General features: G+C 31.8%; 63 protein-coding genes, 1 pseudogene and 2 riboswitches (1 of these 66 running past the window's edge). Of the genes and pseudogenes, 54 read left to right on the top strand and 10 right to left on the bottom strand.

Annotation, left to right across the window (positions count from 1 at the left end):
- The 18 genes from HMPREF2642_RS10055 to gcvPB form a co-directional block, all read left to right on the top strand.
- Positions 1 to 1,493 carry the 3' portion of a peptidoglycan D,D-transpeptidase FtsI family protein gene (locus HMPREF2642_RS10055; RefSeq protein WP_070597830.1) on the top strand. Its footprint begins 643 nt before the window's first position, so only the last 1,493 of its 2,136 coding nucleotides appear in the window; its start codon lies off the left edge, out of view; its stop codon occupies positions 1,491 to 1,493.
- Between the two features lie 97 nt (positions 1,494 to 1,590).
- Entirely contained in the window at positions 1,591 to 1,740 is a 150-nt protein-coding gene (gene rpmG, locus HMPREF2642_RS10050; RefSeq protein WP_002433802.1) for a 50S ribosomal protein L33, read from the top strand.
- 148 nt (positions 1,741 to 1,888) lie between these two features.
- Positions 1,889 to 2,440, top strand: a complete 552-nt coding sequence (locus tag HMPREF2642_RS10045) for a 5-formyltetrahydrofolate cyclo-ligase (protein WP_030063896.1) — start codon at positions 1,889 to 1,891, stop codon at positions 2,438 to 2,440.
- Entirely contained in the window at positions 2,441 to 3,904 is a 1,464-nt protein-coding gene (locus HMPREF2642_RS10040) for a rhomboid family intramembrane serine protease (RefSeq protein WP_023350197.1), read from the top strand.
- Positions 3,885 to 4,088, top strand: a complete 204-nt coding sequence (locus tag HMPREF2642_RS10035; RefSeq protein ID WP_002433937.1) for a YqgQ family protein — start codon at positions 3,885 to 3,887, stop codon at positions 4,086 to 4,088. The genes HMPREF2642_RS10040 and HMPREF2642_RS10035 overlap by 20 nt, the downstream gene beginning before the upstream one ends.
- Complete coding sequence (locus tag HMPREF2642_RS10030; RefSeq protein ID WP_023350198.1) at positions 4,085 to 5,071, top strand: ROK family glucokinase; 987 nt, start codon at positions 4,085 to 4,087, stop codon at positions 5,069 to 5,071. Before HMPREF2642_RS10035 ends, HMPREF2642_RS10030 begins: the two co-directional genes overlap by 4 nt.
- On the top strand, positions 5,071 to 5,397 hold the full coding sequence (locus HMPREF2642_RS10025; protein WP_002433945.1) for an MTH1187 family thiamine-binding protein: 327 nt from the start codon (positions 5,071 to 5,073) through the stop codon (positions 5,395 to 5,397). Before HMPREF2642_RS10030 ends, HMPREF2642_RS10025 begins: the two co-directional genes overlap by 1 nt.
- A complete protein-coding gene (locus HMPREF2642_RS10020) occupies positions 5,397 to 6,020 on the top strand; it encodes an MBL fold metallo-hydrolase (RefSeq protein WP_023350199.1) in 624 nt (207 codons plus the stop codon). The genes HMPREF2642_RS10025 and HMPREF2642_RS10020 overlap by 1 nt, the downstream gene beginning before the upstream one ends.
- A 57-nt stretch (positions 6,021 to 6,077) precedes the next feature.
- Complete coding sequence (comGA, locus tag HMPREF2642_RS10015; protein ID WP_049427590.1) at positions 6,078 to 7,052, top strand: competence type IV pilus ATPase ComGA; 975 nt, start codon at positions 6,078 to 6,080, stop codon at positions 7,050 to 7,052.
- On the top strand, positions 7,024 to 8,091 hold the full coding sequence (gene comGB, locus HMPREF2642_RS10010; protein ID WP_049427592.1) for a competence type IV pilus assembly protein ComGB: 1,068 nt from the start codon (positions 7,024 to 7,026) through the stop codon (positions 8,089 to 8,091). The genes comGA and comGB overlap by 29 nt, the downstream gene beginning before the upstream one ends.
- An 18-nt stretch (positions 8,092 to 8,109) precedes the next feature.
- Positions 8,110 to 8,421: a competence type IV pilus major pilin ComGC gene (gene comGC, locus HMPREF2642_RS10005; RefSeq protein ID WP_029625707.1), complete on the top strand. Its 312-nt coding sequence runs from the start codon at positions 8,110 to 8,112 to the stop codon at positions 8,419 to 8,421.
- On the top strand, positions 8,399 to 8,848 hold the full coding sequence (gene comGD / locus HMPREF2642_RS10000) for a competence type IV pilus minor pilin ComGD (RefSeq protein ID WP_162488576.1): 450 nt from the start codon (positions 8,399 to 8,401) through the stop codon (positions 8,846 to 8,848). The genes comGC and comGD overlap by 23 nt, the downstream gene beginning before the upstream one ends.
- Positions 8,835 to 9,134, top strand: a complete 300-nt coding sequence (locus HMPREF2642_RS09995; RefSeq protein ID WP_023350203.1) for a hypothetical protein — start codon at positions 8,835 to 8,837, stop codon at positions 9,132 to 9,134. The genes comGD and HMPREF2642_RS09995 overlap by 14 nt, the downstream gene beginning before the upstream one ends.
- Complete coding sequence (comGF, locus tag HMPREF2642_RS09990) at positions 9,115 to 9,543, top strand: competence type IV pilus minor pilin ComGF (protein WP_231098764.1); 429 nt, start codon at positions 9,115 to 9,117, stop codon at positions 9,541 to 9,543. Before HMPREF2642_RS09995 ends, comGF begins: the two co-directional genes overlap by 20 nt.
- A 169-nt stretch (positions 9,544 to 9,712) precedes the next feature.
- Positions 9,713 to 10,222, top strand: a complete 510-nt coding sequence (locus tag HMPREF2642_RS09985) for a shikimate kinase (protein ID WP_336390744.1) — start codon at positions 9,713 to 9,715, stop codon at positions 10,220 to 10,222.
- Positions 10,219 to 10,356: riboswitch (glycine riboswitch) on the top strand. It overlaps the preceding gene by 4 nt.
- A gap of 74 nt (positions 10,357 to 10,430) precedes the next feature.
- Positions 10,431 to 11,522: a glycine cleavage system aminomethyltransferase GcvT gene (gene gcvT, locus HMPREF2642_RS09980; RefSeq protein ID WP_037549231.1), complete on the top strand. Its 1,092-nt coding sequence runs from the start codon at positions 10,431 to 10,433 to the stop codon at positions 11,520 to 11,522.
- A gap of 18 nt (positions 11,523 to 11,540) precedes the next feature.
- Positions 11,541 to 12,887, top strand: a complete 1,347-nt coding sequence (gcvPA, locus tag HMPREF2642_RS09975; RefSeq protein ID WP_070597829.1) for an aminomethyl-transferring glycine dehydrogenase subunit GcvPA — start codon at positions 11,541 to 11,543, stop codon at positions 12,885 to 12,887.
- Positions 12,880 to 14,364: an aminomethyl-transferring glycine dehydrogenase subunit GcvPB gene (gene gcvPB / locus HMPREF2642_RS09970; RefSeq protein WP_023350207.1), complete on the top strand. Its 1,485-nt coding sequence runs from the start codon at positions 12,880 to 12,882 to the stop codon at positions 14,362 to 14,364. The genes gcvPA and gcvPB overlap by 8 nt, the downstream gene beginning before the upstream one ends.
- A gap of 229 nt (positions 14,365 to 14,593) precedes the next feature.
- Here the strand turns inward: gcvPB and HMPREF2642_RS09965 are convergent, their stop codons facing one another.
- Positions 14,594 to 14,980, bottom strand: coding sequence for a rhodanese-like domain-containing protein (locus HMPREF2642_RS09965; RefSeq protein WP_002433796.1), 387 nt, complete (start codon positions 14,978 to 14,980; stop codon positions 14,594 to 14,596).
- A gap of 160 nt (positions 14,981 to 15,140) precedes the next feature.
- Here HMPREF2642_RS09965 and HMPREF2642_RS09960 point away from each other — a divergent pair, with 160 nt between their 5' ends.
- A complete protein-coding gene (locus tag HMPREF2642_RS09960) occupies positions 15,141 to 15,971 on the top strand; it encodes a lipoate--protein ligase family protein (RefSeq protein WP_002433604.1) in 831 nt (276 codons plus the stop codon).
- A 55-nt stretch (positions 15,972 to 16,026) separates the two neighbouring features.
- Here HMPREF2642_RS09960 and HMPREF2642_RS09955 read toward each other — a convergent pair whose 3' ends face one another.
- Together HMPREF2642_RS09955 and HMPREF2642_RS09950 are read right to left on the bottom strand one after the other, a co-directional pair.
- Positions 16,027 to 16,245, bottom strand: a complete 219-nt coding sequence (locus HMPREF2642_RS09955; RefSeq protein WP_002433847.1) for an SA1362 family protein — start codon at positions 16,243 to 16,245, stop codon at positions 16,027 to 16,029.
- A gap of 13 nt (positions 16,246 to 16,258) precedes the next feature.
- Positions 16,259 to 16,840: a hypothetical protein gene (locus HMPREF2642_RS09950; RefSeq protein ID WP_037549228.1), complete on the bottom strand. Its 582-nt coding sequence runs from the start codon at positions 16,838 to 16,840 to the stop codon at positions 16,259 to 16,261.
- Between the two features lie 104 nt (positions 16,841 to 16,944).
- Between HMPREF2642_RS09950 and HMPREF2642_RS09945 the strand changes: the two genes are divergently transcribed.
- From HMPREF2642_RS09945 to HMPREF2642_RS09865, 17 genes are all read left to right on the top strand, one after another.
- Complete coding sequence (locus HMPREF2642_RS09945) at positions 16,945 to 18,006, top strand: M24 family metallopeptidase (RefSeq protein ID WP_070597828.1); 1,062 nt, start codon at positions 16,945 to 16,947, stop codon at positions 18,004 to 18,006.
- A gap of 26 nt (positions 18,007 to 18,032) precedes the next feature.
- Entirely contained in the window at positions 18,033 to 18,590 is a 558-nt protein-coding gene (gene efp / locus HMPREF2642_RS09940; RefSeq protein WP_002433618.1) for an elongation factor P, read from the top strand.
- 468 nt (positions 18,591 to 19,058) lie between these two features.
- Positions 19,059 to 19,532: an acetyl-CoA carboxylase biotin carboxyl carrier protein gene (accB, locus tag HMPREF2642_RS09935; RefSeq protein ID WP_002433598.1), complete on the top strand. Its 474-nt coding sequence runs from the start codon at positions 19,059 to 19,061 to the stop codon at positions 19,530 to 19,532.
- Complete coding sequence (gene accC, locus HMPREF2642_RS09930) at positions 19,532 to 20,887, top strand: acetyl-CoA carboxylase biotin carboxylase subunit (RefSeq protein ID WP_070597827.1); 1,356 nt, start codon at positions 19,532 to 19,534, stop codon at positions 20,885 to 20,887. The genes accB and accC overlap by 1 nt, the downstream gene beginning before the upstream one ends.
- An 11-nt stretch (positions 20,888 to 20,898) precedes the next feature.
- Positions 20,899 to 21,261 (top strand): Asp23/Gls24 family envelope stress response protein, encoded by a 363-nt coding sequence (locus HMPREF2642_RS09925; protein ID WP_002433947.1) that lies wholly within the window; start codon positions 20,899 to 20,901, stop codon positions 21,259 to 21,261.
- 237 nt (positions 21,262 to 21,498) lie between these two features.
- Complete coding sequence (nusB, locus tag HMPREF2642_RS09920; protein WP_002433628.1) at positions 21,499 to 21,888, top strand: transcription antitermination factor NusB; 390 nt, start codon at positions 21,499 to 21,501, stop codon at positions 21,886 to 21,888.
- Between the two features lie 14 nt (positions 21,889 to 21,902).
- Positions 21,903 to 23,240: an exodeoxyribonuclease VII large subunit gene (gene xseA / locus HMPREF2642_RS09915; protein WP_030059020.1), complete on the top strand. Its 1,338-nt coding sequence runs from the start codon at positions 21,903 to 21,905 to the stop codon at positions 23,238 to 23,240.
- Positions 23,233 to 23,463: an exodeoxyribonuclease VII small subunit gene (locus HMPREF2642_RS09910; RefSeq protein WP_002433880.1), complete on the top strand. Its 231-nt coding sequence runs from the start codon at positions 23,233 to 23,235 to the stop codon at positions 23,461 to 23,463. The genes xseA and HMPREF2642_RS09910 overlap by 8 nt, the downstream gene beginning before the upstream one ends.
- The gene (locus HMPREF2642_RS09905; RefSeq protein ID WP_049427603.1) at positions 23,441 to 24,322 is read left to right on the top strand and encodes a polyprenyl synthetase family protein; all 882 of its coding nucleotides are present in this window, start codon (positions 23,441 to 23,443) and stop codon (positions 24,320 to 24,322) included. The genes HMPREF2642_RS09910 and HMPREF2642_RS09905 overlap by 23 nt, the downstream gene beginning before the upstream one ends.
- Before the next feature lie 354 nt (positions 24,323 to 24,676).
- Positions 24,677 to 25,129: a transcriptional regulator AhrC/ArgR gene (gene ahrC, locus HMPREF2642_RS09900; protein WP_002433875.1), complete on the top strand. Its 453-nt coding sequence runs from the start codon at positions 24,677 to 24,679 to the stop codon at positions 25,127 to 25,129.
- A gap of 15 nt (positions 25,130 to 25,144) precedes the next feature.
- Positions 25,145 to 26,821 (top strand): DNA repair protein RecN, encoded by a 1,677-nt coding sequence (gene recN, locus HMPREF2642_RS09895; RefSeq protein ID WP_023350215.1) that lies wholly within the window; start codon positions 25,145 to 25,147, stop codon positions 26,819 to 26,821.
- A 276-nt stretch (positions 26,822 to 27,097) separates the two neighbouring features.
- Positions 27,098 to 28,519 carry a dihydrolipoyl dehydrogenase gene (gene lpdA, locus HMPREF2642_RS09890; protein ID WP_070597826.1) on the top strand — a complete coding sequence of 474 codons (1,422 nt, stop codon included), beginning with the start codon at positions 27,098 to 27,100 and terminating at the stop codon, positions 28,517 to 28,519.
- 14 nt (positions 28,520 to 28,533) lie between these two features.
- Positions 28,534 to 29,532 carry a thiamine pyrophosphate-dependent dehydrogenase E1 component subunit alpha gene (locus HMPREF2642_RS09885; protein WP_037549217.1) on the top strand — a complete coding sequence of 333 codons (999 nt, stop codon included), beginning with the start codon at positions 28,534 to 28,536 and terminating at the stop codon, positions 29,530 to 29,532.
- Positions 29,525 to 30,508 (top strand): alpha-ketoacid dehydrogenase subunit beta, encoded by a 984-nt coding sequence (locus tag HMPREF2642_RS09880; RefSeq protein WP_049427609.1) that lies wholly within the window; start codon positions 29,525 to 29,527, stop codon positions 30,506 to 30,508. The genes HMPREF2642_RS09885 and HMPREF2642_RS09880 overlap by 8 nt, the downstream gene beginning before the upstream one ends.
- 12 nt (positions 30,509 to 30,520) lie before the next feature.
- Entirely contained in the window at positions 30,521 to 31,828 is a 1,308-nt protein-coding gene (locus HMPREF2642_RS09875; protein WP_049427611.1) for a dihydrolipoamide acetyltransferase family protein, read from the top strand.
- 173 nt (positions 31,829 to 32,001) lie between these two features.
- A complete protein-coding gene (gene brxB, locus HMPREF2642_RS09870; RefSeq protein ID WP_002433599.1) occupies positions 32,002 to 32,439 on the top strand; it encodes a bacilliredoxin BrxB in 438 nt (145 codons plus the stop codon).
- Positions 32,440 to 32,453: 14 nt separating this feature from the next.
- Complete coding sequence (locus tag HMPREF2642_RS09865) at positions 32,454 to 33,431, top strand: aromatic acid exporter family protein (RefSeq protein ID WP_070597825.1); 978 nt, start codon at positions 32,454 to 32,456, stop codon at positions 33,429 to 33,431.
- A gap of 57 nt (positions 33,432 to 33,488) precedes the next feature.
- On the opposite strand, the gene prli42 is transcribed toward HMPREF2642_RS09865, so the two are convergent.
- On the bottom strand, positions 33,489 to 33,584 hold the full coding sequence (gene prli42, locus HMPREF2642_RS11750; RefSeq protein WP_150130644.1) for a stressosome-associated protein Prli42: 96 nt from the start codon (positions 33,582 to 33,584) through the stop codon (positions 33,489 to 33,491).
- A 163-nt stretch (positions 33,585 to 33,747) separates the two neighbouring features.
- Between prli42 and HMPREF2642_RS09860 the strand changes: the two genes are divergently transcribed.
- From HMPREF2642_RS09860 to HMPREF2642_RS09850, 3 genes are all read left to right on the top strand, one after another.
- Positions 33,748 to 34,872 carry a M20/M25/M40 family metallo-hydrolase gene (locus tag HMPREF2642_RS09860; RefSeq protein WP_049427614.1) on the top strand — a complete coding sequence of 375 codons (1,125 nt, stop codon included), beginning with the start codon at positions 33,748 to 33,750 and terminating at the stop codon, positions 34,870 to 34,872.
- Between the two features lie 78 nt (positions 34,873 to 34,950).
- Entirely contained in the window at positions 34,951 to 36,357 is a 1,407-nt protein-coding gene (gndA, locus tag HMPREF2642_RS09855) for an NADP-dependent phosphogluconate dehydrogenase (RefSeq protein ID WP_002433673.1), read from the top strand.
- Positions 36,358 to 36,569: 212 nt separating this feature from the next.
- Positions 36,570 to 38,222 (top strand): glycoside hydrolase family 13 protein, encoded by a 1,653-nt coding sequence (locus tag HMPREF2642_RS09850; RefSeq protein ID WP_070597824.1) that lies wholly within the window; start codon positions 36,570 to 36,572, stop codon positions 38,220 to 38,222.
- Positions 38,223 to 38,326: 104 nt separating this feature from the next.
- Here the strand turns inward: HMPREF2642_RS09850 and HMPREF2642_RS09845 are convergent, their stop codons facing one another.
- Both HMPREF2642_RS09845 and zwf read right to left on the bottom strand, forming a co-directional pair.
- A complete protein-coding gene (locus HMPREF2642_RS09845) occupies positions 38,327 to 39,202 on the bottom strand; it encodes an AraC family transcriptional regulator (protein WP_002433855.1) in 876 nt (291 codons plus the stop codon).
- A gap of 255 nt (positions 39,203 to 39,457) precedes the next feature.
- Complete coding sequence (gene zwf, locus HMPREF2642_RS09840) at positions 39,458 to 40,942, bottom strand: glucose-6-phosphate dehydrogenase (RefSeq protein ID WP_002433925.1); 1,485 nt, start codon at positions 40,940 to 40,942, stop codon at positions 39,458 to 39,460.
- Positions 40,943 to 41,348: 406 nt separating this feature from the next.
- Here zwf and rnz point away from each other — a divergent pair, with 406 nt between their 5' ends.
- A complete protein-coding gene (gene rnz / locus HMPREF2642_RS09835) occupies positions 41,349 to 42,269 on the top strand; it encodes a ribonuclease Z (protein ID WP_047796309.1) in 921 nt (306 codons plus the stop codon).
- Between the two features lie 56 nt (positions 42,270 to 42,325).
- Here the strand turns inward: rnz and proC are convergent, their stop codons facing one another.
- Positions 42,326 to 43,141 carry a pyrroline-5-carboxylate reductase gene (proC, locus tag HMPREF2642_RS09830; protein WP_002433940.1) on the bottom strand — a complete coding sequence of 272 codons (816 nt, stop codon included), beginning with the start codon at positions 43,139 to 43,141 and terminating at the stop codon, positions 42,326 to 42,328.
- A gap of 166 nt (positions 43,142 to 43,307) precedes the next feature.
- Between proC and HMPREF2642_RS09825 the strand changes: the two genes are divergently transcribed.
- Together HMPREF2642_RS09825 and HMPREF2642_RS09820 are read left to right on the top strand one after the other, a co-directional pair.
- Entirely contained in the window at positions 43,308 to 44,063 is a 756-nt protein-coding gene (locus HMPREF2642_RS09825) for an SDR family NAD(P)-dependent oxidoreductase (RefSeq protein WP_049427632.1), read from the top strand.
- Positions 44,064 to 44,117: 54 nt separating this feature from the next.
- Positions 44,118 to 44,360: a hypothetical protein gene (locus HMPREF2642_RS09820; protein WP_070597823.1), complete on the top strand. Its 243-nt coding sequence runs from the start codon at positions 44,118 to 44,120 to the stop codon at positions 44,358 to 44,360.
- 181 nt (positions 44,361 to 44,541) lie between these two features.
- On the opposite strand, the gene HMPREF2642_RS09815 is transcribed toward HMPREF2642_RS09820, so the two are convergent.
- Positions 44,542 to 45,450, bottom strand: a complete 909-nt coding sequence (locus tag HMPREF2642_RS09815; protein ID WP_049389195.1) for an aldo/keto reductase — start codon at positions 45,448 to 45,450, stop codon at positions 44,542 to 44,544.
- Between the two features lie 82 nt (positions 45,451 to 45,532).
- On the opposite strand from HMPREF2642_RS09815, the gene HMPREF2642_RS09810 reads away from it, so the two are divergent.
- From HMPREF2642_RS09810 to xerD, 3 genes are all read left to right on the top strand, one after another.
- On the top strand, positions 45,533 to 46,075 hold the full coding sequence (locus HMPREF2642_RS09810; protein WP_002433666.1) for an NUDIX domain-containing protein: 543 nt from the start codon (positions 45,533 to 45,535) through the stop codon (positions 46,073 to 46,075).
- Positions 46,076 to 46,179: 104 nt separating this feature from the next.
- Complete coding sequence (locus HMPREF2642_RS09805) at positions 46,180 to 46,629, top strand: ferric iron uptake transcriptional regulator (protein ID WP_002433885.1); 450 nt, start codon at positions 46,180 to 46,182, stop codon at positions 46,627 to 46,629.
- Positions 46,630 to 46,717: 88 nt separating this feature from the next.
- Positions 46,718 to 47,605, top strand: a complete 888-nt coding sequence (gene xerD, locus HMPREF2642_RS09800) for a site-specific tyrosine recombinase XerD (protein ID WP_002433630.1) — start codon at positions 46,718 to 46,720, stop codon at positions 47,603 to 47,605.
- Positions 47,606 to 47,657: 52 nt separating this feature from the next.
- On the opposite strand, the gene HMPREF2642_RS09795 is transcribed toward xerD, so the two are convergent.
- On the bottom strand, positions 47,658 to 48,191 hold the full coding sequence (locus HMPREF2642_RS09795; protein ID WP_049427638.1) for a DUF309 domain-containing protein: 534 nt from the start codon (positions 48,189 to 48,191) through the stop codon (positions 47,658 to 47,660).
- A 97-nt stretch (positions 48,192 to 48,288) separates the two neighbouring features.
- Between HMPREF2642_RS09795 and HMPREF2642_RS09790 the strand changes: the two genes are divergently transcribed.
- The 6 genes from HMPREF2642_RS09790 (at position 48,289) to HMPREF2642_RS09765 (ending at position 53,963) form a co-directional block, all read left to right on the top strand.
- Positions 48,289 to 49,020 carry a segregation and condensation protein A gene (locus tag HMPREF2642_RS09790; RefSeq protein ID WP_002433782.1) on the top strand — a complete coding sequence of 244 codons (732 nt, stop codon included), beginning with the start codon at positions 48,289 to 48,291 and terminating at the stop codon, positions 49,018 to 49,020.
- A complete protein-coding gene (gene scpB, locus HMPREF2642_RS09785; RefSeq protein WP_049427641.1) occupies positions 49,013 to 49,555 on the top strand; it encodes an SMC-Scp complex subunit ScpB in 543 nt (180 codons plus the stop codon). The genes HMPREF2642_RS09790 and scpB overlap by 8 nt, the downstream gene beginning before the upstream one ends.
- Positions 49,548 to 50,285: a pseudouridine synthase gene (locus HMPREF2642_RS09780; protein ID WP_002433632.1), complete on the top strand. Its 738-nt coding sequence runs from the start codon at positions 49,548 to 49,550 to the stop codon at positions 50,283 to 50,285. Before scpB ends, HMPREF2642_RS09780 begins: the two co-directional genes overlap by 8 nt.
- Positions 50,286 to 50,420: 135 nt before the next feature.
- Positions 50,421 to 51,146 carry a response regulator transcription factor gene (locus HMPREF2642_RS09775; protein WP_002433904.1) on the top strand — a complete coding sequence of 242 codons (726 nt, stop codon included), beginning with the start codon at positions 50,421 to 50,423 and terminating at the stop codon, positions 51,144 to 51,146.
- On the top strand, positions 51,130 to 52,896 hold the full coding sequence (locus tag HMPREF2642_RS09770; protein WP_070597822.1) for an ATP-binding protein: 1,767 nt from the start codon (positions 51,130 to 51,132) through the stop codon (positions 52,894 to 52,896). Before HMPREF2642_RS09775 ends, HMPREF2642_RS09770 begins: the two co-directional genes overlap by 17 nt.
- 315 nt (positions 52,897 to 53,211) lie before the next feature.
- Positions 53,212 to 53,361: riboswitch (FMN riboswitch) on the top strand.
- Between the two features lie 62 nt (positions 53,362 to 53,423).
- Entirely contained in the window at positions 53,424 to 53,963 is a 540-nt protein-coding gene (locus HMPREF2642_RS09765) for an ECF transporter S component (protein ID WP_049427645.1), read from the top strand.
- Positions 53,964 to 54,111: 148 nt separating this feature from the next.
- On the opposite strand, the gene HMPREF2642_RS09760 is transcribed toward HMPREF2642_RS09765, so the two are convergent.
- Positions 54,112 to 54,360 (bottom strand): ferredoxin, encoded by a 249-nt coding sequence (locus HMPREF2642_RS09760; protein WP_002433578.1) that lies wholly within the window; start codon positions 54,358 to 54,360, stop codon positions 54,112 to 54,114.
- Between the two features lie 108 nt (positions 54,361 to 54,468).
- On the opposite strand from HMPREF2642_RS09760, the gene HMPREF2642_RS09755 reads away from it, so the two are divergent.
- The 3 genes and pseudogenes from HMPREF2642_RS09755 to HMPREF2642_RS11895 form a co-directional block, all read left to right on the top strand.
- Entirely contained in the window at positions 54,469 to 55,431 is a 963-nt protein-coding gene (locus HMPREF2642_RS09755) for a YpbB family protein (protein WP_049427649.1), read from the top strand.
- Complete coding sequence (locus HMPREF2642_RS09750; RefSeq protein WP_023350235.1) at positions 55,418 to 56,797, top strand: RecQ family ATP-dependent DNA helicase; 1,380 nt, start codon at positions 55,418 to 55,420, stop codon at positions 56,795 to 56,797. Before HMPREF2642_RS09755 ends, HMPREF2642_RS09750 begins: the two co-directional genes overlap by 14 nt.
- 237 nt (positions 56,798 to 57,034) lie before the next feature.
- Positions 57,035 to 57,671 (top strand): annotated as a pseudogene (locus HMPREF2642_RS11895) (elastin-binding protein); the annotation flags it as partial.

Below are 57,671 nucleotides of genomic sequence, written 5' to 3'. Positions count from 1 at the left end.
AACTTTCAAAATTACCTGGGGTAAATACTTCAATGGATTGGGATAGAAAATATCCATATGGAGACTCACTAAGAGGAATTTTTGGTGATGTATCTACTTCAACAGAAGGTATCCCTAAAGAACTAACAGAACAGTATTTATCTAAAGGATATTCAAGAAATGATAGAGTAGGTAAATCATATTTAGAATATCAATATGAAGATGTTCTAAAAGGCACTAAAAAACAAATGAAATATACAACAGATAAATCGGGCAAAGTTATAAACTCAGAGGTCATTAATCCAGGTTCAAGAGGTCATGACTTACAATTAACTATTGATATCGATTTACAGAAGAAAGTTGAATCTTTACTTGAAAAAGAAATTTCAACATTAAGAAGCCAAGGCGCTAAAGATATGGATAATGCACTTATAGTGGTTCAAAATCCTAAGAATGGTGACATATTAGCGATGGCTGGTAAACAAATTAATAAACAAGGTAAGTTAAAAGATTTTGATATTGGTAACTTTACAGCTCAGTATGCAGTAGGCTCCTCAGTTAAAGGCGGAACATTATTAGCTGGCTACCAAAACCATGCAATTAAAGTTGGAGAAACAATGGTTGATGAACCTTTAAAATTCCAAGGAGGTCTTACTAAGCGTTCATACTTTAATAAAAATGGCAGAGTCACAATAAATGATAAAGAAGCCCTAATGCACTCTTCAAACGTATATATGTTTAAAACAGCATTAAAATTAGCTGGAGACCCTTATTTCTCAGGTATGCCACTACCTAATGATATAGCGATAGCTGGACAAAAATTGCGTAAAGGATTAAATCAAGTGGGTCTAGGTGTTAAAACAGGTGTTGATTTACCTAACGAGACTCCTGGACAAATCGAACCATTGACTAATAATCCAGGTAATTACCTAGACTTGTCTATAGGACAATATGACACATATACGCCATTACAACTATCACAATACGTATCAACGATTGCTAATAATGGTTATAGAATTCAACCACATATCGGTCTTGCAATACATGAATCTACAAATAAAGATGATTTAGGTCCATTAAAACGAAAAATTAAAGGAAACGTCTTAAATAAAGTGAACAACTCCGAAAATGAAATTAAAGAAGTACAAGATGGATTTAAAATGGCGTTTAATGAGAAAGACGGTACTGGTTACGCTAGTTTCAAAAATACTGTGGTTCCTTCGGCAGGTAAAACAGGTACAGCAGAGGTATTCCAAAACGGAGAATCTAGAGTTAACTCAACATATATTGGTTATGCCCCTATTAAAGATCCTAAATTATCATTCTCTATTGTTTATACTAACCAGCCTGTACCACCACCTTGGTTAAATGGCGGAGACCTAGGCCGAGATGTTATCAACTATTATTTCAGAGACAGAGACAAAAAAGATGATAAAGATGAATCTCACTCTGACAATAAACAACAAAACGAAAGCACTAATGAAAATAGTAACGCTGATAACAATGATAATTAGATTTGATAATAAATTATTAATAAAATCTTCTTTGCAATTACTTATGTAATTGGTATAATGATAAGGTCGTATTTAGAAAAGGTAAGGAGGAATAATCATGCGCGTAAACGTTACATTAGCTTGTACTGAATGTGGAGATAGAAACTACATCTCAACTAAAAACAAAAGAAACAACCCTGAACGTATTGAAATGAAAAAATACTGTGCACGTGATAATAAACAAACTTTACACCGTGAAACTAAATAATTAGGTTTATCTAAAGTAAACTTAATCTAACTAATCAAGAAACCTCAATTATGAGGTTTCTTTTTTTATAGCTGAGAATACATCTCAACTTAATGACATCATAATTGATTAACGTTATAATATGAGGTGAACAAAGTGGGTGAAAATGTTGAGTAAAAAACATATAAGACGAGCAACAATTGAAAAACTTAAAGGTTTTAATAAAGATAAAAAAAGTATCGCAGATCAATGGTTAGCTAATGAATTATTTAATACACAAGCTTATCAAGATGCTAAATCGATAGGTTTTGTGTTATCAATGCCACATGAGGTCGACACTTATCACTTAATAGAGTCCTCTATAATGAATGATAAGAAAGTCTACGTACCTGAGACAGATTATAAAAATAAGCGTATGTCATTCAAACGCTTATTATCTCTTAATGATATTGAAAAAGATGAAAAAGGAATCTATCATGCTGTTTCAAATACTGAACATACTAATGACATGGATTTATTAGTAGTCCCAGGTGTTGCCTTTGAAGAGAATGGCTATCGTATCGGTTACGGTGGCGGTTACTATGATAAATTTTTAACTCAATTTAAAACTCGAACTGTTAGCTTGCTATATGATTTTCAACTTACTACATTTGATAAAGAATCATTCGATCAACCCGTTGATCAACTAATTATATATAACAATAATGTAGTGGAGGAATAAATGATTATCGATAAACTTTATTGGAAAACCTTATACTACTGGATTAGATATTTAAATTATGATTTGTTAAGCAGTGAAAAGGAAAATAATGAAATTTGGCTAGTACATAAAAGAAAAAAATCTGTAGTGGTTTTTAGAAGAGATGTTACTACCTCACAAGAAATCAGATTTGATAAGTCTAAAGTTAAAGAGAATTTTAACCAATTAGAACAAACTATAGGTTTTAAACCAAAGTCATTCAATTTTTATTATTTCACTGATAAAGACTTTCTAGAAGAAAAAAATAATGAGAGTCATCCTATAAAAATTCAATTTCACATTATTAGAAATGTTAAAGATATAAAAGCAATTACCCCACATTTTGTACTTTACAAAATGCTTGTAAACAACGAGGATAAAAAGACTTATTCTCACTATAAAAGAAAAGTTTTAACCAATAATCCTCTTGATAGACACATGCAAAGATTCACACCGGCTACATATGTCTTAATTATCACAAATGTAATCATATGGTTATGTATGATTTTATATCTTAATAGATTCTCAGATGTTAAATTACTAGAAGTAGGTGGGCTTGTACATTTTAATGTTGTTCATGGAGAATGGTATAGGCTTATTTCTTCGATGTTTTTACATTTTAATTTTGAACACATATTAATGAATATGCTTTCCTTATTCATTTTTGGGAAGATTGTTGAATCAATAGTGGGTTCTTGGAGAATGTTAGTTATATATTTTGTGTCAGGATTATTTGGTAATTTTGTATCCTTATCATTTAATACCTCCACAATTTCAGTAGGAGCGAGTGGGGCAATATTTGGATTAATAGGTTCAATTTTCGCAATAATGTACTTAAGTAAGACTTTTGATAGAAAAGTTATTGGCCAATTACTTATAGCCTTACTAATTTTAATATGTTTATCACTTTTCATGTCTAATATTAATATTATGGCTCACTTAGGTGGATTTATTGGTGGCCTTTTAATTACACTTATAGGATATTACTTTAATGTAAATCGTAATTTGTTTTGGATATTATTAATTGTTTTACTATTGATATTTGTTATATTACAAATCAGAATATTTACTATTAAAGAAGACAATATTTATGACAAACTTATTAAAGATCAAATGCTAGGTGGTCACTACGGAGAAGCGAGAAACGTGGTTAACCAAACATTAAATAAAAATTATGCTGATGATGAAACCTATTATTTGAGCGGTTTAATTACAGCAACTGAAGAATCGCAATCTGAGGCTATCGCAGAATGGGAAAGAGGAATAAAAAAATATCCTAATTCTGGTATACTCAATTATGAATTAGCCATCGCAAATCGCTCATTAAGTGATGACAAAAAAGCATTGAAATATGCTAAAAAAGCTGCAAAGAGCGATCCTAGTAATACAAATTATAAAAATTTACAAAAAGAGTTGAGTGAATCAAGTGACTCGAAAGATAAATAACTTTTATGATGTTTTACAGTTACTAAAAAAATATGGTTTCATCATTTACTTTAAAGATCCAGAAGATATGTATGAAATGATGTTACAAGAGGTAAAATCTTTATATAACTTTCAACTATTATCTAAAGATGAATATCTAAAATGTATTTTGATAATTAATCAGAGAAGGAATGAACATAAATGACAAATATTATTTTAGCGGCCGATATTGGCGGAACAACTTGTAAATTGGGAATTTTTGATACTCATCTAGAACAATTACATAAATGGTCAATTCATACAGATACTAGTGATCATACAGGTGAATTATTGCTGAAAAATATTTATGATTCTTTTGTAGAGAAAGTAAAAGAATTTAACTATGATTTTACTAATGTTCAAGGAGTAGGAATTGGGGTGCCCGGACCAGTTAATTTCGAAACTGGAGTAGTGAATGGTGCAGTAAACTTGCATTGGACAGGAAACGTTAATGTTAGAGAAATATTCCAAAAATATGTAGATTGCCCAGTCTATGTTGATAATGATGCAAATGTTGCAGCGTTAGGCGAAAAGCATAAAGGTGCTGGAGAAGGTTCAGATGATGTTGTTGCTATTACATTAGGTACTGGACTAGGCGGCGGTATCATTTCAAATGGAGAAATTGTACATGGTCACAATGGATCAGGAGCTGAAATCGGCCACATGCGTGCAGATTTTGATCAACGTTTTAATTGTAATTGTGGTAAAGCTGGTTGTATAGAAACTGTAGCATCCGCAACTGGGGTAGTTAATTTAGTAAATTTCTATTATCCTAAACTTACTTTTAAATCTTCAATTTTACAATTAATAAAAGATAATAAAGTAACGGCTAAAGCTGTTTTTGATGCTGCTAAAGCTGGTGATCAATTCTGTATTTTTATCACAGAAAAAGTTGCAAATTATATTGGTTATTTATGTAGCATTATAAGTGTTACTAGTAATCCTAAATATATTGTACTAGGTGGTGGCATGTCTACAGCTGGACCAATTCTAATTGAAAATATTAAAACTGAATATCGCAATTTAACATTTACTCCAGCTCAATTTGAAACAGAAATTGTACAAGCACAACTTGGAAATGATGCTGGAATCACAGGTGCCGCAGGATTAATTAAAACATATGTACTAGATAAAGAGGGTGTTAAGTAATGGCAATTGTAGATGTCGTAGTTATTCCAGTAGGAACAGAAGGTCCTAGCGTAAGCAAATATATAGCAGAAATACAAACTAAACTTAATGAATTTAAAGAAGAAGGTAAAATTGATTACCAACTAACACCAATGAACACACTTATCGAAGGTGATCTAAAGGACCTATTCGAAGTCATTCAAGCAATACATGAATTACCTTTCAACAAAGGGTTAGACAGAGTATGTACAAATATTCGAATTGATGATCGTCGCGATAAATCAAGAAAGATGAATGATAAACTCAAATCTGTTCAAAAACATTTAAATAATAGTGGTGAACAATAATGAGAATTTCAAATTTAACTTTAGGTTTAGTGGATACAAACGCATATTTCATTGAAAATGAAGAAAGTGTTATATTAATAGATCCTTCAAGTGAAAGTGATAAAATCATTAAAAAATTAAATCAAATTAATAAGCCATTGAAAGCGATTCTATTAACTCATGCTCACTACGATCACATAGGAGCTTTAGATGACATTATTTCTAAATATGACGTTCCTGTTTATATGCATCAAGAGGAATTTGATTTTTTACAAGATCCAGAAAAAAATGGTGCATCTAAATTTAAACAATATGGTATGCCTCAAGTTATAAGCTATGCTAAACCTTCAAAATTAGAAGAAGGATCAAAAGAGATTGAGGGCTTCAAATTTGACGTATTACACACTCCAGGACATTCTCCAGGTAGTTTAACTTACGTTTTTGATGAATTTGCTGTAGTGGGTGACACTTTATTTAATAATGGCATTGGTAGAACTGATCTTTATAGAGGGGACTACGAAACATTAGTTGATTCTATTAAAGATAAGATATTTGAACTTGAAGGCGATTTACCGTTATTCCCTGGTCACGGTCCATATACTACTGTTGATGATGAACAATTAAACCCTTTTTTAAATGGTTAATTAAATAAAGTAATTATTTCACCTCCTACGTTGATATATGTAGGAGGTGATTTTTTTATGAAAATGTTATTCCAAGAGATAGTTAATTATGCTATAAAGCACGCTGCAAGTGATATACATTTTATTCCTACTGAGCACCATACTTTAATTAAACTAAGAATCAACGATCAACTTATTAATTACGATACACTGGCACATGCTATTTACAAAAAGTTACTTGTTTATATGAAGTTCAAATCAGGCTTAGATGTTTCGACCCAACAGCTAGCCCAAAGTGGAAGATATACTTATAAATTGCAAAATATGTATTACTTAAGAATCTCTACACTGCCTTTATCTTTAGGTAATGAAAGTTGCGTTATAAGAATCGTACCTCAATATTTCCAACAAAGACGTGACTCATATGAATTTAAAGATTTTAAGCACTTAATGAATAAAAAACAAGGATTATTACTTTTTAGTGGTCCAACTGGCTCTGGGAAAAGCACTTTAATGTATCAAATGGTAATGCATGCCCATCAAAATTTAAATTTAAATGTTATTTCAATTGAAGATCCTGTTGAGCAATTATTAGATGGGATAACTCAAATTTCAGTTAATGAAAAGGCCGGAATAAATTATACTAACTCTATTAAAGCCATACTTAGATGTGACCCTGATGTCATTTTGATTGGAGAAATTCGTGATGCTTATATTGCTAAATGTGTTATACAAGCAAGTCTAAGTGGTCATTTAGTGCTTACAACTTTACATGCCAATGATTGTAAAGGGGCTTTACTTCGTCTACTAGAAATGGGTGTAACAGTGCAAGAATTATGTCAATCTATAAATTTAATATCTAATCAAAGACTTATCACCACACAAACTAATACGCGTGAATTAGTTTGTGAAGTAATGAACCAAAATCAAGTAGAATACTTTTTTGAGCACAATCATGAACTACCAAATAGCTTCACTAAGCTGGCTACACATCTAACTAATCTATCTAAGGAAGGGGTAATTTGTGAAGAGGTTGTTAATAAGTATACTTAAACCTAACAGAAAAAAGAATCTTACCGAAGCTCAATCCATTGAACTACTTCAACGACTAAAACATTTATTTGAACATGGATTCACATTGTATGAGAGCTTTCAATTTCTAAATTTACACTTTATTTATAGAGATAAAAACATAAGTAAAATAATAATAGAATCTATTCAAGCAGGTGGAACATGTTATGAAGTATTGAAGATGATTGGTTACCCCGAAATTATACTTACTCAAGTAAAATTTGCAGAACAGTATGGAAATTTAGAAGTTGCAATGGCAGACGCCATTGAATATATGAGAAGAAACTTGAAGGCTAAAAAGGCATTTCTAAAAACTATTCAATATCCAATAGCGCTGATAAGTATATTTCTAATCATGCTAATCGTGTTAAATATGACTGTGATACCTCAATTTCAACAATTATACGCGACTATGAATGTTCAACTATCTACTTTACAAAATATACTTACCGTTTTCGTTACAAAGTTGCCTGCTTTTGTATTATTGCTTACATTTTGTTCAATTGTGATATATATAATTATTTATAAACTCCTAAACAAAATTCCCATAAATAAAAAAATAAAATATATAGTTAAAATCCCCTTTGTCAATTCTTACTATAAAATATTCAGAACTTATCAAATATCTAATGAACTCTCTCTTTTTTATAAAAATGGTATAAGCCTTCAACATATTGTTCATATATATAGAAATGAGCAAAACAATGAATTTTTTAAATATTTAGGTGACTACTTATTAGAAAGTATTGATAAAGGGATGTCACTACCGTCTATATTAAATAGCTTAAAATGCTTTCAACCTGATCTAATCAAATTTATTGAGCAAGGGGAAAAAAGCGGAAAACTAGATATTGAATTAAAGTTATATAGCCAAATGTTACTACATCATTTTGAAGATAAAGTTCTCAAGCAAACTAAATTTATTCAACCAGTCATTTTCTTTATATTAGGTCTATTTATAGTTTCTTTATATCTTGTAATCATGTTACCTATGTTTGAACTAATGCAAACCATCAAATAGGGAGGACTCTTAATGAAAATATTAAAAAAACTAAAAAAATCTAAAGCTTTCACTTTAATTGAAATGTTACTTGTTTTATTAATTATTAGTTTATTACTTATTTTAATTATACCTAATATTGCCAAACAAACAGCACATATCCAATCTACTGGTTGTGATGCTCAAGTAAAAATGGTAAATAGTCAAATTGAAGCATATACATTAAAGCATAATCGTAACCCTAATAATATTGAAGAATTAATTGCTGAAGGTTTTATAAAAGAAGGACAGAAAAATTGTAAATCCGGACAAACTATTAGTATTTCAAATGGTGAGGCTGTTGCGAACTAAACAATATAGTGCATTCACTCTAATTGAAATGATGTTGGTCTTATTTACCATTAGCGTTTTATTAATGACAACTTTATGGTCAAGAAGTTTTATGAACGTACAAATGATTAATGAAGAACATGAAATTAAACAATTCATTACTAGACTTAATTACTTTAAATCTAAAGCAATTGCCTCTCAAAGATCGATAGCCTTAGTTTTTACAAATAATTCAAATGTTATCCAAGTTGTAGAAGAAAAAGGGAGCAAATATAAATTTAAAGTCCCTCACGGGAAAATCACTAATATTGCTAGAATTAATACGTTGAATTTCAATAGAGAAGGAAATATTAACCGTTTTGGTTCTCTAACAATTGCAATGAATAAAGCTACCTATAAAATTATTTTACATATTGAAAAAGGACGTATTAGATATGTCAAAATTTAAACTAAGAGCTTCATTATTACTCGATAGTTTATTAGGTTTACTAATCATCGGATTAATCACACTTATTTTGATACCAACACTCTCCACAATGAATAATAACTATAATAATAACTTAAAAACCATAGAAATTAAAAAGTCTATTATTACCAGCTTGTATAAATATAGTAAGGAACAACTTAAACAAGGAGTTGTAATGGATCAATATGAAATACAACTATATCAAAAGAAAATATGTGGAAAAGATAGAGACTTTAACATTAAAACATGTGTTTCATTTGAAAATTAAAGCCTTTACTTTCGTTGAAATACTCTTCGCATTATCAGTAACCTTATTATGTCTTTCTTTAACACCTAATATTATTAATCTCACTTCTTACTACCTACATTTAGCTAAAAATAATGATGATTTAGACTTTGAATTTTTTTGTAGAGATATTCTTAAAGATGTACAAACTTCCAAGTATTCGCCAAGTAAAGATAATGATTCAACAATCAAAATTAGAAAAAAGGATGAGGAAATTAGATATATCTATAATAATAAAAAAATATATAAAAATATCAATCAGAGAGGTAACATCACTCTATTAAACAATGTAGTTTCTTTCAAAATAATAAATACGAACAATAATATTTTAAAAATAAAAATAAAGCAAGGAGATACGAACTATTATAAAGAGAAAAACCTCTATTTATAGCCAAAAAGCGTTCATTAGTTTATATTTAGTAGTAATTTTTTCATTTTATTTATCAATTATATCTTTTTATATTACTCAATATGGTTTAAAATTAAAGACAATACATAACTTAGATATTTACTATAATAATGTTATTGTTAAAACATTAAAAAAGAGGTAGATTAGATTGATTAAAAGTAAAGCACCTATTATATTTGTTGGCTTCATGGGTACTGGTAAAACAACGATTGGACGATATCTTTCTGATTTACAAAATTTAAGTTATGTAGACTTAGATGAATATATCGAGAGAAATGAAAACAAATCAATTCCCGATATATTTCAGGAACATGGAGAACAAAAATTCCGTGATTTAGAATTTAAGTATTTAAAAGAGTGTTTGAATACATTCGAAATTATATCTACTGGTGGAGGAATAATCGAAAATAAAGATTCTTTGAAACTACTTAAAAATGAAAAGAGTGTTATATGGCTTGATTGTGATATCAATGTTATTTATCGACGTATAGTTAGTGATCCTCATAGACCCAATGCTAAAGATAAATCTCTAGAACAATTAAATACCTTGTATTGTTCAAGGGTTTCAAGATATAATGAAACCGCATTCATGAAGGTGAATAGCGCACTCACTGTTTCTGAAATATATGAAAAGATTTTACAAAATTTATTTTGCGATTGATCAGTATTAGAGAGAATAAAGCTAAAACATATCTACATAATAATTAATTTAAGAATATTGTAAATATTTAGCTTTATCGCCGAAGGTGCAAGTTATTTAACGAAACTCTCAGGCAAAAGGATAATACTGTAACGCGTTCCTGGATGAATTATTTTAACAGGGTAGCTCTATGCTATCCTGTTTTTTATTAAAAATAGGAGGTTTTCTAATGACAACTGAACTTAAAAAGACACCTTTATATCAAAACTACGTTGATAATGGTGCGAAAATAGTTGAATTCGGTGGATGGGCTATGCCTGTTCAATTCACTAGTATTAAAGAAGAACATAACGCTGTGAGATATGAAATTGGTCTTTTTGATGTAAGCCACATGGGAGAGATAGAAATTACTGGTAATGAAGCATTTAACTTTGTTCAGTATATTTTATCAAATGATGCTAACAATCTTACAGATACTAAAGCGATGTATACAGCTTTATGTAATGAAGAAGGTGGTATTATAGATGACTTAGTTACATACAAGTTAGCAGAAAACCACTTTTTATTAATAGTAAATGCGGCAAATACTGATAAAGATTTTAATTGGATTTCTAAGCAAAGTAGCAATTTTGATGTTAATGTGAATAATTCTTCAAATATATATGGTCAACTTGCTATTCAAGGACCAAAAGCTAGACATCTTGTGAATGAACATACTGATGTGGATGTTAGTGACATGAGTATGTTTGAATTTAAACAAGATGTGAAGTTTTTTGATAAAAATATCATTCTTTCACAATCAGGCTATACAGGGGAAGATGGTTTCGAAATCTATTGTAAATCTGAAGACACAGTAGACATTTGGAATCAATTATTAGAATATGACGTTGTTCCTTGTGGTTTAGGTGCTCGTGATACTTTACGCCTTGAGGCAGGTTTACCTCTACATGGTCAAGATTTAACAGAATCTATTACTCCTTATGAAGGAGGTATTGCTTTTGCTGCTAAACCTCTTATTGAAGAAGAATTTATTGGCAAATCTGTTCTTAAAGATCAAAAAGAAAATGGTTCCACTAAAAGAACTGTTGGATTAGAGATAATAGGTAAAGGTATTGCTAGAACAGGTTACGAAGTATTTGATTTAGAAGGTAACCACATTGGAGAGGTAACATCCGGAACTCAATCTCCCTCTTCAGGTAAATCTATCGCACTAGCTATTATAAATAGAGATGCATTCGAAATGGGTAAAGAAGTGCTTATACAAGTTCGTAAGCGCCAAGTTAAAGCAAAAATTGTTAAGAAAAATCAAATTACTAAATAATACGGAGGGGTGTAAATAGTGAGTCATCGTTATATACCTTTAACAGATCAAGATAAACAAGAAATGCTAGATACTATTGGAGCAAAATCAATTTCAGAATTATTTGGTGATGTCCCAGCCGATATTTTATTAGATCGAAATTTAAATATTGCTAAGGGAGAGGCAGAAACTAGTTTAGTAAGAAGACTTAATCTTCTTGCCAATAGAAATATCACAAAAGAAACTCACGCTTCATTTTTAGGTGCTGGTGTATATGATCATTATGCTCCTGCAGTTGTAGATGCCATGATTTCTAGATCAGAATTTTATACTGCGTACACACCTTATCAACCTGAGATTTCTCAAGGTGAGTTACAAGCAATTTTTGAATTTCAAACTTTAATCTGTGAACTATCAGATATGGATGTTGCAAATTCATCTATGTATGATGGTATGACTAGTTTTGCTGAAGCTTGTATTTTAGCTTTCAGTCAGACTAAAAAGAATAAAGTTGTTGTTTCAAAAGGTTTACACTATCAAGCTTTACAAGTTTTACATACTTACGCTAAAACACGTAAAGAGTTTGAAGTAGTTGAAATCGATTTAAATGGAACAATAACTGATTTACAAAAATTAGAACAAGCAATTGATGATGATACTGCCGCAGTTGCAGTACAATATCCAAATTTTTATGGTTCAATTGAAGATCTTGAAAAAATAAATAGTTTTATTGCAGATAAAAAAGCATTATTTATAGTATATGCTAACCCTCTAGCTTTAGGTCTTTTAACACCACCAGGTACTTTTGGAGCGGATATAGTTGTTGGAGATACTCAACCGTTCGGTATACCAACACAATTTGGTGGACCTCATTGCGGCTATTTTGCTACAACTAAAAAGTTAATGCGTAAAGTACCTGGACGTTTAGTAGGTCAAACTCAGGATGATGAAGGCAATCGTGGATTTGTACTAACTTTACAAGCTAGAGAGCAGCATATTAGAAGAGATAAAGCGACTTCAAATATATGTTCTAACCAAGCACTTAATGCACTTGCATCTTCAATTGCTATGTCAGCTCTTGGTAAACAAGGTATATATGATATTGCTGTTCAAAATTTAAAACATGCTAATTATGCTAAACAACTATTTAAACATAAAGGCTTTGAGGTATTAGATGGTAATTCATTTAATGAATTTGTAGTTAAATTTGATGAACCTATTAAAGAAGTAAATTTAAAATTAGCTGACCAAGGTATTATTGGTGGTTTTGATTTAAGTGAAGTTTCTGATGACTTCAACAATCATATGCTAGTTGCCGTAACTGAATTAAGAACTAAAGAAGAAATTGATAATTTTGTTCAGAAAGCTGGTGAATTAAATGGTTAGTAAATCAAGTCCATTAATCTTTGAAAGATCCAAAAAAGGTAGATATGCGTATTCTTTACCTCAAAGTGATATTGAGGACATTACAATTTCCTCTGTATTAGATGACAAATATATTCGTAAAGATAAAGCCGAGTTTCCTGAGGTAGCTGAACTAGATTTAGTTCGACATTACACAGAACTCTCCAATAAAAATTTTGGTGTAGACACTGGTTTTTATCCATTGGGATCATGCACGATGAAATATAATCCTAAAGTTAATGAAAAAGTTGCTAGAATACCTGGATTTAGTGAATCTCATCCATTGCAAGAGGAAGAACACATTCAAGGTTCACTTGAAATTATTTATAGTTTGCAAGAAGAGCTAAAAGAAATTACAGGTATGGATGAAGTAACACTTCAACCAGCAGCAGGCGCGCACGGTGAATGGACAGCTCTCATGATTTTCAAAGCTTATCATGAGAATAATGGACAAGGACATAGAGATGAGGTTATTGTACCTGATTCTGCTCACGGTACAAACCCTGCTTCAGCCTCATTTGCCGGATTTAAATCAGTCACTGTTAAATCTAATGAGCGCGGAGAAGTAGATATTGATGATTTAAGAAGAGTTGTAAATGAGAATACAGCTGCTATCATGCTAACTAATCCAAATACATTAGGTATATTTGAGAAGAATATTATGGAAATTAGAGAAATCGTTCATGAAGCTGGTGGTCTACTTTATTACGATGGCGCAAATTTAAACGCAATAATGGATAAAGTTAGACCTGGAGACATGGGCTTTGATGCAGTTCATCTGAACTTACACAAAACGTTTACTGGACCTCATGGTGGCGGTGGCCCTGGTTCAGGACCAGTAGGTGTGGTAAAAGAGTTATCTAGCTACTTACCTAAGCCGATGGTCATTAAAGATGGCGAGTTCTATAAGTATGATAATAACATTGAAAACTCAATTGGAAGAGTTAAACCATTCTATGGTAACTTTGGTATTTATTTAAGAGCCTATACGTATATTAGAACTATGGGTGCTGAAGGACTTAAAGAAGTTTCAGAGGCTGCTGTGCTGAATGCTAATTATATTAAAGCACGTCTAAAAGACCATTTCGAAATCCCATATGACCAATATTGTAAACATGAGTTTGTTTTGAGCGGAACGAAACAAAAACAATTTGGCGTCCGTACATTAGATATGGCAAAAAGACTTTTAGATTTTGGAGTTCATCCTCCGACTATTTATTTCCCACTTAATGTTGAAGAGGGAATGATGATCGAACCTACAGAAACTGAATCTAAAGAAACATTAGATCATTTTGTAGATTCACTAATACAAATTTCTAATGAAGCGAAAGATAATCCTGATGTAGTGCTTGAAGCACCGCACACAACCATTATAGATAGATTAGACGAAACAACTGCAGCACGTAAGCCAATTCTTAAATTCGAAGATTTAAAACAAGAAAAAACAATTGAACATTAATATTGAAAATTAATTATACTTAAAATAGTAAAGCTCAATGATGTTTAAGCTATAATACATCATTGAGCTTTTTTCTCTTATTAAGCTAAATAACTTATTTTTCAAAAGATTATCTTTAAAGCCTAAATATTATTTTTTACTGCAATAATAAATACCCTTAAAAAGTTATAATTCAAATTACAACATTTCAAGGGTGAAAGTTACTAGGCGAAACGATATGGTCGTAAAATTATTTCTTAGATTTAATTTTACCTGTCCATTTTTTGTATCCGCCTTTAAGCATGTATAAATCTTTATAGCCATTTTTTCTTAATATACGAGCAGCACGATAACTCGCTATTCCATTAGCATCACACAAATAAATTGGTTGGTCTTTTCTTAAACCTTGGTAACGTTGTTTAAAAGTTGTGATTGGAATGTTACGCGCACCATTAATATGACCATAATCATAATCCACTTTTTCTCTAACATCTATAACTTGAGCTTTTCTCAAGCCTTTGTGGAATTCATTTTGGTCTAATTCTTTAACAGCTCGTTTATTAAGAATTTGTTGGATGACCATATACGCAATGATAATCACGATGATTCCAATTGCAATGTACAAAGAGATACCCATCTTGCATCCTCCCTAATTAACCGATATTATAATTATAAGACTGTTAGGACAATTTATCAAAATATTTTTTCGGGTTAGTTTATGTTTAAATCATATAAACTAGATATATACAAATATACTTAATAGTTAAGTCTTTAAACATTTTGTTAGGGGTTTTTTTATGACTGAAACTTGGAACTTTATTAATACAGGAAGTCAAGATCCATATTATAATATGGCTATGGATGAAGCATTACTTAATTTTGTTTCTAGAGGAGAGATTGATCCTGTTATAAGATTTTATACGTGGAATCCTGCGACACTTTCCATTGGATATTTTCAAAGATTACAAAAAGAAATAGATATTGAAAAGGTTAATGAAAAAGGATTCGGTTTAGTTCGACGTCAAACAGGGGGGAGAGGCGTCTTACATGATAAAGAATTAACTTATAGCGTGATAGTTCCTGAGTCCCATCCAAATATGCCTTCAACAATTACAGAAGCCTATAGAGTGATTTCTCAAGGTTTATTAGAAGGGTTTAAAAATTTAGGGTTTGAGACATACTTTGCCGTTCCTCGTTCAAAGGAAGAGCGAGAAAAGTTAAAACAACCTAGAAGTTCAGTATGTTTTGATGCTCCGAGTTGGTATGAATTAGTCGTTGAAGGTAGAAAGATAGCAGGAAGTGCTCAAACAAGACAAAAAGGCGTCATTTTACAACATGGTTCAATTTTACAAGATATTGATATTGATGAACTATTTGATATGTTTATTTTCAAAAATGATAGACTTAAAGCTAAAATGAAGGAAGCTTTCGTTGAAAAAGCAGTGGCAATTAATGACATTTCTGACACTCATATTACTTTAAGTGAAATGGAAAAAGCCTTTGAAGAAGGGTTCAAGACTGGATTAAATATTGAGTTCAAACCTTTAGAATTATCAGAACAACAGCTTGCTGAGGTAAAAGAACTTGAAGAAAAATATCGTTCTGACGATTGGATGTTTCGTAAATAATATAAAAATAGCATTGAAGTATGCGAATTAAACTTGACTTCAATGCTATTTTTGTTTAATGCTTTCTATTTTTTCGTTTGTACTTTCGAGCAGCTCTCTTATACTTCCTTTGATCTTCAGTTAAGAAAAAGAAATAATAAATGAGATAAATGATTAAAGCTACTACTGCAAAACTTATTAAAGTCTTAATTATTGAAAAAAGAAATTCATCTAAATTCATTATTAATCCAAAAGCAGCAATAGCCAATATAATATAAAAGATGATATAACGCATCTAAAAACTCCTATTAACTACTAATATTTGAACTTACGGTAGTAAGTTTTTGTTGACCTTTTTTAATTTGTTTAGCGTCTTTTGATTGATAGCCGTTTCTAATTTTATTCATCGCACCTGATAAATCTTTATCAAATTTGCTAATCTCTTTTCTTTTCTGTTTATCTTCTTCAGAATTAGAATCATTGTCAACCGAACTTTTATAAGTTGAAAAAGCTTCATTAATTTTATTCGTAATTTTATCTAACTTATCTTGAATATCTTTTTTACCTTTGTTCTTTGTAACATCTGCCTCTATATTCTTATAATCTCCTATAGCCTCAGCTACTTTATCATAATAATTGGACGATGCTTTTAAATTTTTGATTTTCAATTTGTTAGAGGATGTCTTTTTACTATTTTCTTTATCTTGTTTTAATCCAGCAATTTTTGATTTTTGGTTACTTATATCTTGATTAAGTTGCTGTATATCTAACTTAAGTTGGTGATTATCATCTCGTAATTTAGTAGTCTTATCCTCTAATGGAGCCAAGTTTTGACTTCCACAACCTGCTAACAAACAAGATGCTCCTAGCACTAATATAAATTTTTTCATTGTATTCTCCCTAAACCAAAAACTATTATAATCGTTATTAATTATGCTATCATTTTAATGTATAAAATAAAAATGTACAAACGTTATCATTAGGAGTGATGCAAATGAATAAATTAAAACAAGTTCATGAAATCTTGGAGCATAAACGTTTGGATGCACTTATTGTTCTATCTGATTTTAATCGAAGATATCTTTCAGGATTCACGGGAACAAGTGGCGCTTTGATAATAACCCCTGATAAAAATTATCTTGTAACTGATTTTAGATATATTGAACAAGCGACTAATCAAGCAACTGAATTTGAAATTATTAATCGTCAAAGTGGGTTAATTTCAGAAATAAAACAAATATTAGAAAGTAAAAAGTTAACGAATGTCGGTTTTGAAGGACACTTTATTAGTTATGATACATATGTTGAACTTAATAAAGGTATAATTACTTTGATTAGTATAAGGGATTCTATTGATAAGATAAGAGAAGTGAAAAATAAAGAAGAAATTCAACTTATAAAAAAAGCAGCAGAAATTGTGGATAAAACATATGAATATATTTTATCAATAGCAAAAGTGGGTATGAGTGAAAGAGAAATCAAAGCGCGCCTAGAAAGTAAAATGTTAGAATTAGGTGCCGATGGTCCATCTTTTGATACAATTGTAGCATCAGGTTATAGAGGCGCATTACCTCACGGAGTAGCTAGTGACAAACGCATCGAAAAAGGTGATATGATTACTTTAGATTTTGGAGCGTACTATCGTGGTTATTGTTCCGATATAACGCGTACTTTCGCTATAGGTGAACCTGATCCAAAGATGAAAGAAATATATGAAATCGTGCTACAATCTCAAATTAAGGCAATCGAAGAAATAAAACCTGGTATGACTGTTCAACAAGCTGACGCTTTATCAAGAGATTATATCGAGTCTCATGGTTATGGAAAGGAATTTGGTCATTCTCTTGGACATGGTATAGGTTTAGATATTCATGAAGGACCATTGCTATCTAAGAATAGCGAAGGTGAATTGAAAGTTAATAATTGTGTAACAATTGAACCAGGTATATATGTCGATGGACTTGGTGGCGTTAGAATAGAAGACGATATATTAATCACAGAAAATGGCTGTGATGTCTTTACTAAATGCACAAAAGACCTTATTATTTTAGAGTAAGCGCGTATAATTGAGGAGGAGACTGAATGATTTCAGTAAATGATTTTAAAACAGGCTTAACAATTTCTGTAGATAATGGAATTTGGAAAGTTATTGATTTCCAACACGTAAAACCAGGAAAAGGTTCTGCATTTGTTCGTTCTAAATTAAGAAACTTAAGAACAGGTGCTATCCAAGAAAAAACATTCCGAGCAGGAGAGAAAGTTGAACAGGCGATGATTGAAAACCGTCGCATGCAATATTTATATGCTGATGGAGATAATCATATTTTCATGGATAATGAAACTTTCGATCAAATCGAATTACCTGGTGATTATTTAAAAGATGAATTAAACTATTTAAAAGCAAATATGGAAGTTCAAGTTCAATCATATGAAGGAGAAATTATTGGAGTTGAATTACCTAAAACAGTTGAATTAGAAGTAACTGAAACTGAACCAGGTATTAAAGGTGATACAGCAACAGGCGCAACAAAATCTGCTACTGTAGAAACTGGATATACTTTAAATGTGCCTTTATTCGTTAATGAAGGAGATATTTTAGTAATTAATACAGGCGACGGAAGTTACATTTCTAGAGGCTAGACAAATTATACTTATTAACTATCCCCCCTTAAAGTGTACATTGAAATTGGTGTGCATTCTTAAGGGGGTTAATATTTTTTGGACTTTTACTTCAATAAAAGTAACATAAAATCAAAATTTATCCACCACTGAACATTTTAATTCATGTAGTAGTTTAATTTAACTTAGAATTATTAATCTGAACCACTATTTACCCAACCTCAGAATCATTTTGATAAGCATTCAAACGTCTTCGCATCATTATCGCTACAAAACTTACTAGAAAATATAATGGCATCTATATTTGAGTATATTTCTTGATTTAATTAATAATTATTACTAAACCCGTTTGTTGCAATTTTTGTTTTTTAAATTATTAGTTACTAAGCCTGTTATCTATGTTTCATCATATGAACATGCTTGAATTGAGTGAATGACTCAAGTAAAATAGACGGGTAGATGAAAACAAACCTAAGGAGTCAGTACGAAATGAACTTTAAAGAAATAAAAGAATTAATTGAAATTCTTGATCAATCTAATTTAACTGAAATTAACATTGAGGATAACAAAGGTAGCGTTGTTAATCTTAAAAAAGAGAAAGAAACTGAAATCATTACACCTCAAGTAGCTCAACAACCTGCACAACAGATTTCTCAACCACAAGCAGCGCCACAACCTCAATCAACTACTCAATCAGGGGAAGAAACTCAAGAATCTGCTAGTGATAATTACGAAACGATTAATGCGCCAATGGTTGGTACATTCTATAAATCACCTTCGCCAGAGGAAGATGCTTATGTTCAAGTAGGGGATAAAGTTTCAAACGACACAACTGTATGTATTCTTGAAGCAATGAAATTATTTAATGAGATACAAGCTGAAACATCAGGTGAGATCGTGGAAATCTTAGTAGAAGACGGACAAATGGTAGAGTATGGCCAGCCGTTATTTAAGGTGAAATAATGAATAAGATATTAATCGCAAACCGTGGGGAGATAGCTGTTAGAATAATCAGAGCTGCTCACGATTTAGGTATCCAAACAGTAGCTATTTATTCTGAAGGGGACAAAGATGCATTACATACTCAAATTGCTGATGAAGCATATTGCGTCGGTCCAACTTTATCTAAGGACTCTTATTTGAACATACCTAATATATTATCTATTGCGACTTCTACTGGTTGTGACGGAGTACATCCTGGTTATGGATTTTTAGCTGAAAATGGCGACTTTGCAGAATTATGTGAAGCATGTCAACTTAAATTCATTGGTCCAAGTTATGAATCTATTCAAAAAATGGGAATTAAAGACGTAGCTAAAGCAGAAATGATTAAAGCTAATGTACCTGTCGTACCTGGTAGTGAAGGACTTATCCAAAGTATCGATGATGCTAAGAAAGTAGCTAAAAAAATTGGTTATCCTGTAATAATTAAAGCTACTGCAGGTGGTGGCGGAAAAGGTATTCGTGTTGCACGTGACGAGAAAGAGCTTGAAACAGGTATTCGTATGACTCAACAAGAAGCAGAAACTGCCTTTGGTAACGGTGGTTTATACCTAGAGAAGTTTATCGAGAACTTTAGACATATTGAGATTCAAATTGTCGGAGATAGTTATGGTAATGTCATACATTTAGGTGAGCGTGATTGTACGATTCAACGTAGAATGCAAAAATTAGTTGAGGAAGCGCCTTCTCCCATTTTAAGTGAAGAAAAACGTCAAGAAATGGGAAATGCGGCTGTTAGAGCAGCTAAAGCAGTTAACTATGAGAACGCTGGTACGATAGAATTCATTTACGATCTTGATGATGATAATTTCTATTTCATGGAAATGAACACTCGTATTCAAGTAGAACATCCTGTTACTGAAATGGTCACTGGTGTGGATTTAGTTAAATTACAACTTAAAGTAGCTATGGGTGAAGCTTTACCATTCAAACAAGAGGATATTTCAATTAATGGCCACGCTATAGAATTCCGTATAAATGCTGAGAATCCATATAAAGACTTTATGCCTTCACCAGGTAAGATTACTCAATATTTAGCACCAGGCGGTTTTGGAGTGAGAATAGAATCAGCATGTTATACTAATTATACAATCCCTCCATATTATGATTCTATGGTAGCTAAACTTATTGTACATGAACCTACTAGGGATGAAGCCATTATGACTGGTATTCGTTCACTAAGTGAGTATCTTGTATTAGGAATAGATACTACTATTCCGTTCCAACTTAGACTACTAAATAATGAAATCTTTAGAAGTGGTGAATTTAATACAAAATTCTTAGAAAAATACAATATTATGGATGATGATCAATAGGAGGTTATCGGATGGTCAATGTAGCAGATTATTCTCAATCGAATTTAGGTAAAATTGAAATTGCGCCAGAAGTTTTATCTGTTATTGCTAGTATTGCCACGTCAGAAATCGATGGAATCACAGGCCATTTTGCTGAATTAAGCAAGACGAATTTAGAGAAAATTAGTCGGAAAAACCTCTATAGAGATGTAAAAATTGAGGCTAAAGATGATGGTATATACATTGATATTTATTGTGCTTTAAAGCACGGAGTAAATATTTCTAAAACAGCCAATAATATTCAATCTGCAATTTTTAATTCAATAACAACTATGACAGCAATTGAACCAAAACAAATTAACATTCATATTACACAAATTATAGTAGAAAAATAAATAATACAAAGTAGAGGTATTATAGAAGTAGCATTTATTAGAATTCTAATTCAAAATAAAGCGTCACTTATAAATGTAGTACATTCTATGATATTCCTACTGGTTAGACTGATTTGAATTAAAAAAAATTAAAAAAATTTTAATTCAGTCATTTTCACCAATATGCTAATTATGGCTGAGACAATGTTTTATGTTTCAGCCTCATTAATTATATAAATACGTTTGAAGGAGTAAAATATGAGTCGTAAAGAATCAAGAATTCAAGCTTTTCAAACTTTATTTCAATTAGAAATGAAAGAATCTGATTTAAGTATCACTGAAGCAATCAACTTTATAAAAGATGATTATCCAGATTTAGACTTTGATTTTATTAACTGGTTAGTTACAGGAGTAAAAGATCATGAAGCTGTATTAGATGAGAAGTTTAAACCATATTTAAAAGATTGGTCAATTGAACGTTTACTAAAATCTGACCGTATTATCTTAAGAATGGCTACATTTGAAATGTTACACAGTGACACTCCTGAAAAAGTTATCATCAATGAAGCTGTTGAACTTACTAAACAATTTAGTGATGATGGTCACTATAAATTTATTAATGGTGTTTTAAGTAATATAAATAATTAAAATGAGTGATATGTATGACTGAATATTTAAGTGTTACTACTTTAACTAAATACATTAAATATAAATTTGATCAAGATCCTCATTTGCAATCTGTTTTAATAAAGGGAGAATTATCAAACTTTAAGAAACATTCAAGCGGACACTTATACTTTAACGTTAAAGATAAAGAGAGTGTGATTAGCGCTATGATGTTTAAAGGTAATGCTTCTAAATTAGGCTTTGAACCTAAAGAAGGTGATGAAGTTCTACTCGAAGCTCGTGTCTCCGTTTATGAAAGAAGGGGCAACTATCAAATTTATGTAAATAAGATGCAACTTGACGGAATTGGAAATTTATATCAAAAGTTAGAAGAACTTAAGAAGAAACTTACAAAAGAAGGTTATTTCGATAGCAGCGTTAAGAAACCTATATCCAAATTTCCCAAAAGAATTGCGGTCCTAACAGCTAGTACTGGTGCTGCAATTAGAGATATTCATTCAACAATTAACAGTCGATATCCTTTAGTTGAACAGATACACATCAGTACATTGGTACAAGGTACGCAAGCAAAACAAGATATTATAGAGAAAATTGAACATGCTGACACACTTGATGTAGACACCATCATAGTTGGGCGTGGTGGTGGTTCTATTGAAGATTTATGGAACTTTAATGAGGAAGAAGTAGTTAAAGCAATATATAGTTGTAATACACCAATTATTTCAGCTGTGGGACACGAAACTGACTTTACTTTAAGTGATTTTGTAGCTGATGTTAGAGCAGCTACTCCTACACAAGCAGCTGTAATCGCAACACCCGACCAATATGAATTAATGCAACAAATTAAACAATATCAATTTTCATTAACTAGGTTTATTAAACAATATATCGAACAACAGAAGAAACAATTAAATCATCTAAATTCTTATTATAAATTTAAGCAACCTTCACTATTGTATGATCAACAAATTCAAAAGCGTGATGACCTTGAAAAACAACTTAAGCAATTGATGTCGACATATCTTGAAAAGCATACTCAAAACCTCAAGCTATTGAAACAACATTTCAATTTAAAAACACTCAATAACAACATTTCTCAAGATAAAATGCATGTGTCCCAATATCGTGAACGTATGACTCAAGCAATAACAAATGAATTATCAAAATTACAAACAGATTTAAAAAATAAAATTGAAAATCTAAATAATTTGAGTCCTACTAATACAATGTTACGTGGCTATGCAATTGTAAATAAGGATGATAAAGTAGTTACAAGTACACATGATATTACTGAGAATGATACAATCACTTTAACAATGAAAGATGGCAACGTTGATGCTACTGTAAAGAAAGTAAGGTGTAATGATGAGTAAAGAAAAGCAAAGCTTTGAAGAAATGATGCAAGAACTAGAAAATATCGTACAAAAATTAGATAATGAAACAGTTTCATTAGAGGAATCACTAGACTTATATCAAAGAGGAATGAAATTATCAACTGCTTGTGATACAACTTTAAAAGATGCAGAGAAAAAAGTGAACAAATTAATGCAAGAAGAAGCTGAGGAACAAGAAAATGAAGAAGCTAACAATGAGTAATTTAATCGAAGAAGTTAATACTAATCTTAAGCAGGCAATTCCTGAATCTCATCTAAATACCGATTTAGAAGAGAGCATGATGTACTCACTTCAGGCCGGAGGAAAAAGAATTCGACCTGTATTATTATTACTTACTTTAAATATGCTAAATGAAAATTATCATAAAGGACTTCAAAGTGCTTTAGCTTTAGAAATGATTCATACATACTCACTCATTCATGACGATTTACCTGCAATGGATGATGACGATTACCGTCGTGGTAAACTAACTAATCACAAAGTCTATGGTGAATGGAAAGCAATATTAGCTGGAGATGCACTTTTAACAAAGGCATTTGAATTAGTCTCAAATGACGATTTAATTGAAGATAATGTTAAAGTAAAAGTCTTACAACGATTATCTAAAGCAAGCGGACACATCGGTATGGTTGGCGGACAAACATTAGATATGCAAAGCGAAAATCAAACAGTTGATTTAAAAACTTTAGAGTCTATTCATAAAGCTAAGACAGGTGCTCTTCTTACTTTTGCAGTAATGGCTGCTGTAGATATTGCTCAAGTAGATCAGAAGACGTCTCACAATCTAAATGAATTCAGCGAACATTTAGGACTTATGTTTCAGATTAAAGACGATTTATTAGATGTTTATGGCGATGAGAAAAAAATAGGTAAAGCGGTAGGTAGTGATGAATCGAATAATAAAAGTACTTATGTTTCCTTATTAGGTAAAGAGGGTGCTGAAGACAAACTGGAATATCATAAGAATCAAGCTTTGGAATGTCTGAATAATATATCTTCACAATATCAAACTTCAGAATTAATAAAAATTGTTGATTTATTTTACAATAGAGATCATTAAATTTAATAAAGATATTTAGATTTTAATTTATAGCCTATAAATGGATGAGTTCTAGTTCATTTATAGGCTAAATTTTAGATTTGTTTTAGCTATTATATTTTCATTTTGAAATCTTAGATACAAATCCTTATTATTTGATATATATTTTGTTTTCCATATACAAAAAATATTCATTCTCTAATTTTTATTCAATTAATTAATTTATCATGTTAAAGTTTGGATTTTTATAATAAATGCCTTTATCATGCCAAAGATAAAAAATAATAATGTTAAAGTTAAATAGTGTTTAGTAGTAGTTACGAGTCGCTTGTGTTAAAATCATTGTATAAATATTCGTAACTAGAGGTGTTTATTGTGCCAAAAAAATCAGTTAGACATATAAAAATTAGAGAAATTATTTCGAACGAACAAATAGAGACACAAGATGAATTGGTAAAACGATTAAATGAATATGATTTAAACGTGACACAAGCAACAGTTTCAAGAGATATAAAAGAATTACAATTAATTAAAGTTCCCGCACCTTCAGGTCAATATGTTTATAGTTTACCGAATGATAGAAAATATCATCCTTTAGAAAAATTAGGACGATATTTAATGGATTCTTTTGTAAATATAGAGGGAACTGGAAACTTACTTGTACTTAAAACACTTCCAGGTAACGCACAATCAATTGGAGCTATACTTGATCAAATTGATTGGGATGAAGTACTTGGTACCATTTGTGGCGATGATACATGTCTACTTATTTGTAGAAATGAAGAAGCAAGTGAAGAGATAAAAACTAGAATTTTTAATTTATTATAAGGATGCGATGAATTTATGTTACAAACCTTATCAATAAAACAGTTTGCTATCATTGATAAACTTGAAATACAATTTTCAGATGGATTAACAGTCCTAAGTGGCGAAACAGGCTCAGGTAAATCTATCATCATTGATGCAATTGGACAGCTAATAGGAATGCGCGCTTCTTCTGATTATGTGCGTCATGGCGAGAAAAAAGCTATCATTGAAGGTATATTCGATATAGATGAAAGCAAAGATGCAATATCTATTCTAGAAGATTTATCCATTGATATTGATGAAGACTTTTTATTAGTTAAGAGAGAAATCTTTAGTTCTGGTAAAAGCATTTGTCGTATCAATAATCAAATTGTCACACTTCAAGATTTAAGAAAAGTGATGCAAGAATTATTAGATATTCATGGCCAACATGAAACTCAATCATTACTCAAGCAAAAATATCATCTTCAATTACTCGATGATTATGCAGAAAATCAATATTCTGATTTGCTACAACAATATAAAAATATTTTCAATCAATATAAAGATAAAAGAAAAGAATTAGAAGATTTGGAATCAGCCGATCAAGCATTGCTACAGCGTCTTGATTTGATGAAATTTCAATTCGAAGAACTTACAGAAGCTTCTTTAAAAGAAGATGAAGTAGAACAACTAGAAGTTGATATTAAACGTATTCAGAATTCTGAAAAATTGAGCCTAGCATTGAATAATGCGCATCAAGTACTAACAGATGAGAATGCTATTCCGGATCGATTATACGAATTAAGTAATCATCTTCAATCTATCAATGATATTGTTCCTGAAAAATACGAAAAATTGAAAGAAGATATTGACCAATTCTACTATGTTCTTGAAGACGCAAAACATGATATATATGATGAAATGGCAAACACCGAATTTGATGAACAAGTATTAAATGAACTTGAATCAAGGATGAATCTTTTAAATAACCTAAAACGAAAATATGGAAAAGATGTTCCTGAACTCATTGCTTATCAAAGTAAGTTAGAGAATGAGATTAATAAAATTGAAAACTATGAACAAAGTTCATCACAATTAAGAGAAGAAATTAACCAACTTTATCAAGAAGTAATTGATATAGGTAAAGCATTATCAAAAGAACGGCGACGCGTCGCTAGGGAATTACGTGACCATATTGTTTCTGAAATTCAAAATTTACAAATGAAAGATGCAAATTTAGAAATATCTTTCAAACCTCTTGATGAACCTAACTACGAAGGAATCGAATTTGTAGAATTTTTAATTAGCCCTAATAAAGGAGAGCCTTTAAAAAGCTTGAATAAAATTGCTTCAGGAGGGGAATTATCTCGAATAATGCTTGCATTAAAAAGCATATTTGTTAAATCACGTGGCCAAACAGCAATTCTATTTGATGAAGTGGATTCAGGTGTTTCTGGACAGGCAGCACAGAAAATGGCTGAAAAAATGAGAGACATAGCTCAATTCATACAAGTCATATGTATTTCTCATTTACCTCAAGTTGCTTCAATGAGTGATCATCATCTTCTAATAAGTAAAGCCTCACATGATGACAGGACAACTACTCAAGTTAAAGAGTTATTAGATGACGATAGAATTAACGAGGTAGCGCGAATGATTTCCGGAGCTAGTGTTACTGATTTAACAAGAGAAAACGCTAAAGAAATGATTGCTCAAAATCACAGAGATTAATCTTTATCCATTTTAGTAGTAGCACATTCAAAATTTTTCTCAAAAAGAGTATAATGAATCGATTCTTAAAGATTTGTCATTAATTTTTAAATTTAATAACTATCCGAATTGATGTAAAATAGGAAAGTATTAATTTATAAGAACATCTTGAATTACATCACCTTTAGTTCAATATGTAATTCAATATTAAAATAAGTAATTTTATTAGAGGACTAAGATGTCTTGATTATAAATGTCAGACATATTTAGTCTTCTAAATATTTAAGGAGTAAGACCATGTCAGAAAAACAATATGATTTAGTCGTCCTTGGTGGAGGAACTGCTGGTTATGTAGCTGCTATCAGAGCTTCGCAATTAGGTAAGAAAGTAGCAATAGTTGAAAAATCTTTATTAGGTGGCACATGTTTACATAAAGGGTGTATACCTACTAAATCTTTATTAAAATCTGCTGAAATACATCATACTATTAAAAATGCTAGTACTTTTGGTATTGATGTAAGTAATTTTAATGTTAATTTTGAAAATATTTTAAAACGTAAAAATGATATTGTGAATCAAATGCATACAGGAGTAAACCAGTTAATGCAACACCATCACATAGATATATATAATGGAACTGGTAGAATATTAGGAACATCTATATTTTCACCTCAAAGTGGTACGATTTCAGTGGAATACGAAGATGGTGAGTCTGATTTAATACCAAATCAATTTGTATTAATTGCTACTGGCTCTACACCGAAATTATTACCATTTATTGAATTTGATCATGAACGTATTTTATCAAGTGACGATATCCTTTCAATTGAGTCTTTACCAGAACATTTGGCGATTATAGGTGGTGGTGTCATCGGATTAGAATTTGCTTCACTAATGAATGACCTAGGAACTTCAGTTACTGTTATCGAAGCAAATGACCGTATTTTACCAACTGAAAGTACTCAAATCGCTTCATCATTAAAAAAAGAATTATCTCATAGAGGTGTAACTTTCTACGAGAATATCCAATTAGATGAAAATAGTATTAAAAAAGATGATGATAGTGTTACAATTTATTTTGAAAATAATGCAATTAAAGTAGATAAAGTTTTAATATCTGTTGGTAGAACACCAAATACACAAGATATTGGTCTTAATAATACAAAAATCAAAACAAATAAAGCAGGACATATTATCACTAATGAATATCAACAAACTGAAGATAAGCATATTTATGCTGCAGGAGATTGCATAGGTAAACTTCAGCTTGCTCATGTAGGTTCAAAAGAAGGTTTAGTTGCAGTTGAACACATGTTTGATGGGCGTCCTATACCCGTTAATTATGACCTGGTACCAAAATGTGTTTACACATATCCAGAAATCGCTTCAATTGGTAAAAATATTGAAGAAGCCAAAGCTCAAAACATTAAAGCGCGTGCTTATAAAGTATCATTTAAAGCAATTGGGAAAGCGATGATTGATGATATTGGTGAGCAAAATGGTTTTTGCGAAGTGATTATTAATAAAGAAAATGATGAAATCATTGGTCTTAACATGATTGGACCTCATGTAACTGAATTGATTAATGAAGTTTCATTATTGCAATTTATGAATGGCTCATCTTTAGAACTTGGATTAACTACCCATGCTCATCCATCTTTATCTGAAGTTTTGATGGAATTAGGATTAAAAGTTGAAGGTAGAGCGATTCACGTATAGTAGGAGGTAAAATAATGATTGATTATAAGTCAGCAGGCCTTACTGAAGAAGACCTCAAGATGATGTATAAATGGATGGACTTAGGAAGAAAGGTAGACGAGAGATTATGGCTTCTTAACCGCGCAGGTAAAATTCCTTTCGTTGTAAGTGGTCAAGGACAGGAAGCCACTCAAATTGGTATGGCATACGCTATGGAAGAAGGGGATATTTCTTCTCCATATTATCGTGACTTAGCATTTGTTACATATATGGGTATAACACCCTTAGACACGATGTTATCTGCTTTCGGTAAAAGAGATGATATCAATTCCGGCGGTAAACAGATGCCATCTCACTTTAGTCATAAAGATAAAGGCATCTTATCTCAGAGTTCACCAGTAGCAACTCAGATTCCGCATTCAGTAGGTGCTGCCCTTGCATTAAAAATGGATAATAAACAAAATATTGCTACCGCAACTGTTGGGGAAGGAAGTTCAAATCAAGGCGACTTCCATGAAGGTCTTAACTTTGCAGGTGTGCACGATTTACCTTTTGTCTGCGTGATTATTAATAATAAATATGCTATATCAGTACCAGATTCATTACAATACGCTGCTGAAAAACTCTCTGATCGTGCTTTAGGTTATGGTATGTATGGTGAACAAGTAGATGGAAATGATCCTATTGCTGTTTATAAAGCTATGAAAGAAGCACGAAATCGTGCTTTAAATGGAGAAGGCGCTACTTTAATAGAAGCTGTTACTTCTCGAATGACACCACATTCTTCAGATGACGATGATAAATATCGTACTCAAGAAGAACGTGATAGTCTTAAAGAAGGAGACTGTAATATTAAATTTAAATCCTTCTTACTTGAAAATGAGATTATAGATGAACAATGGCTTTCTGATTTAGAACAAGAACACAAAGAATTAATTAATAAAGCGACGAAGGCCGCTGAAGAGGCTCCATATCCTTCAATCGAAGAAGCATATGCACACGTTTATGATGAAGGAGGCCAAGAAAATGACTAAATTATCCTATTTAGAAGCAATTCGCCAAGCTCATGATTTAGCACTTGAAAAAAATAAAAATACTTTCATCTTAGGTGAAGATGTAGGTAAAAAGGGTGGCGTATTTGGCGTTACACAAGGCTTACAAGAAAAATATGGAAAAGAACGTGTAATTGATACCCCACTTGCAGAGTCAAATATTATAGGAACTGCAATAGGCGCAGCAATGATGGGTAAACGTCCTATCGCAGAAATTCAATTCGCGGATTTCATTCTACCAGCGACTAATCAAATAATAAGTGAAGCTGCTAAGATGAGATACCGTTCTAACAATGATTGGGGCTGTCCTATAACTATTAGAGCACCTTTTGGTGGAGGTGTTCATGGTGGTTTGTATCACTCACAAAGTATTGAAAGCATTTTCGCTTCAACCCCAGGATTAAAAATAGTAATTCCTTCTTCATCTTATGATGCAAAAGGATTATTATTATCATCAATTGAATCTAATGATCCAGTTTTATTCTTTGAACACAAAAAAGCTTATCGATTTTTAAAAGAAGAAGTTCCAGAAGATTACTATACAGTACCTTTAGGAAAAGCAGATGTAAAAAGAGAAGGCGATGATATCACTGTTTTCACTTATGGTTTAATGGTTAATTATTGTTTACAAGCAGCTGATATTTTAGCTGAAGACGGTATTAATGTTGAAGTTGTAGACTTAAGAACGGTATATCCATTAGATAAAGAAACTATTATTGATCGTGCTAAACAAACCGGCAAGGTTTTACTCGTTACAGAAGATAATTTAGAAGGTAGCGTTATGTCAGAGGTTTCGGCAATTATAGCAGAACATTGCTTATTTGAACTAGATGCACCGATTATGCGTTTAGCTGCACCCGACGTTCCATCTATGCCATTTTCACCTGTCTTAGAAAATGAAATAATGATGAGTCCTGAAAAGATACAAGAAAAAATGCGCGAATTAGCGGAATTCTAAGGAGGGTATCAATTGGAAATTAAAATGCCTAAATTAGGTGAAAGTGTTCATGAAGGTACAATAGAACAATGGTTAGTTGCTGTAGGCGATGAAGTAGGAGAATATGAACCTTTATGTGAAGTAATTACAGATAAAGTTACCGCTGAAGTACCTTCTACAGTTTCAGGTAAAGTTACCGAACTTATAGTTAATGAAGGAGAAACAGTAAGCGTTGATGCAGTAATTTGTAAAATCGATACAGGAGAAGAAAGAGATGATATAGATAGTGAGACAGAAGCAAATCATTCTTATGAAGAACAATCTTCTAGTCATAAAAAAAATTTGTCTCAATCGGAAATAAATGAAAATACTAATGATTCATCTTTACAACCTAAAAATAATGGTCGTTTTTCACCTGTTGTCTTCAAATTAGCTTCTGAAAACAACATCGATTTAACTCAAGTAGTGGGTACAGGTTTCAGTGGACGTGTCACTAAAAAAGATATTGAAAAAGTAATTAATAATCCTGAAATTATTGAAAATACAACTAGCAATTCCACTAGTAATCAGAGTCAAAACAACCAATCATCTCAACAAACTTTACAATCTCAAAGTCAATCTGAGTCCGATATAACATACAATCAAGGAAGTACAATTCCTGTTAAAGGGGTTCGTAAAGCAATTGCTCAAAATATGGTGACAAGTGTTACTGAAATTCCTCATGGTTGGATGATGATAGAAGCTGATGCAACGAATTTAGTTAAAACAAGAAATCATCACAAAAACACATTTAAACAAAACGAAGGTTATAATCTGACATTCTTTGCATTCTTTGTAAAAGCTGTAGCTGATGCCTTGAAAGCACATCCTTTACTAAATAGCACATGGCAAGGTGATGAAATAGTTATTCATAAAGATATTAATATTTCAATTGCTGTAGCTGATAAAGATAAATTATATGTGCCGGTCATTAAACATGCTGATGAAAAATCTATCAAGGGTATTGCTAGAGAAATCAATGACTTAGCTACAAAAGCTCGCAATGGCCAACTTACTCAAGCAGATATGGAGGGTGGCACATTTACAGTAAATAATACTGGTTCATTTGGCTCAGTGTCTTCAATGGGAATTATTAACCATCCTCAAGCCGCAATATTACAAGTGGAATCTGTGGTTAAAAAGCCTGTTGTTATAGATGATATGATTGCAATTAGAAGTATGGTTAATTTATGTATTTCGATCGATCATCGTATCCTTGACGGACTACAAACAGGTCAATTTATGAATCATATTAAAAAACGTATTGAACAATATTCTATTGAGAATACAAATATCTATTAAGATTTCAATCTCACATATCCATATATTACTGTCGACAACTTCATTGATATTGTCGACAGTTTATTTTATTTGAAAATGAGTGAGAATACTTAATCAAGCTTGTTGAACAATATACTTTTAATTAGTAGAATAAAAGAAGTTAAAATTAACAATGAAATGAAAGGTGACCTAATATGGATTTAAATTTCGATTTATATATGAACGGGGTTGTTGAACAAGCACGTAATGAAATTGAAGAAGCAGGTTATGAACAATTAACAACTGCTGATGAAGTAGATAGTGTTTTAAAACAAGATGGCACTTCTTTAGTTATGGTCAATTCAGTTTGTGGTTGTGCTGGTGGTATTGCACGTCCAGCAGCCTCTCACGCATTACACTATGATAAATTACCAGATCGACTAGTCACAGTTTTTGCTGGACAAGATAAAGAAGCAACTCAACAAGCAAGAGATTATTTTGAAGGATATGCACCTTCAAGTCCTTCTTTTGCATTAATTAAAGACGGTAAAATTACTGAAATGATAGAACGTCATCAAATTGAAGGTCATGATGTTATGGATGTAATCAACCAATTACAAGGCTTATTCGAAAAATATTGTGAAGAAAGATAAGAGGCCTAAAACACATGTTAAAGTTAAATCCTTATAAGATTGGATTTAGAACTCTCAAAACTGCAGTAGGAATGACGCTAGGAGTTATAATTTGTAAGTTACTAGGTTTAGATAATTATGCTTCTAGTGCGATTTTAGTCGTATTATGTATCAAGCATACTAAAATGCATTCTGTACAAGCTATTGTTTCACGCCTAGTCTCATGTTTATTAATTTTGTTTTTAGGCTCAGCTATTTTTAGTTTATTAGGTCAACATGCATTAGTTTTAGGTTTAATTGTCCTTTTATTTATTCCTTTAACAGTTGTTCTCAATGCTCAAGAAGGCGTAATAACGAGTTGCGTCATTTTATTACATGTTTTTAATGCTAAAGAAATTAATGGGCACTTGATGATTAATGAAATACTACTTTTAACAGTAGGTTTAGGTATTGCCTTTATTATGAATCTCATGATGCCAAGTTTAGACAAAAATTTAAAACGTTATAAAAATGATATTGAACATCAAATTACAGATATTTTCACTATTTTTAGTCATGCTTGTACAATGCGCAAAGATCAACTAGATATTAAATTCGACGCACTACTATTGAACATCAAGAAAGCAAAGTCCTTAGCTTTTAGGGATGTTAAAAATCATTTTGTCAGAAATGAAAACTCCTACTATCACTACTTTGATATGAGAGAAGAACAAGTAGAGTTATTAAAAAGAATGACGCATCTTATAGAGAGTATTTCTACTGATGACCCTATCCTTGAAAAAATATCTCAATTAATGTCAGAAATAGGCAGCAACGTTAATAGTAACGATTATACAGCATTGCGACTTCACTCACTTTATGAGATTCGACTATCCTTAGATCAATTACCGTTACCAACTACACATCAAGCATTAAATTCACGAGTAAATGTTATACAGATATTAAATGAATTAGAAGAATACTTAAATATCAAATCACAATTTGGTTCGTTAAAATTGCATAGTGAAATATGAAAAATAACCGTTACATTAAACTTATTTTGAAAAAAGTTCGATGTAACGGTTTATTTATTAGTTCATAACTGGTGCCAAACTTGTAAGTAGTAATGCAAGTACTACGGCTACAAGCATAACAATAATAATGATACGTAAAACTTTATTATTCAATTCTTAATTCCTCCGTATATTTATATAAATCGTTTAACAACGACTTAAATACGTCTATATATCGTAACCTTATATGATTTAATTCTAAAAAGCAATCAATTTATTTTTGATAAACTTGAAAGTCAGTTAAAATATATTTATATACGAAAGGGGACTTGCAATCATGATTAACAAAGAACGTATATTGAATACTTTTCTAGAGTTAGTAAAAATTAATTCAGAAACAGGTTATGAACAAACTATTCAACCTATACTTAAAGAAAAATTTGAAAATCTAGGGCTAATCGTCAAGGAGGATAACGCTTCAGAACAAGAAGGATTAGGCGCTAACAACCTAATATGCACTTTACCTAGTAATTTATCAAACAAACAGATACCAAAGCTTTATTTCACTAGTCATATGGATACAGTAGTGCCTGGTGTAAATATACGACCTCAAGTGAAGGACGATGGTTACATTTACTCTGATGGTACAACTATTCTAGGCGCAGATGATAAAGCAGGCTTAGCTGCTATACTCGAAACAATCGAACAGATAAATGAGCATAATTTACCTCATGGACAAATTCAATTTGTCATTACAGTTGGTGAAGAATCAGGTTTATTGGGAGCTAAGGCATTAAATACGCAATTACTAGATGCAGACTTTGGCTATGCCGTTGATGCAAGTAAAGAGGTAGGTACAACTGTTGTCGGTGCCCCTACACAAATGAAGATTTATACTACCATTAAAGGTAAAACGGCTCACGCGAGTACCCCAACTAAAGGTATTAGTGCTATTAATATCGCTGCTAAAGCGATTAGTAGAATGAATTTAGGCCAAATCGATGATTTAACAACTGCAAATATTGGTAAATTCCATGGTGGCTCTGCAACAAATATTGTTGCTGATGAAGTTGTTCTTGAAGCTGAAGCACGATCTCACAATGACCAAAGTATTGAAGTACAAGTTCAACATATGAAAGATACCTTTGAGAGCACTGCTAAAGAATTTGGTGGTGAAGCTCATGTAGAAATAGAAACAAGTTATCCAGGATTTAAGGTGGAAGATCATGAAGACGTGACAAAATATGCAATAGCAAGTGCAGTTGCTTTAGGACTTAATGGTGATACTTGTATTGCTGGCGGTGGTTCTGATGGAAATATAATGAATAGATATGGAATTCCTTCAGTTATTTTAGGAGTAGGTTATGAAAACATCCACACAACATCTGAACGTATCGCTACTAAAGATTTATGTATGTTATCAAGTCAAATTTTAAAAATTATAGAACTTGTTAGCGAATAATACAGTCTTTTAGTAATTGTTAATATGCGTTTTATGTTACAATATTATTGAAAATTTTGAACAAGAGAGGTAAGTAATATGACACAACAAATAGGAGTAGTAGGTTTAGCTGTAATGGGTAAAAACCTTGCTTGGAACATTGAATCTCGAGGATATAGTGTTTCAGTATATAACCGCTCAAGACAAAAAACAGATGAAATGATTGAAGAATCACAAGGTAAACAAATTCACCCAACTTACTCTTTAGAAGAATTTGTTAATTCACTCGAAAAGCCCCGTAAAATTTTACTAATGGTCAAAGCTGGACCTGCTACTGATGCAACAATTGATGGCTTATTACCTTTACTAGATGATGATGATATATTAATCGACGGAGGCAACACAAACTATCAAGACACAATCCGTCGTAATAAAGCACTTGCTGAAAGTGGCGTTAATTTCATCGGAATGGGAGTGTCTGGTGGAGAAGTAGGTGCATTAACTGGACCTTCATTAATGCCAGGTGGCCAAGAAGACGCATATAATAAAGTAAGTGATATTCTTGATGCAATCGCTGCAAAAGCTAAAGATGGTGCATCATGTGTGACTTATATTGGGCCAAATGGCGCAGGACATTACGTCAAAATGGTTCATAATGGAATTGAATATGCTGACATGCAACTTATCGCAGAGAGCTACGCGATGATGAAAGACTTATTAGGAATGTCTCATGAAGAAATTTCTAATACCTTTAAAGAATGGAATGCTGGTGAATTAGAAAGTTATCTAATCGAAATCACTGGTGATATTTTCACAAAATTAGACGATGATAAGGAAGCACTAGTTGAAAAAATTCTTGATACTGCAGGGCAAAAAGGTACTGGTAAGTGGACTTCAATCAATGCACTTGAATTAGGTATACCGTTGACAATTATTACAGAATCAGTATTTGCGCGTTTTATTTCATCAATTAAACAAGAACGTGTTAATGCTTCTAAAACATTGAATGGTCCTAAAGCTTCTTTTGAAGGTAATAAAGAAGAATTCTTAGAAAAGATTCGCAAAGCATTATATATGAGTAAAATTTGTTCATATGCACAAGGTTTTGCTCAAATGCGTAAAGCAAGTGAAGATCATGAATGGAATTTAAAACTGGGCGAATTAGCTATGATATGGAGAGAGGGTTGTATCATTCGCGCTCAATTCTTACAAAAAATTAAAGACGCTTATGATAATAACTCAGAATTACAAAACTTATTACTAGATCCTTACTTCAAAAATATTGTAACTGAATATCAAGATGCACTACGTGATGTTGTTGCAACAGGTGTTCAAAATGGTGTTCCTACACCTGGTTTCTCAGCAAGTATTAACTACTACGATAGTTATCGTTCAGAAGACTTACCTGCAAATTTAATTCAAGCTCAACGTGACTACTTCGGTGCACATACTTATGAACGTAAAGATCGTGAAGGTGTATTCCACACACAATGGGTTGAAGAATAATTATCAATATTGAATAAATAAAGATACTAGCCTCACTCAAAACTTTAATTTTAAGGAGTGAGGCTCTATTTACAATATCTATGCAAGCGCTTGCATAAATGCACACAAAGAATTATAAAATTGTTAAACTACAAATGTATATTAAAAGAGAGTATCAATCCAACACACTTTATAGAGAGACAAACGACAATAACGAATGAGGAGTGAACCAAATGAACAGAAAATGGTGGAAAGAAGCAGTAGCTTACCAAGTGTATCCTAGGAGTTTCAATGATAGTAACAATGATGGTATCGGTGATTTGCCTGGTGTTATCGAAAAATTAGATTACCTTAAAGATTTAGGTATCGACGTGATTTGGTTAAGCCCGATGTATCAATCTCCTAATGATGATAATGGTTATGATATTAGTGACTATAGAGCTATCATGGACGAATTTGGCACCATGGAAGATTTTGATCGTTTACTTAAAGAAGTCCATCATAAAGGTATGAAATTAATCTTAGATTTAGTTGTAAATCATACATCAGATGAACATCCGTGGTTTATAGAGTCTAAATCAAGTAAGGATAACCCTAAAAGAGAGTGGTACATTTGGAAGGATCCTAAAGAGGATGGTTCTGAGCCTAACAATTGGGAGAGTATCTTCAATGGATCAGCTTGGGAATATGATGAATTAACAAACCAATACTATTTCCACTTATTTAGTAAAAAACAACCCGACTTGAATTGGGATAATTCAGAAGTACGCAATGCTGTATTTGAAATGATGAACTGGTGGTTTGATAAAGGTATTGATGGCTTTAGAGTTGATGCAATCACTCATATCAAAAAGACATTTGAAGCTGGAGATTTACCTTTGCCAGAGGGAAAATCATATGCGCCAGCCTTTGATGTTGATATGAATCAACCTGGTATCCAACCATGGCTTCAAGAAATGAAGGATAAATCACTAAGTCAATACGATATTATGACAGTAGGTGAAGCTAATGGTGTAAACCCTGATAACGCTAAAGAATGGGTTGGCGAAGAAGAAGGCAAATTTAATATGATTTTTCAATTCGAACACTTAGGTTTATGGAGTACAGGATATTCAAAATTTGATGTAAAATCTTACAAAACTATTTTAAATCGTTGGCAAAAAAGCTTAGAAGATGTTGGTTGGAATGCATTATTTATCGAAAACCATGACCAACCACGTCGTGTATCAACATGGGGAGATGACAAACAGTATTGGTACGAATCTGCTACAAGTCATGCTGTAACATACTTTTTACAGCAAGGCACACCATTTATATATCAAGGTCAAGAAATAGGTATGACTAATTACCCATTTGATAGTATAGAAACGTTCAATGACGTTGCAGTAAAAAACGAATACAACATCGTTAAAGCTCAGGGTGGCGATGTTAATGCACTTTTAAATAAATATAAAATGGAGAATCGTGATAATTCAAGAACACCTATGCAATGGGATCAATCAACTAACGGAGGTTTTACCAATGGCACACCGTGGTTCCCGGTGAATCCTAACTATAAAACAATCAATGTTGAACAACAAATCCATGATCCTCAATCAATACTACAATTCTATAAAGATTTAATTCAATTAAAAAATTCTGATGAAGTATACACATATGGACAGTTTAATTTAGTGGATGAAGACAATCCTAATCTCTTTGCATACACTCGTAAACTGAATAACAAGAAGGTACTTGTAGTAGGAAACCTTACTGATCAAGTTTCAAAACTCAATGTCCCTTATCTCATTGAAAATGAACAGCAAGTCATGCTTCACAACTATAGTAGCCATGTTATAGACTTTGACAAAATACAGCCATATGAAGCGTTTGTCATTAAAGTCTAAACACCACGTGAGAAGACGAATAACAACAGTCTTCCACATAAAGAAAAGGTAAAGTGATGTATTATTCAAAGTTTACATCACTTTACCTTTTATCATTTTCAAATTTAATCTAGTTCATCAAAATCGTAAGCTTCTTGTTTAATAGGCAACCATAATTGTATTTTAGTGAATGGGTCGTCAAATGAAATATCGAATGGATAAACCTCAACATACAAACTATTTCGTTCATAAGGTAACGTGAGTTGTAAGCTCGATTCAATATAGTACCACGCTTCATTCGTAGCGTAATCAATTTCGCCTTGTAAATTAAATGTCGCATAGTGCCGTCCTGGTAAGAATCTACTTTCTAAGTGAGCTGGATAACGTTCGCTAGGAACACCAACGAAAAGTTCTAAACCTTGGTCAAGCGGACAACTAACGACAAATAATTCATATGGACTCACATCATTATATCGTCTAAGTTCTTTAATAAGGCCCTCAACCAATAAATCCTCTAAAAAATCAGGGACATTAAAAGGATTAGATAAGTCCTTAGTAGGGATGAACCTAGAGTATCCAACAAGTGAAATATCCTCTGTTTCTTGAAGCCTGTATGTATACGGAGCTCTTTCTGTCGTTGACAATTTTATATATAATCTTTCTTGAAATTTAAGTTCATCTTTTTTTGTTGAGGCTTGGATAGGTGAAATGCCATGAAAATCACTAAAGTCATTAGCAAATTCATTAGAATTAGCATATCTATACTTTTTAGCTACATCCATTAAACGACTTGCGCCGTGCATGACGTCTGTTGCTGCAATCGTCATTCTACGAGCGCGAGCATATTGTTCTGGCGATTGACCAACAATCATTTTGAATGATTGTTCCAAATGATATGGCGAAAGACCAACGTAATCACTGAGTTCTTGCAAATTAAAAGGCTCTAATAGACGATCTTCAATGTATACGATTGCCTGTTGTATTTGCTTGATAACGTCCAAAACTTTCACTCCAATTACTTTGAATCATAATCATTATTGTACATTATTTTGGCCTAAGATACATCTGAAAGCCTTAGTATTTTAAAATTAAAATCAAAAAAGTGAACAACAACGGACTTTAAAGTATAGCTTGCTAAGTATTCATTAGATAAGAACACCTTATGTGCAATACTATAAATAAGTTCGCCATCATTCACTTAAATTTAAATTACTTTCTAAACAATCATTAAAAATCTATTACGTTATCACAGTAAATTAATGAATATCGTCCCACCAGTGATTTCCATCACGACTTAATAATAAATCACTTTCAAGAGGGCCATTAGTACCCGCTTCATAGTTAGGGAAGCATGGTTCAACCATAGTCCACTCATCTTGAATAGCGTCTACAAATTTCCAAGTTGATTTCAATTCTTCCCAATGCGTAAAGTTAGTAGCATCACCTTTAAGACAATCAAATAACAAGTTCTCATATGCATCAACCGTATTCATTTTATCTTGTGCACTCATAGCATAAGATAATTGAACTGGTTCAGTATCGATGCCTTGAATATTTTTCTTAGCGTTTAAATGTAACGAAACGCCTTCATTAGGTTGAATATTAATGACTAGTAAATTGGAATCTAATAATTTATCTGTTTCATAATACAAGTTCATAGGAACCTCTTTAAATTCAACAACAACTTGAATCGATTTCGATTTCATGCGTTTACCAGTTCTAATGTAGAAAGGGACACCAGCCCATCTAAAGTTATCAATTGTTAATTTTCCTGATACAAATGTAGGTGTATTAGAATCCTCGGCCACACGATCTTCTTCACGATAAGACTTAACTTCTTTACCTTCTATAGTTCCTTTACCATATTGACCTCGTACGAAGTTCTTTCTAACTTCTTCAGGTTTAAATTGACGTAATGATTTAAGAACTTTAACTTTTTCAGCACGAATGTCTTCACTGTTCAAGCTAATAGGTGCTTCCATCGCTAATAAGGCAACCATTTGTAGCATGTGATTTTGCACCATATCTTTTAAAGCACCGCTTGATTCATAATAACCACCACGATCTTCAACTCCTAAAATTTCTGAAGACGTTACTTGAATATTAGAAATGTATTTGTTGTTCCATAGGGGTTCGAACATAGCATTCGCAAAGCGTAGTACTTCAATGTTTTGCACCATATCTTTACCTAAATAATGATCAATACGATAAATTTCTTCTTCTTTAAATGAACGTCTAATTTGGTTATTCAATGATTCTGCTGATTTTAAATCACTACCAAATGGTTTCTCAATCACTAATCGTTTAAAACCTTTTGTATTAGTAAGGCCAGATGACTTTAAGAAATCAGAGATAACTCCAAAGAATTGAGGTGCCATCGCTAAATAGAATAAACGATTACCTTGTAAACCTAATTCTTTATCCAATTGATTGCTAAATTGTAGTAAGGATTCATAACTTCTTTCATCACTTACATCCGTCTTATGATAGAAGACATGATTCATAAATTCATCAATTCTATTCGTGTCTTTAACATGTTTCTGAATTGATGATTTAACTTGATCACGAAACTCCTCATTTGAATAATCACGACGACCTATACCAATGATAGCAATATGCTCATCTAAATTATCTTGTTGGAACAAATGAAATATAGAAGGGAATAGCTTTCTGTGACTAAGGTCACCAGTGGCACCGAATATTGTTATTAAACAAGGGATGTGTTTACTTTTAGTACTCAAGATCAAAACCTCAATTCTTAAATAGATATATGATGAATATCAATTGACTCACCGATTTATATTAGTATCAATGCTTTCATTTTTAATAAATATATCATTATACTAGATTATTATATTATATGATAATCATTACTTATGGTCATCAAATATGCTTGAAATTAAGCACAATTTATTTTTTCCGAAAATGATTATTCCAATAGCACTAACACTATGAAGTACATTGTTTTAATGTTAACAAAATCATATCATGATTATATCCTATTTAACCATATATCTTTACCATACAAATACACATAAGTGATTAGCAAGTATAAGGATTAAACAATGTATTGATTATATTTTATTTCTTCATATAGAAAATATGATGACATATGATAGAATATATGAAAGAAGAGGAGGATCATGCATGGAAGTTACATTTTTCGGTACGAGTGCAGGGTTACCGACTAAAGAGAGAAACACACAATCCATCGCTTTAAATTTAGAACCATATTCAAATTCAGTATGGTTATTTGACGTTGGCGAGGGAACGCAACACCAAATCCTACATCATTCAATAAAGTTAGGAAAAGTTGATCACATCTTTATTACTCATATGCATGGCGATCATATATTTGGTCTTCCTGGATTACTTACAAGTCGCTCTTTCCAAGGCGGAGAAAATAAACCTTTAACTCTAATTGGTCCTAAAGGAATTCAAAATTATATTGAAACGTCTTTAAAGTTATCGGAATCACATCTTAATTACCCAATTACATATATCGAAATTAATCAACAATTTACATATCATCATGAGGGTTTTACGGTACAAGCAGAAGTGTTAAATCATGGTATTACATCTTATGGCTATCGTATAGAAGCACCAACCACACCAGGAACAATTAATGTTGAAGCTCTAAAAGCCATTGGGTTAGAACCTGGTCCAAAATATCAAGAAGTAAAAATACAAGATACATTTGAACATAATGGTTTGATGTACCAATCTGATGACTTTAAAGGAGAAGCGAAACCTGGCCCAATCATTGCTATATTTGGAGATACGAAACCTTGTGATAATGAATATGTATTAGCTAAAAACGCAGATGTCATGGTACACGAAGCTACTTATATAGAAGGGGAAAAGACACTTGCCAACAATTATCATCACAGCCACATAGATGATGTCTTTCAATTGATTAAGAACGCTAATGTTGGTAAAAGTCTTATTACTCATATTAGCAATCGATACAACTTAGAAGATGTAGAATCCATTTATAAAGAAATTAACAATCAATCTCAGATTCCACAATTTTATTTCGTTAAAGATTTCGAGACATATAAAATATAAAAAACGCTTTTTTCCTTACCCTATAAGACGGGAAGGGGAAAAGCGTTTTAGCTTATTTATTCAGATTCTTTATTTGATAATTCTACACTACGATTAACAGCAGAACTTAAACAGTCTTCAAACATTGATACAATATCGTATTGAGATAGGGCATCTAAGCCTGCTTGAGTAGTTCCACCTTTAGAAGTAATATTCTTCCTTAATTGTTCCATACTTAAATCAGAGCGTTCTATCATCTTGCTTGTCCCGATAATTAAATTACGAATAGATTCTTCTACTTGATCTCTTTCTAATCCTAGTTCAGTACCTGCCTTAACATACTGCTCAAATACATGATATAAAAATGCAGGACCACTACCTGTAATCGCAGTCACTTGATGTAAATGATCTTCAGAAACCTCTATAACCGATCCAAATGCGTTAATTAATTCATTAACTTCATCTTTAGATTTAGGTCCGAAATTATTTGAAAAGCTAATTCCAGTTACAGAATGTCCCACTTGCGCATTAGTATTTGGCATAATACGTGCTAATGGGTTATTCGTATCTAATTGCTGTCTAATATAATCAATCGATAGGCCAGCCATAATAGAAATAAAGCGATTATCATCGGTAATATCATCTTTAATTCTTTCTGCTAATGCTTCAAAATCATGTGGCTTCGTTCCAAGAAAAACGTAGTCAGCATTTTTCAATAATTCTTTATCGTCATAACTATAATTAACTCCCAATCTTTCCGCGAAATCTTTCAGAGCTTGTTCATTTGATTTATTTGTTAAATAAATGTCATTGGGATCTAAATTATTAGAATTAATAATTCCTGTAAAAATAGCTTGTGCCATATTACCTGCACCATAGAATACAAGTTTCATTTTAACCACATCACCTTCATCTCTTTTGATTAATCATTTATATTGGCTTAAGATTATAAATACATAGTAACACATATCTATAAGAAGTAATATAACTCGTATAAACGCATGATATTGCTTCATTTTCCTTATAAAATGCATTGTTAGTACAAAAAGGATGTTAAATATGATAGGACAACATTATATCGTGACAGGAGGAACGAGTGGTCTTGGATTATCCCTCGTTCACCAACTTCTTAAAAGAGGCGCTCATGTCACTGTTTTAGCTAGAAATATTTCTAAATTTAATCAAATTGATTTCAGAAGTCATTCTAAAAATATAAATGTCATTCAATGTAACTTACAACAACGAGAAGATATTTACCAACTCTCAGAAAAAATAAAAGCGCCAGTCAATGGTTTCATATACAGTTCAGGTTTAGGTTATTTTAAATCCATTAATAACCATACTTTAGACGAAGTCATTGAAACATATGACGTTAATCTCGTAAGTTTTAATTTAATGTACCAAATTCTACGACCAAAGTTAGTAAAACATGCACATATTATCGGCATTTCAAGTCAAGCGGCCTTTGTTACGCAAGCTAACGCGGCACACTATGGAGCTTCTAAAGCTGCATTGACTGCCGTTCTTAACGCATTGAGATTAGAAGAACCCGAACTTCATATTATGGCAGTACATCCTGGACCTATCGATACACCATTTCATAAAAAGGCAGACCCGTCACTTGCTTTTTTTAATAAATATAAATTTATAATGATTGATGCTGAGCAACTTGCCGAGCGCATCATTTTAGGAATTTTAAAGAATAAAAAAGAAATCAATCAACCTGGTTGGATGCATAATATTTTAAAATTATATCACCTTGCACCGAGAACACTGGAAAATTGTTTACCGAATTTATTTAAAAACAAAGAATAGTAATTAATTATGAAGCAGGCTTGCTATAAGTCTTTTTAAAAGGGAGTGCTATAAATGATATGTAGCATCGATGGTATTATTAATAAAGCAATCGCTAATTCTAAACGACTACCAATTAATAAGATTTTTACTTTAGAATATTTAGTTGGTACTGAATTTTATAACACGCTCAGTGATGCTGAAATTAAATATATTGAGGCAAAATTTTATCAACTTGTAATTCAACATCAGATTCTTGGAATAGAAGTGAATGCAAAGACGACTCAAAAGCCCCATGTTTACATCAAACAATTTTAATGATCGAAACTTATTTTGAGATGGGTGGCTTTTATTAAGAACATGTTTATTGGTTTCAAGAAATCTATAATGAGACTACTCATACTACTTTCGCTTCAGAGTAAACAAAAATAAGCTTTAAGACCATTTCAAGTAAGTTGAAATCATCTTAAAGCTTTTATATTTTAAACTCTCTTTTACATTATTTTAGATGTTGAGTATATTCTAAATTTTTCACACGTTCACGCGCAGATTTAATTTGATCTAAACTTACATCCTTATAATAGTTACGTACATTTTCTTCTAATTGTTCTACACTACTTGCGCCGACGATGATTGAACCAAGAGCATCATGAGAAGTTAAATATTTAAATGAAAGGGCACTTAAATTACTTTCAATTTCTTTAACTGATGCAATGGTTTCACCTAACTCATCACGTGTATATTCAAAAATACCATCTTCAAACTTTTTATCTAATGCATCGACACTATTAGAGGTTAATAATCCCTTAAACACTGGTCCACGCGCTAACACTTTAACTTGTTGCTCATGAATAGTATCTAAAAGACTTTCAGGTCTATTATCTATTAAATTAAATTGAGACATTAAAGTTTCGATTTGACTATGTTTTAAATAGTAATCAATAACGTTTGGACGGATGGATGAAATACCATAAGCTCTAATAATACCTTCTTGTTTTAATTCATCAAAAGCACCGATAGTTTCATCTAGTGGATCATCAATTGTTCCACCATGCAATTGATATAAATCTAAATGGTCTAGTCCTAAACGTTTTAAAGATCCTTTCACACCTTCTTTAATGTGTTTCTTAGAGGGATCCCATGTTACGTTTCCATCGTCAGTTAGTCGATTGCCGACTTTCGTACCGATTACGATGTCATCACGATTTTGATATTTCTTTAAAGCTTTTCCTACAATTTCCTCATTAATTCCTTGATCATACATATCTGCAGTATCAAAATATGTAATACCCTGTTCGATTGCACTTTCAATGATAGGTTGCGCTTTATTAAAATCTGTACCTAAACTCATGCAACCCAAACCAAGTTCAGAAATTTCGATGCCACTTTTTAAAATATTTTTTTGCATGTCCATTCTCCTTTCGATACACTTTAACTGACGCATTCAGTTTATCAATTTATAAATATAAATAAAAGGGACGTGTTTACATATGAGATTAAACGAAAAAACGATTGACCGCACAGTCATTTACAATGGAAAAATTATTGACCTAGAACTACATGATGTTGAATTACCCGACGGCAGTACATCTAAACGTGAATTAGTTTATCATAATGGTGCCGTAGCAGTGTGTGCAGTAACACCTGAAGACGAAGTCCTATTAGTTAAACAATTTAGAAAGCCAGCTGAAAAACCTTTGCTTGAAATACCAGCAGGCAAACTTGAAAAAGGTGAAGAGCGTGAAGAAGCTGCGAAACGTGAATTACAAGAGGAGACAGGATATATTGCTTCAAATCTAGAATTTGTAACAGATATGTATGGATCTCCAGGTTTTTCAAGTGAGAAATTATCAATTTATTTTACAGATCAGTTGTCTGAAGGTGAAATGAATTTAGATGATGACGAATTTGTAGAACTACATAAGGTATCTATTGAGAATGTAAAATCTATGTTAGAAAACAAGGAACTCGAGGATGCTAAAACAATTATCGCTCTACAGCACTTATTATTAAATTATAATCATTCTAAATAACTAGCGTAAACTCTTGCTTTTTATTGAGAATATTGATATTTTATTTAGTGAATCATAGATTAAATTAAAATGATTATAATTCTTAGTAGAGGAGTGAGGCTTCCGTGGAAGAACGTCTCAATCGCGTGAAGCAACAATTACAACAATCATCTTATAAATTAACTCCACAACGAGAGGCTACAGTTAGAGTTTTAATAGAGAATGAAAAAGATCATCTTAGTGCTGAAGATGTGTATTTAAAAGTGAAAGATAAAGCGCCTGAAATTGGTTTAGCTACGGTATACAGAACCTTAGAGTTGTTAGCTGAACTCAAAGTCGTTGATAAAATAAACTTTGGTGACGGAGTAGCTCGTTTCGATTTACGTAAAGAAGGGGCTAAACATTTCCATCATCATCTTGTATGCATGGAATGTGGTAAGGTAGATGAAATTGATGAAGATTTACTACCTGAAGTTGAAAATCGTGTTGAAAATGAATTTAACTTTAAAATACTTGACCATCGTTTAACTTTCCATGGCGTTTGTTCTGATTGCCAAGCGAAAGGTAAAGGCTAATTAGGGGTTTATTTTCACAAATATACTTAAAAATTCTAACGCAATCTAATAAGTTTAAAGAAGCCACCGCTTCAATAGAGGTGCTTATATGAATACAATCATTGAAGAATATTTGAATTTTATTCAAATCGAGAAGGGTTTGAGTAGTAATACCATTGGCGCTTATCGTAGGGATCTAAAAAAATATGAAGAATATCTTGAAGAAAGAAAAATTTCCCATATTGATTTCGTGGATCGTCAAGTGATTCAGGAGTGCCTAGGTCATTTAATAGATTTGGGTCAATCCTCAAAATCACTTGCACGTTTTATATCTACAATTAGAAGCTTTCATCAGTTCGCATTAAGAGAAAGATATGCAGCGAAAGATCCGACAGTGTTAATTGAAACGCCAAAATACGAAAAGAAACTACCTGACGTATTAGAGGTTCAGGAAGTTTTGGATTTATTAGAAACACCAGATTTGAGTAAGAATAATGGTTATCGTGATCGGACGATGTTAGAGCTTTTATATGCTACAGGTATGCGCGTTTCTGAAATTATTCAATTAGAAGTCGAAGATGTCAATTTAATGATGGGGTTTGTCAGAGTTTTTGGTAAAGGGAATAAAGAACGTATTGTTCCTTTAGGTGATGCTGTTATTGAGTATTTAACTACATACATTGAAACAGTTCGCCCTCAATTATTAAAACAAACTGTCACACATGTATTATTTCTTAATATGCATGGCAAACCTTTATCACGACAAGGTATATGGAAGATGATTAAACAGAATGGTATTAAAGCGAACATTAACAAGACATTAACACCTCACACGTTAAGACATTCCTTTGCTACACATCTTCTTGAAAATGGCGCTGATTTAAGGGCTGTCCAGGAAATGTTAGGCCATTCTGATATATCTACGACACAGTTATATACACATGTATCAAAATCTCAAATTCGAAAAATGTATAATCAATTTCATCCTAGAGCTTAATTGTAATTTAAAAGACCAATAAACGTAGTGATTTAATGTAGCTATCATACGTTTATTGGTCTTTTAATGTATTATAAGGCCGTTGAGTATGTGAACGACGTAATTGTCTTGCTTCTTCACGGGCTTGTATAACTTCTGTTCGATCACGTTTTATATGATGATGAACAATGTAAGGCTCTGATATTACAAATTGAGTAAAACTATAATCTTGATATACACGTGTAATAACTTTCTCAAATGATGTGTGTATAGGTAGTTTGACAGGTACAAATACATGATGATCTCTAATAGAATTTATTTGATGTAAAATCATGCTCTGATACTCATCAATATTTAAATGTAATTGAGTTTTATCTTTTGCTTGTTTAATAACAGACAGTGACTTTTCATATGATTTTAAAGCACCTTTAATATTATCCCGGCGATAATGATAACAAGCTGTGGCAAATAGTATTAAACTCACTACCGCGTCATTTTTAGAGAAAGAGGGATTTAATTTCCAAGCTTCTTCTAAAATATCATGACATAAAAAATAATGTTGATGCTTATGAAATTGATAATAGAAATGAATTAACGCGTCATCCATGGCAATCCACCCAAAATTTAAAAGTTATATATATTCATGCTATAATATTTGTGTGAAATATGCACTAAAGATGCAACACGAGATTGAGGTAGATAGGATGTATGAAGTAAAACTAGATGCGTTTAACGGACCATTAGACTTGTTATTGCATTTAATACAGAAATTTGAAATAGATATTTATGATATTCCCATGAAAGCTTTAACTGAGCAATATATGCAATATGTTCATGCGATGAATCAACTTGAAATTAATATTGCTAGTGAATATTTAGTCATGGCTTCTGAACTTTTAATGATTAAAAGTAAATTATTGCTACCTCAAACGAGTGTAGAAGATGACATTGAAGAAGATCCCCGTGAAGATTTAGTAGGGCGTTTAATCGAATATCAAAACTATAAAGAATATACTGAAATACTTAATGATATGAAAGATCAACGAGAACTTTATTATACGAAGTATCCTACTGATTTATCACATTTGGAAACTGATGAATCATGGGATCCAAATCAGACTATAGATTTAACAGAACTCATCGTAGCTTATCAAAGAGTTAAAAATAGAGTAGAACTCAACACTCCTAAATCTGTAGAAATTAAAAAAGAGACATTTACAATTCAACAAGCAACCGAACAAGTTACAAATCGTCTAAAAGAGCATGAATCATTTAATTTCTTTAGTTTATTTACTTTCCACGAACCAGTAGAACAAGTAGTAACACATTTTCTAGCTATATTAGAAATGTCTAAATCTGGTATCGTCAATATTAATCAAAACAATCAATTTGAGGACATCGATATCATTAGAGGAGTGAATTACAACATTGGATAACCAAGGAATATTAGAGGCTTTATTATATACTTCTGGTGATGAAGGATTAGAGCAGAAGCAATTATTGGAAATTTTGGAGTTGAATGAAAATGAACTCGACCAGTTAATCGATACCTATCAATCTCCTGGTTTGGTTATCCAAAAATTTGGTACAACATATGTTTTAACAACGAAAAAAGACGCATCGTCTTATATTGAACAGCTCATCGAACAAAAATCTAAAATGAAGTTATCTCAGGCAGCTATGGAGACACTTTCAATTATCGCTTATAATCAACCACTCACTCGTAGCGATATAGAAATGATAAGAGGGATTAATTCCGATGGCGCTGTTAAAACACTTATAGCTAGAGGTTTAGTAGAAGCTAAAGATGTCGATCATTCTAGAAGTCATCATTTAATAACCACTGATTTATTTTTAAATGTATTTGGTATAGAAAGTCTTGAGTCATTACCAACGACTGAAGAGGATGATGCTGAAATGGATGAATTCTTTAGTAATTTAGTTAATCAAAAAGGAGATTCAAATGAGTAAAGAATTAGAGAGACTACAAAAAAGAATCGCGAATAGTGGTTATACATCACGACGCAAAGCTGAAACACTCATAACCGAAGGAAAAGTCAAAGTAAATGGACAAGTTGTGACTGAATTAGGAACAAAAGTGTCTCACTCAGACACAGTTGAAGTAGAGGGCATTAAAATAGAACAAGAAGATAAAATGTATATCTTATTTTATAAACCTACTCAAGTTATTACGAGTGTATCTGATGATCGGGGTCGTAAAGTTGTGACAGATTATTTTGAAGATATTGAAACTCGTATATATCCAGTTGGACGTTTAGATTATGATACATCAGGTGTTTTATTGTTAACAAACGACGGAGAATTCACTAACTTAATGACTCATCCACGTTATCACATTAAAAAGAAATATGTTGCTAAATTAAAAGGCTATTTAATGAGAGAACAAGTTAAAGAATTAGAACAAGGCATTGAATTAGAAGATGGTTTTACTCAACCGGCTCAAGTAAAAATAAAAAGACAAGATAAAGAGAAAAACACTACATTAGTCGAAATTACTATAAGTGAAGGTAGAAATCGTCAAGTGCGCCGTATGTTTGAATATTTTGGTCATGAAGTGAATAAATTAACACGTATTCAATTTGGTCCTTTAGACTTGAAAGGTTTAAATGCCGGAGAAGGTCGTGTGTTGACCCCTCACGAGGTGAAAACGTTAAGACATTTAGCCGAAAATGGTAAATAAACACAAAAAATATGTTTTTACCAATAAGATTGAGATTTTTTTCACATAGTTTTAACTATCAGTCACTTAATATGTTCAACCTGTGCTATAATAACAAATGAATTTGAACAGCATGTGTAGGAGGTAAAAAGTAATATGGCTAACGAAATTTTAATCGTCGATGATGAAGACAGAATCAGAAGATTGCTTAAATTATACTTAGAAAGAGAATCTTTTGAAATCCATGAAGCTAGTGATGGTAAGGAAGCTTATCAGCTTGCGATGGATAATAACTATGCGTGCATTCTTTTAGATTTAATGCTACCAGAAATGGATGGTATAGAAGTCGCATCTAAACTAAGAGAACACAAAGATACACCTATTATTATGCTTACGGCAAAAGGAGAAGAAACTAACCGAGTTGAAGGATTTGAATCCGGTGCCGATGACTATATTGTTAAGCCTTTTTCACCTAGAGAAGTTGTATTAAGAGTTAAAGCTTTATTAAGACGTACTCAATCTGCAAACTCAGAACAAAGCGAACCACATGCACGTGATATTATTGAATTCAATCATTTAGTGATTGATAATGATGCACATAGAGTACTTGCAGATAACGAGCAAGTGAATTTAACACCTAAAGAATATGAATTACTCATATATCTAGCTAAGACACCTAATAAGGTGTTCGATCGTGAACAATTACTTAAAGAAGTATGGCATTATGAATTTTATGGCGACTTGCGAACAGTAGATACACATGTAAAACGTTTAAGAGAGAAATTAAATCGTGTATCTAACGATGCAGCTCAAATGATTCAAACTGTTTGGGGTGTAGGCTATAAGTTCGAGGTCAAAGCCAGTGATGAACCGACTAAATAGCGTAGTTATAAAACTGTGGTTAACTATTATTTTAATAGTAGCGACAGTTTTAATTTTATTAAGTGTATCCTTAATTACCTTTATTCAATATTATTTTACGCAAGAAACTGAAAATTCTATTAAAGAAGATGCCAAAGGAATAAGTTCACTCGTTGAGAAATCTCACAATAAATCACTTGCTATTCAAAACAGTCAAAAACTTGTAGATGGCCCTGGTGGTTTAATCATTATGAATAATTTTAATGATAAACCACACGCATCATATAATAACACGAAAACTCAAATGCTCAATGAAATTAAAAAGAGCCCTAAATTTAAAAGAGTCTTCAATAACGGCGAATTTGAAACTCAAAACGTCACAATTAAAAATAACGGTAATACACAATCATATATACTATTAGGTTATCCAATGAAACCACAAGAAGATGCTAGTAGTAAGCATAGTGGCGTGTTTATTTATAAAGACTTAAAATCTATTGAAGATACAAATAATGCTATAACTATTATCATTTTGATTACTGCAATTATATTTATAGCAGCTAGTACAGTATTTGCATTCTTCTTATCGAACAGAATTACGAAACCCTTGAGACAATTAAAGACACAAGCACAAAAAGTTTCTGAAGGTGATTATAGTCAAATATCTTCCGTATCTACTAAAGATGAAATTGGCGACTTATCAAGAGCTTTCAATAATATGAATTACGAGATTCAAGAACATATTGACGCTTTATCATCATCTAAAAGTATTCGTGACAGTTTATTAAACTCCATGGTCGAAGGTGTATTAGGTATAAACGATCAAAGAGTCGTTATCTTTTCTAATAAAATGGCTGATGATATCATCCATTTTATTGATGATTTTTCAAAAGAATCAATCGAACAACAAATCGAAAAAACATTTGAATCCAAAAGAACTGAATTTCTCGAAATCGAAAGTAGTACGCGTTATTACGTCTTTATCACAAGTTATATCAATCGTATTCAGCCGAATGGCAGAAGTGGTATTGTAGTGATTATTCGTGATATGACAAATGAACATAATTTAGATCAAATGAAAAAAGACTTTATCGCTAATGTATCCCATGAATTACGCACACCCATTTCCTTATTACAAGGTTATACAGAATCAATTGTTGATGGTATAGTCACTGAACCAGATGAAATTCGTGATTCACTTGGTGTTGTATTAGATGAATCTAAACGATTAAATCGTCTAGTTAATGAATTATTAAATGTTGCACGAATGGATGCTGAAGGTCTATCGGTTGAGAAAGAAGTACAACCAATAAAAAATCTTTTAGATAAAATGAAAGCTAAATACCGTATGCAAGCAGACGATTTAGGATTAACGATGGAATTTAACTCTGGCAATGATCATCTTCTATGGGATTATGACATGGATCGAATGGATCAAGTTTTAACTAATCTCATTGATAATGCATCAAGATATACACAACCAGGTGACACACTTGCAGTAACTGCAAGTAAAGATGAGCAATATAATATTTTATATATTAGCGATACAGGTACAGGTATTGCTCCAGAACATTTACAACAAGTGTTTGACCGCTTCTATAAAGTGGATGCCTCACGTAAACGTGGTAAGCAGGGAACTGGTTTAGGTCTCTTTATTTGTAAGATGATTATTGAAGAGCATGGTGGACAAATTGATGTAAAAAGTGAGCTCGGTAAAGGTACCACATTTATAATTAAGCTCCCTCAACCTAAAAATAATGAAGCAGAGTAAACAAAATTTTAAAATACAAATTCGATGTGCATCTCATTAAGTTGGAGATATACTCTAACTTTTGGGGTGCATTTTTGTGTTTCTAATATGTTCTAACTTCACATCAATGATAAAGTTTCATCTTTGGTTTATAGAAAATTAGGTCAATTGAATGATTTGATGAAAGGAAGCACTTTTATATTGATCGAATATCTTTTTGATAATAAATAACTAAGTACTTTATACTAACGATTTTATTTTTTAATAAGAAAGCAGAGTCATTGAGTTTATCACCTTTATCGTGTAATATAAAAATTAAATAAAAACATTATCAATATTCATCTTCGGGGTCGGGTGCAATTCCCAACCGGCAGTAAATTTAAGCCTGCGACGAAATAATTCGATAACACACGTAGTTGTCATATTATTTCTTGATTCAGTGAGATTCTGAAGCCGACAGTATAGTCTGGATGGGAGAAGATGGAGGTTTTTTGTTGTGCAAATTTCCTCCTTTTCTAAGCAAGATGAATGGAAGGAGAAAATTAAATATGCAACAAAATAAACGTCTTATAACTATAAGTATGTTAAGTGCGGTTGCGTTTGTATTAACATTTATAAAGTTTCCGCTACCATTCTTACCACCATACTTAACGTTAGATTTTAGTGATGTGCCAACGTTACTTGCTACTTTTTTATTAGGTCCCATTGCAGGTATTATTGTCGCATTCATTAAAAATATCTTAAACTTTTTATTTAACATGGGAGACCCTGTTGGGCCTTTAGCAAACTTTTTAGCCGGGGCAAGTTTCTTATTATCAGCTTATTATGTATATAAAAACAAACGCTCAACACGCACTTTAATTTATGGTCTAATAGTTGGTACGATTGTTATGACTATTGTACTTAGTATCTTAAATTACTTTGTATTACTTCCATTATATGGAATGATATTTAATTTAGGAGATGTCGTTAAAAATCTTAAAATTGTAATTGTTTCCGGTGTAATACCGTTTAATATTATCAAAGGTATCATCATTTCAATTATCTTTGTTTTACTATATAAAAGACTAAAAAATATTTTTAAATAAATAAATGCTCTTGATAATAAGTTATCTCAAAACTTCTTAGTATCAAGAGCATTTTTGATATCATTCTTTAATAAAAATGAGGCAAGTAGTAATCAAAAATAAAAACTCGAATTCCTAATAATTATAATTAAGAATTCGAGTCAATTTATTATTCAAATTTAAGCGCGTCACCATCAAATGGTTCGTCTTCAATTTTAATTGAATCAGTAGGACAACCTTCTAGTGCATCTTCCATATCTTCGTATAACTCTTCAGGCACTTCTGCAGTACCTTGGTTATCATCAAGGATTACGAAAGCAATACCTTCGTCGTCGTAATCATAAATATCTGGAGCTGCTGCACCACATGCACCGCATGCTATACAAGTATCCATATCAACGATTGTATATTTAGCCATTTTCATTCGCCTCCTTTGATAAAAATGCTACACTAGTATTACTAATACAATTGTAGACATCGACATTTTTCATTTCAATATATTCGTTTTATAGAGTGAGGGTTTAATTTGTACGATATATTATCTTATGCTATTGATCATGCATTTAACTACAAAACAAATAAAAGTATTTATAATATTTTAATAGGCAAGAAGTCTCATCAAACTTTTTTTGACGCTTCGAGCCAACAACTTTTGTCATTATATCATAGTTTACCCAATTTAAAATATCCTACTTTTGAGCGATTTATACTACAAAAGGATGATTTTAATCATGAATTAGATATCAAAACGCATCCTCGATATACATATGATAGTTTAACCCGAACATTTAGTTGTATACAACTACTTATCCAAACATTATCGAATACTCGCAAAGATACATTTAAATTTATTCCAGTAGTTCAAAATACTTACGTACAACAGAAAGTGAAACAGCTATATAATCATATCAAACTCTCTCAATTGGAAGCGTCATTTATATCAGAAATATATTCACTATTCGACGCAATAGAACGTCGCAATAATAAGAATGTGCTACATTACTATATACAAGGGTATGAGGAACCTATGTATACTCGTCAGCAAATTAGTTTGATAGAGGATATAAAGCAATCTGAACTATTTGAATTAGAGATGAATCAACTGATAGATTTATTAGATGAGATTGAAGACGAATCTAATTATCCTATACTATCTCAAACAATTATCTTACCTCAGTTGTTAAATCAAACTTTTCTAAGTTATCAAAAATTACTACACGGTATGAATATGAACGAAATAGCAGAACATCAAAACGTTAAAATAAATACTATTGAAGATCATGTATTGGAAATATTTATTAAAGGTTATCAGAATGATTACAACACTTATGTCAATCAAAAACAAATTGATCAATTTATTCAATATTATGATCATCACATAGGCCTAAGATTAAGAGAATACAAACAAGCATTTGAAGACTTAACTTATTTTCAAATAAAATTAATCATCGTAGGTATTGAGCGAGGTGACTTACGTGTTAGAAGATAAACTTAAAGAATGGTTTGGATTTGAGACTTTTAAACGTGGCCAAAAGGAGATTATTGAAAGCATATTAGCAGGTAAGCACACCTTAGGTATTTTACCTACAGGAAGCGGGAAAAGTTTATGTTACCAACTTCCTACATATTTAATTGAGAAACCAACGTTAGTCATATCACCGTTAATTTCTTTAATGGATGATCAAGTGATGCAAATGAAACTTAATGGTGAATCTCACGTCTCATATATACATTCAGGTATGGATGAAATCGAAAAGAGAAACCATATTAATCAAATTTCACAAAGTCGATTCATTTATTTAAGTCCCGAATTTCTATTACAGCCACAGAATTTCAAGTTAATATCACATTTAGACTTTGGTTTAATAGTTTTAGATGAAGCTCATTGTCTATCAGAATGGGGTTATGACTTTAGACCACATTATGCCCTTATTGGACAAATCACTTCTCACTTCAAAAATGCGCGTATACTAGCGTTAACTGCGACAGCTCCACCACATTTAGAAGAAGATTTATCACATATTCTTAGTATTGATTTAAATGTCATTAAAACGAGTATGAATAGAGATAACATTTCTTTACAACATAAGAATTTTAATGATGATGATGAGAAAATAAAGTGGCTCATACCTTTTTTAAGCTATTCAGGACCCACGATTATTTATATTTCCTCTAAGAAAAGATGTCTAGAATTAGCTAAATTAATTTATGAGGCGGGATTCTTAACGGGCATTTATCATGGTGATTTGAGTTATCAAGAACGTCAAACTGTTCAACAACAATTTTTAAATAATGATATACCTATTATCGTAGCAACAAGTGCTTTTGGGATGGGAATAAATAAAAAAGATATCCGAACTGTCATTCACTTTCATTTATCTTCAAGTCCTTCCAATTATTTACAAGAAATTGGTCGCGCAGGAAGAGATGGTAAACCGAGTCAAGCCATTAGTTTGTATCAACCCGATGATAGTTTCATTTTAGAAACCTTATTGTTTGCAGATATGATGACTGAAGAGGATATCTCTATGTTTGAATTAGGTGAATTTTTACCACCCGTTAAAAAAGATATTCTAGATACGTTATATCGTCAGTTTACAATTAATGACCTTAAATCAATATTTAAAAAATCATTTCAACGTAAACGTTTAGGATATATGCGCATACTAGGTTATAAAAATTTAGATCAATGTCGCCGTAATTATTTACTCGAGTTTTTTGGTGAACATCCGGATAAACCTGTAAGATGTTGCGACAATGATACTGAATTGGAAGAAATAAAAACTTTTAATCGCAAAAAAGTAAAAAGGAAAATGAATTATAAAGAAAAATTGCAAAACTTATTTGAAGATTAACTTCAGATAATTATATCTAGTTAAAATGATTATGAAGCATCATTTATTTCTGACTAAATTGGCAATCTTCATTCTCAGGCTAGCTATCGCTTTACTTAAAGAATTTTATCAAGCTATAATTAAAACGTAAGACTTATTTAAATGTATTAAATATTTTTAAATTTCATACATATTCACACTTATTCGTGGGTATATTAAATGTAACGTTATTAAATTCACTTAAACAAAGAAAGGATGATGTTTGTGTCTAATAATAGTTTCAAAGATGATTTTGAAAAAAATCGTCAATCTATTGATCCAGAAGAACACAACAATCGTGTAAACGATGAACAGCAAGATGAATCAAAAGAAAATATCGAGGATAAATCAAATCAACAATTTCCTCCTAGAAACGCACAACGTCGTAAGAGACGTCGTGATGTTGCTACTAATCATAATAAACAACAAGATGACCGTAACGACAACTCGAATGAAAATAATTCACTAGATGATCGCTATGATGAAGCATCATTACATAATGGTGAAAACGATAATTACGACACAGCATCTCGCACAGACCACGGTCAACACGATCATGATGAAAATTTAAACCGTTCAAGTAATAACGTGCGTGAAGACCAAGGTGCACAAGATGATAGATTAGGTAGCGGAAAAGATGCAACTATAGCTGGTGGAGCTGCAGGTGCTGGAGCTACTGGTAACGCTGCTCAACATTCTAATAAAAAAACAGGTGCTCGTCCTGGACCTAAAGTTAATGAAGGTCATAATAATGATCTAACTGATGACAATCATCGTCGTCAACAAGACCACGAAGAGCGAGACTTTGATGAAGATAGAGAACGTCATGATAAGAAATCTGGTAAAGGTAAAAAAG

Origin of the sequence: Staphylococcus sp. HMSC055A09, assembly GCF_001809655.1 — a bacterium.
Classification (GTDB): Bacteria; Bacillota; Bacilli; order Staphylococcales; family Staphylococcaceae; genus Staphylococcus; species Staphylococcus capitis.
The sequence above is the reverse complement of the archived record's forward strand: the minus strand, read 5'-3'. Positions and strand labels throughout refer to the sequence as shown.

Coding starts and splice junctions, on each gene's coding strand:
- rpmG (WP_002433802.1), top strand. CDS start 1,591: ATGCGCGTAAACGTTACATTAGCTTGTACTGAATGTGGAGATAGAAAC.
- HMPREF2642_RS10040 (WP_023350197.1), top strand. CDS start 2,441: ATGATTATCGATAAACTTTATTGGAAAACCTTATACTACTGGATTAGA.
- HMPREF2642_RS10030 (WP_023350198.1), top strand. CDS start 4,085: ATGACAAATATTATTTTAGCGGCCGATATTGGCGGAACAACTTGTAAA.
- HMPREF2642_RS10025 (WP_002433945.1), top strand. CDS start 5,071: ATGGCAATTGTAGATGTCGTAGTTATTCCAGTAGGAACAGAAGGTCCT.
- HMPREF2642_RS10020 (WP_023350199.1), top strand. CDS start 5,397: ATGAGAATTTCAAATTTAACTTTAGGTTTAGTGGATACAAACGCATAT.
- comGA (WP_049427590.1), top strand. CDS start 6,078: ATGAAAATGTTATTCCAAGAGATAGTTAATTATGCTATAAAGCACGCT.
- comGD (WP_162488576.1), top strand. CDS start 8,399: ATGGTGAGGCTGTTGCGAACTAAACAATATAGTGCATTCACTCTAATT.
- HMPREF2642_RS09995 (WP_023350203.1), top strand. CDS start 8,835: ATGTCAAAATTTAAACTAAGAGCTTCATTATTACTCGATAGTTTATTA.
- gcvT (WP_037549231.1), top strand. CDS start 10,431: ATGACAACTGAACTTAAAAAGACACCTTTATATCAAAACTACGTTGAT.
- gcvPB (WP_023350207.1), top strand. CDS start 12,880: ATGGTTAGTAAATCAAGTCCATTAATCTTTGAAAGATCCAAAAAAGGT.
- HMPREF2642_RS09965 (WP_002433796.1), bottom strand. CDS start 14,980: ATGGGTATCTCTTTGTACATTGCAATTGGAATCATCGTGATTATCATT.
- HMPREF2642_RS09960 (WP_002433604.1), top strand. CDS start 15,141: ATGACTGAAACTTGGAACTTTATTAATACAGGAAGTCAAGATCCATAT.
- HMPREF2642_RS09955 (WP_002433847.1), bottom strand. CDS start 16,245: ATGCGTTATATCATCTTTTATATTATATTGGCTATTGCTGCTTTTGGA.
- HMPREF2642_RS09950 (WP_037549228.1), bottom strand. CDS start 16,840: ATGAAAAAATTTATATTAGTGCTAGGAGCATCTTGTTTGTTAGCAGGT.
- HMPREF2642_RS09945 (WP_070597828.1), top strand. CDS start 16,945: ATGAATAAATTAAAACAAGTTCATGAAATCTTGGAGCATAAACGTTTG.
- efp (WP_002433618.1), top strand. CDS start 18,033: ATGATTTCAGTAAATGATTTTAAAACAGGCTTAACAATTTCTGTAGAT.
- accB (WP_002433598.1), top strand. CDS start 19,059: ATGAACTTTAAAGAAATAAAAGAATTAATTGAAATTCTTGATCAATCT.
- accC (WP_070597827.1), top strand. CDS start 19,532: ATGAATAAGATATTAATCGCAAACCGTGGGGAGATAGCTGTTAGAATA.
- HMPREF2642_RS09925 (WP_002433947.1), top strand. CDS start 20,899: ATGGTCAATGTAGCAGATTATTCTCAATCGAATTTAGGTAAAATTGAA.
- nusB (WP_002433628.1), top strand. CDS start 21,499: ATGAGTCGTAAAGAATCAAGAATTCAAGCTTTTCAAACTTTATTTCAA.
- xseA (WP_030059020.1), top strand. CDS start 21,903: ATGACTGAATATTTAAGTGTTACTACTTTAACTAAATACATTAAATAT.
- HMPREF2642_RS09910 (WP_002433880.1), top strand. CDS start 23,233: ATGAGTAAAGAAAAGCAAAGCTTTGAAGAAATGATGCAAGAACTAGAA.
- HMPREF2642_RS09905 (WP_049427603.1), top strand. CDS start 23,441: ATGAAGAAGCTAACAATGAGTAATTTAATCGAAGAAGTTAATACTAAT.
- recN (WP_023350215.1), top strand. CDS start 25,145: ATGTTACAAACCTTATCAATAAAACAGTTTGCTATCATTGATAAACTT.
- lpdA (WP_070597826.1), top strand. CDS start 27,098: ATGTCAGAAAAACAATATGATTTAGTCGTCCTTGGTGGAGGAACTGCT.
- HMPREF2642_RS09885 (WP_037549217.1), top strand. CDS start 28,534: ATGATTGATTATAAGTCAGCAGGCCTTACTGAAGAAGACCTCAAGATG.
- HMPREF2642_RS09880 (WP_049427609.1), top strand. CDS start 29,525: ATGACTAAATTATCCTATTTAGAAGCAATTCGCCAAGCTCATGATTTA.
- brxB (WP_002433599.1), top strand. CDS start 32,002: ATGGATTTAAATTTCGATTTATATATGAACGGGGTTGTTGAACAAGCA.
- HMPREF2642_RS09865 (WP_070597825.1), top strand. CDS start 32,454: ATGTTAAAGTTAAATCCTTATAAGATTGGATTTAGAACTCTCAAAACT.
- HMPREF2642_RS09860 (WP_049427614.1), top strand. CDS start 33,748: ATGATTAACAAAGAACGTATATTGAATACTTTTCTAGAGTTAGTAAAA.
- gndA (WP_002433673.1), top strand. CDS start 34,951: ATGACACAACAAATAGGAGTAGTAGGTTTAGCTGTAATGGGTAAAAAC.
- HMPREF2642_RS09850 (WP_070597824.1), top strand. CDS start 36,570: ATGAACAGAAAATGGTGGAAAGAAGCAGTAGCTTACCAAGTGTATCCT.
- rnz (WP_047796309.1), top strand. CDS start 41,349: ATGGAAGTTACATTTTTCGGTACGAGTGCAGGGTTACCGACTAAAGAG.
- proC (WP_002433940.1), bottom strand. CDS start 43,141: ATGAAACTTGTATTCTATGGTGCAGGTAATATGGCACAAGCTATTTTT.
- HMPREF2642_RS09825 (WP_049427632.1), top strand. CDS start 43,308: ATGATAGGACAACATTATATCGTGACAGGAGGAACGAGTGGTCTTGGA.
- HMPREF2642_RS09820 (WP_070597823.1), top strand. CDS start 44,118: ATGATATGTAGCATCGATGGTATTATTAATAAAGCAATCGCTAATTCT.
- HMPREF2642_RS09815 (WP_049389195.1), bottom strand. CDS start 45,450: ATGCAAAAAAATATTTTAAAAAGTGGCATCGAAATTTCTGAACTTGGT.
- HMPREF2642_RS09810 (WP_002433666.1), top strand. CDS start 45,533: ATGAGATTAAACGAAAAAACGATTGACCGCACAGTCATTTACAATGGA.
- xerD (WP_002433630.1), top strand. CDS start 46,718: ATGAATACAATCATTGAAGAATATTTGAATTTTATTCAAATCGAGAAG.
- HMPREF2642_RS09795 (WP_049427638.1), bottom strand. CDS start 48,191: ATGGATGACGCGTTAATTCATTTCTATTATCAATTTCATAAGCATCAA.
- HMPREF2642_RS09790 (WP_002433782.1), top strand. CDS start 48,289: ATGTATGAAGTAAAACTAGATGCGTTTAACGGACCATTAGACTTGTTA.
- HMPREF2642_RS09780 (WP_002433632.1), top strand. CDS start 49,548: ATGAGTAAAGAATTAGAGAGACTACAAAAAAGAATCGCGAATAGTGGT.
- HMPREF2642_RS09775 (WP_002433904.1), top strand. CDS start 50,421: ATGGCTAACGAAATTTTAATCGTCGATGATGAAGACAGAATCAGAAGA.
- HMPREF2642_RS09770 (WP_070597822.1), top strand. CDS start 51,130: ATGAACCGACTAAATAGCGTAGTTATAAAACTGTGGTTAACTATTATT.
- HMPREF2642_RS09765 (WP_049427645.1), top strand. CDS start 53,424: ATGCAACAAAATAAACGTCTTATAACTATAAGTATGTTAAGTGCGGTT.
- HMPREF2642_RS09760 (WP_002433578.1), bottom strand. CDS start 54,360: ATGGCTAAATATACAATCGTTGATATGGATACTTGTATAGCATGCGGT.